Here is a 57671-nt window from a genome sequence, read left to right as displayed (position 1 = left end):
CCGCGTTCAGATGCCTGGGTTCCCTGCCGGTTATACCAAGGAAAAAATGCGCGACCGTATCCGTCACGAAAGAAGGGTTGAACTTGCTTTCGAAGGACTACGGCATTACGACCTGATTCGTTGGCATATCGCAGGCGAAGTACTCAATGCGGTCAAAGACAGTAAAGTGCCCTATCATTTTGAGGACAAATTTTACCGCTGGCCATTACCACAAACAGAAATTGAGAAAAGTGCAGGTGTATTAATTCAGAATCCAAACTATAAATAATAAGATTATTGCCTTCTTTTAAATCGGCAATTTCCTAAACCAACGACAGCAGCGCGCACGAAGTCCTTTCGATGCGCGCTTTTTTTGCCGATAACGATTACTGTAAAGGAATCAGGACATTCTGTTCCAAGCGTACAGGGACATGTTTCACCGAGGTAAAACCGTCTTCCTTGGAAATAATGTTGGAAAGATCTAGTCCTCTTTTGGAGAATGTACTGATCAAAGCTGTTCTAAAGGTTGCCTTGGCTGAACCCCAGCCTTGTCCTAAGATGGTGTCGTTGTTGAGCTGGATCAGTTCATCTGTTGAGTAATAACTGAATTTTTCCAGTAAGTGTTGGTAAAGATTTGTTGTAGTAGCCATACAATTTAAAAATTTAAAGGATTAAACCATAAACTGTATCCAGATCTTGTTGGGAAAATAATCGTTCAGCGACGTTTATTTTGGTCGAAACCCGTATTAATTTACCACCGCGGTGCCTGCACTCGGTTGGTATTGCATCATGCAATTCTGAATACTCTACAAATATAGTAGATTATTTTTTATAATAAAAAATATTTTTGTTTTTAAGGGTAAATGAGCGCTAACAACAGGAATAGGGAGGTCAAAAGCGAGGCGCGTTGTTGGCTGTGATTTGGTTATGAAGCGGATAGCTGGTCGAAAAATTTATCATGTTACTGTAATCTCATCGAAAATACTTTTAAAAACAGAGATAAGACAATACTTTTGCGCCATGAATAGAATTGCGGAAATTAACGAATACATTGCTGCCGAACGCGAGGTATTATTGCAACACCCTTTATATCGTAAGATCAAAACGATCAAGAATCTACGTTCTTTTACAGAAGGGCATGTGTACGCTGTATGGGATTTTATGTCTTTACTAAAAGCTTTACAGATTAAATTGACCTGTACGACTTTACCTTGGTTTGCGAGTGAGCATCCATCAACGCGCTATCTAATCAACGAAATTGTATTGGCTGAGGAGTCGGATGAATACATTGATGGCCGCCGTTTGAGCCATTTTGAGATGTATCTGGACGCCATGGATGCCATGGGTGCCGACCTTCATCTCGTCAACAAATTTATTGCTCACGCCAAAAAATCGAACAACATATTCGATGTCATTGCAACGACCACATTGGACAAGCGGATCAAAGACTTTTTGAATTTTACATTCGAAGTGATTGCTGAGGGCGAGGTGCATAAAATTGCTGCAGCATTTACATTTGGACGTGAAGACCTTATTCCGGGAATGTTTACCTCTATTTTGGAAGAAATTAAAACAAACTTTCCTACAGCCAATCTGGATAGCTTTATTTATTATTTTCAACGCCATATTGATCTTGACGGCGACGAGCATGGACCGTTGGCGATGCAGATGATCACAGATCTTGCGAAGGACGATGAGGTTAAATGGACAGAAATGAAAGAGATCAGTAAAATTGCGCTACAAAAAAGAATCCAGCTGTGGAATGCAATAGAAGATTCCTTATACGGATAATCTATTATTATACCGTCGAGAAAGGCCTTTCAAATCACGATTTGAAAGGCCTTTTTTATGTGCTATAAAAAAGGAGATTCTAAGGGCTTATTGGCAGATATTGGTCTTTTTGTTTGAATTGATGAAAAAATGTCTTTTTTCCATAACATATTGGCGTTTGTGAAGAAATCCAAGTTCCAATAAGTGTCTAAGTTTGCAACGCAAAAAAATTACATAGCACACGTGAACTTTTTTCCTCCCTATTGGGCAAAAGGCATACTAACCATGGGATTGTTAGTATGCGCTATTTCGGACACCTTCGCCCTCGATTCTTTGCGCATGTCCCTGAAAGACATGATCGACAAAGCGCTACAGAACAGTAAATACATCGAGCAGTCTTATTTGCAGCTCAAAGAAACTGAGGTGGCAGTACAGCAGCAACGCATGGAGTTGCTCCCTAAGATTTCCGCCAGAGCTTCTGCTAGTTATGCAAGTAATATGCCTGTGTATGACCAGGGGCTTTTAAATAAACCTTCCCAGCATGATATCATTCATTACTTGTACGATAGCGGCCTGGATTTTTATCTGAACCTCTACAATGGGCATCGGGACCTAATGAAAATAGAGTCCAAAAAATTGGAAAATGAGCTGGCCAGAATCGATTGGAAGAATGCCGCAGCGCAGACGAAATTGGAGGTTTGCAATCTTTTTTTGGATTTGGAACTGTCGTATAGTAACCGATCTTTAATCGAGCAGGATATTGCTGATCAACGGGTACAGCTCAAGGAGATTGAGCATCTGTATAAGGCGGGCGTGGTATTACACAGTGACGTCTTGCGTATTTCGTTGGAGCTTTCGAAGCGGGAACTGTTGCTCGTGCAGATCGGTCATGATATTCAGGCTGCAAATCAGAAGCTGCAGCTTATTGGCGGTATTACAGCAGAGATTATCCCCTTGACCGAACCTTTTAAAGTGGAGAGCCCCGGCTATGAAGCGCTTGTTGCCGAAGCGCGAAGCCATGCTTTTTCCCTCCTAAAATCCGAACAGGAAGTTGTTTTGAAGAAATTGTCGGTCAAACAGGCGCGATCAAATTATCTTCCTGAGTTGGGGTTGACCAGTACATTTACCTTTGCCAATCCACAGGTCTTCTTGTATCCCTATAATCCCAGCTGGTATAATCTGAGTATCACAGGGCTCAAATTAACCATACCGATCTCGGCAATTTATCTCAATAAAAACGTGGTGCGCGGAGCACAGATCGCATTGGATCGACAAGAGGTAAAACACCATCATGAGGAGGAGATTTTGGAAAATCAGCTGTTACAGGCCCTGTTGGATTATCAATTGGCTATTAAGCAGCAGGACGTCTGTCAAAACAATAAGGCGTTGGCGCAGGAAAATGCACGAATTATAAAAAACAGGTATTTTAAATCATCGGCTTTGATTACGGATCTCTTGGATGCTGATATGCAATACCTAAAAACACTTTTTGATCTTGAAACCGCACATATTGCGATACAGAAACATTATTATTTTATCGAATTTTTGAAGGGTACTATCTAATGAAACCTAAATCACGTAGAACAGTTGTGGAGGCACAACTCACTCGAATCACCAACTGGTTGGCCGGAATTGTCTTGTTGGCTTTGTTGTTATGGGGCGCTCAAGCATTATGGATGCGACTGCGGTATACCTACACAAATGATGCACAGGTAACACAGTATATCAATCCCATTGTTTCTCGGGTAGGAGGATATGTGGTTTCTGTGCATTATCACGATCATCAATTGGTTAAACGGGGTGATACCTTGTTGCTTATAGATAATAAGGAATATAAATATGAGGCTGATCAGGTAGCGGCATCCGTCAATAAGGAAGCTGCAGAGATCAATGTTCTTCATAGTCAAAAGGAAATTCTCCAGGCGGAACATGAGTCTTTACGCACATCAATTGCTGCCGGGGAGGCTCGGGTAACCAAGCAACAGTTGGAATATGATCGATATAATTATTTGTTTCAGGAAAAGTCTGCAACGGCACAGCAACTGGAGGATGTAAAAGCGACGTTGGATGTGTATAAGAGTGAGCTGGCTTCGTTAAAGCATAAATTACAGGCTTCACAGGAGCGTGTGCATGATGTGGATATGAAAAAAGGTGTGGTGGATGCCGAACGTGTTCGTTTGACGGCTGCTGTCGGCCGTAAAAGGCTTGATGTTGGGTATACCGTTATTCGCGCACCTTACGATGGACAGATTGGCAAACGCACGATTGAAAAAGGTCAAATGATAAGTGCTGGTGAAGTTTTGGGCTTTATCGTCAATAGAGAAACCCCAACCTGGGTAACCGCTAATTTTAAGGAAACACAACTGCGTTATTTGCATCTTGGCAATAGGGTTGAGGTGGTTGCCGACGCGTATCCGGATCAAAAATTTTATGGAAAAATTATTTCCATCTCCCCGGCTACTGGATCTGCATTCTCCCTTTTGCCGCCAGATAATGCAACAGGCAACTTTGTGAAGATTGTACAACGCGTACCTGTGCGCATTGAGCTGGATAAGCAAAAGGGAGCCCAACAGCTTCTTTCGGGAATGAATGTGAATGTATCGGTATCAAAAAAACAGAAATAGTGAAGGGAATTTTTAAAGAATGGGTGCCGGAGTGGTTGATCAAGCTTATCTTGTTTAGCAGTTTGATGCCCAGTATGGTCTTATTTTTCCTGCCGGGTGCAAATACAAATGTCACCGCTGGATTTTACGGTGCCCAACCCAGTGATGTCCAGTTTCTGATCATTTTGTTTTATGCTGGTTTTGTTGGATTCTACGTTTTAGAACGACGCTTTTTTTTATACTTTCCCATCAAGCAGTACTACATTATTTTTAATCTTCTGCAGCTATTGAATTGCTTTTTGATGTACAGCATCACCGATATCAGCTGGGTATATGGCCTGCGCTTTTTCCAAGGGATGTTGTTTGCTTCTGCCGTAAACTTATCGATCTCCATGATATTCTCACGGTTGAAAAGCGATCGGGCTAAGGAAGTAAGTTATGCTGTCTTTTTCGGCATGTTACTCTGCAGCTCCCCATTTAATACTTTCGTCACGGCAAAATTTATCGATTCATTCAATTTTGATCAGCTCTATCTATACGCTGCCTTATCATTTGTACCGGGTTTATTGTTGATTATGCTGTCGATGCGCTCTATACGTCATATACGCCCTTACCCTTTGTTTTCATTAGACTGGGCAAGCTGCATTTTCTATAGTCTTGTGATCGTCAGTTTTGGCTATCTAATGGTGTATGGACAAGAAGTTTATTGGTTTAACGATCAACATATGCTGATCATATTAGGGGTAGGTCTAGCGTTGCTTATTCTTTTTATTGTTCGGCAAATGATGCTCAGGCGTGTGTATGTTCATTTGGCGATTTTTAAGAACAGGAACTTTCTCTTGGGCTTATTGATTTTGTACATGATGTATATTGAGCGCTTCTCCTTGACTATCTCAAATCAATATCTCGTACAGGTTATTCAACTCGATCCTATTCATTTGTCCTATATCCAGTGGTTTAATATTGCTGGTATTGTCGCTGGTGTTCTAGGCTCATTGTATTGGATGCTTGAGCAACGCCCCGTAAAATGGATTTGGATTTCGGGCTATTGTTGCTTGCTGCTGTTTCACCAATGGATGTTTTTCTCCTTTGAGGGGCAGGGTAATGATGCGCATTTTTGGATACCCTTAGTTTTACACGGACTCGGAGTAGGGCTTATTATGGTACCCACCATCTTATTTTGCATTACCAGTGTCAGCCCTCAATTGGGGGCTTCTGCTGCTGCGGTCTGTCTTGCTATCCGATACCTGGGCTACACGAGCAGTATCGGTTTACAGAATTTTTTCAAGTTGTTTGAATATGCCCAGCACCAGCAGGTTTTTAGGGACCAAACGGAAGTGGGCAATCCCTTATTTCGGGAGTACCTGCAGCAGGAATCTGTCAGCATTTTGCAGCATGGACTGCAGTATAAGGAACATACGGCAGCCTTAAAGCTCGTTGCTGAGCGGGTCAAGATCCAATCCTTTGTGCGCTATGCCATGGATTATTATGAGATTATGTCCATGATCAGTATCAGCATACTTTTGCTGATACTGATTTCGCCTTCTTTGAAAAGCATGTATAAGAAACTAAGAAAAAACAGAATTTCTCCAGCTTAGATCTCCTGAATATCCCATATCCCGGCTGTACGTTGGAGTTCGACCAAGGCGATTGCATAATTGTAACGGGCTTCATAATAGCTAAGCTGTGTTTCATTGTAGGTCCTTTGAGCATTTAAAACTTCCAGTAGGGATGTTTCGCCTCTTTTATAGCTGTAAACCTTTCCTTCCAAAATTGCTTTTGCTTCCGATAGCATAGCGCTGTCAAATAGCTGTACCTGTTTTTGAGCGGCCTGGTAGGAGAGGAACGCTTGCGTAACTTCGATCTGAATGCGTAGGAGCACGTCCTGATAGGTAATCTCATCCTGATCAATCTTAAATTTTGCGGCTTTAAGATCGCCTGTTTTAAAATTCGAGAACTTTAGCGGAATTGAAATACCTGCATTTATAGCCGTAAACTGAGGCGTTGGGGCAGTTTCATTTCGTGCTTCTCCATTATGAGTGATGCCAAAAGAAAGCCCGAGGTCTACTACCCGATTGGCCTGAGCCAATTGGAGCAGACGCTGTGAAAGCTGTTTGTTTTGCAGGGCAACTTTTAGATCGCTGCGGTCATTTTGGGCTACTCGAACCAGTTCATCTAAGTGGTATGCCCGGTCCAAATGATCGAAAGCATCTGGGGGTACCCCCATTGTCGTAAGGGAGTTGTCTGCCATAAATAGGGAAAGGTTTACAAGGGCGGATTTCCAGGTTGCTTCTGTTGCCAGCAACGTATTGTGCATATTGGCGGCCTCCAATTTAGATTGGCGGAAATCTATTTCAGGGATGCTCCCCAATTTATAACGGATACTATCCGATGTGGCCAATTGCCTAAGTTGCTGATAGGAATTTTGGTTTATTTTCACCAATAATGCCTGCTGTTTTGCTGTTAAAAATGCGAGTGTAGCGTCGGCACGTAAATTTCGGAAATAGTCTGCTAGCAATAAACGGGTTACCTCGGCTTCATCTTTGGCCAGGTTTATCCGGGCTTTTCGTTTAGCCCCCAGCTCCAGTGTCCATGCAATTCCCGCATTATAGCCCCGCCCCAGTTGTTTTGTACGTTCACTATTATCAAAAATGCCCATGCTAAATTCAGGGTCAGGAAACACCCTGGCGCTAATGATATTGGCTTCAGCAATGCTGAGGTTGAATTTTTCGGCGGCGTAACCCAGATTATTTTTAGCGACTGTATGTATAAATTTTGAATAATCGAGTTGCTGCCCTGTCACTTCTGACACGCTGCTCTTCCTATCCTGAGCGATTGCTGTATGGTATAGCGCGAGTATAAAAAGAAAAAAGGTAAAGCTTTTCTTTGTTAAAATAGGTTGTTTGTTCATGATCATCGACTTGTTCTGAATGTTCTGTTTTAGTGATTCTTTTATTAAAGCACCAGGGCGCTCTTTGACACATGAAATATGTCGCCCGGGCTATTCGTAAGCGCCTTCCGTTTGGCCCCCCTGCTTCCTGACTAGCGTGGACCTTCAGCGGATGTGATAGCTGTGCAGGTTTGGCTAAAGGCTTTTCAATGTTCAGGTTGAATCCATTCCATATTCAGGTTGAATCCACTCGAAACAGCAGAAAGCAAGCTGTTTCGAATGGATGAATTTGTATTTATTCTACGGGGGCTTTTTGTGTGGTACTGTTACGTTCTAAAAGATAATAGAGTGGGGGGAGCACAAATAGTGTCAGGATAGTCGAAAATAGTAAGCCATAAACGATTACCGTTGCCAAAGGGCGTTGCACATCCGATCCAATCCCTGTTGCTAGTGAAGCCGGAAGTAAACCAAGAATAGCTACCGTGGCAGTCATCAAAACGGGACGAAAACGACTAAAGGCTCCCTGTGTTACCGCTTTATGCAGCAGCAGCCCGTTTTTACGTAGTACATTCATCTGTGAAAGCATCAAGACACCGTTTTGTATAGCAACACCGAATAAGGCAATAAAACCGACTGCTGAGGAAACGTTTAGCGTCATCCCGCGAACATGGAGTGCGAGCATTCCGCCAAAAAGTGCCAAGGGTACGATGCCCATTAATAGACCGGCTTGCCTAAATGAACCAAATGTGCCATACAATAGAATAAATATAATGGCTAATGTCAATGGGACGATAATGGCAAGACGCGTATAGGCACGTTGCTGATTTTCAAATTGTCCGCCCCATTTTAACGTAATTTTATGTTGGTCATACGGTATGTTTTTGGCAATGGCCTGCTGTGCTTCAGTGAGGAATGTCCCTAGATCGCGACCGCGAACATTTAGACGGACCGTCAACTGCCGGTTGTTGCGCTCGCGTGAAATCATACTTTCTCCCGTATTGAGTTTAATAGTGGCCACCTGGGCTAGTGGAATACGGTTTCCATTTTCGGGATACAGCATTAAATTGCCGATTTTTTCGGGCGAATTCCTGTTTTCCTCCTGATATTGACAGGTAATATCATACACTTTGATTCCCTGATAGACCTGTGCAACGGCTTTTCCCCCGATAGCGATCTGGATCAGGTCAGTCACATCAGCGATGTTCAGTCCGTATTGTGCTATTTTATCGCGATCGGCGATAATTTGCAATTGGGGGAGTGGTGGCTCCTGATCAATGGCCAGATCGACAGCTCCCCTCACTTGTTGGAGTGTTGTGATCAGTTCCTCGGCGACCCGTCGGGTTTCTTTTAAATCATCGCCGAATATTTTGACAACGAGCTCACTATGGGCGCCAGCGATTTTATCCATGACACCGTCGATCATGGGTTGGGAAAAAGCAACATTGAAGCCTGGCATTTTCGCATATTCTGCTGCAAGTTCATTGATCAGGTCTTCCTTGGTTTTTCCCCATTTCCATGTTTTGTAAGGTTTTAATCCCACACTAACTTCGAAATGGGAGGGTGTCCAGGCGTCGGTACCATCGTCGTTACGCCCTGCCTGAACCATGACATAGGAGATCTCATCGTGTTTAAGTGTGCGGGCACGTAGGGTATCACTCATTTCTTTGGACTTTTCTACCGTGATGCCTGGGGGGAGCGACACTTGAAGCCAGATCGAACCTTCATCCAACGACGGAAGAAAGTCCTTGCCAACGGAGGCCGTGAGCAAACCTGTGGCAAGCAATACGATTGCCAATGGAATGAAAACTTGTTTGGGAGCCCGCATAACCTTTTCTATCGCCGACTGATAAGCCGCAGTCAATTTTGCCAACCATTTGTTGTGAAAGATTTTTTGAGGTTTGCGATAGATCAAATAGGCCAACCCTGGAATAAGCACAAGAGCGACAGCCAAGGCACCGAAGAGGGCATAACCTACGGTATAGGCCATCGGCGTAAAAAGTTTTTTCTCGACGCGCTCAAATGCAAACAGGGGAAGATAGGCTGTAATAATGATCAGTGTCGCAAAGAATATGGGTTTGGCGACTTCAGAAATTTTCTGCGCAATAGTTTTTTCCTGCAGCAGACCTTCCGGTTCATCTTCCCTTTTTTTAAGAATGGTTTCGAGTATAACGATGGCTCCGTCTACAATAATCCCAAAATCAATTGCCCCTAAGGAAAGCAAGTTGGCGGGAATATGGGTGAAATGCATCAGAATAAAGGCAATCAGCAAGGAAAATGGAATTGTTATGGCCACCAAGAGTGCGCCGCGCCAGCTGCCCAGAAAAATAATAAGGACAAAAATAACCAAGATCATACCTTCGAGAAGGGTTTTGGAAACGGTATGTAGGGTATTGTCGACCAAACTTGTTCTGTCGAGCACGACATGTATTTTTACGCCTTCCGGAAGATTTTTTTCGTTTAGTTCCTGTACCGTCGCATTTACGCCCGCCAAAACATCAGAAGGATTCTCATTTTTTAATAGCAGGACAATACCTTCGATATTGTCCGAATAATTGGCCCCGCGTTTATCCGAATATCCTAAAGCCCCTTTGCGGGCTAAATTACCAAGTTTGATCTGACCGAGGTCACGCATATAGATGCGGTTTCCGTTGGTGGATTTTACGACGATGTTGCCCAAATCATCCAATGTCTTGACCAGACCGATGCCACGGATGACGTACGACTGATCCCCACGGTTCATCACACTGCCGCCGGCATTGGCATTGTTGCTTTCGATCTTGGCGACAACTTCGGCAAGCGAAATTTCATATTGATCAAGCTTTTTGGGATCTAATTCCACTTGAAACTGTGTGGTGATTCCACCAAAATTGGTTACATCAGCAACGCCCGAAACCTGTTTGATTTTGGGAATAATAACAAAATTTTGGAGATCCGTCAACTGTCGTAAATCGTGGGTTTTACTTTCAAGAATATAACGGAAGATCTCACCTGTGGGTGAAGTCAGTGGATCCAATCCCGGACTGGCACCATAGGGCAGGGATAAATCAGCTAGACGCTCCTGTATACGGGCTCTCGCCCAATAATCTTCAACACCATCTTTGAAGACAATCGTGACCATGGATAGACCAAAAGTCGTTTTACTGCGCATTACTTCCATCCCCGGCAATCCATTGATGGCCTGTTCGATCGGGATGGTGATCTGCTGTTCCATTTCTTCGGCAGCGAGTCCCGGCACCTGAGTTACGACCTGTGACGATACATCAGCGATATCAGGGTATGCCTCAACCGAAAGTTGGCGCCAGGCATAGTAACCGAAAAAACCGATCAATAGAAAAGATGCGGCGATTACCCATCTCTTTGCAATGATATGGCCAATCAATTGTTTAATATTCATGTGTTTCTATTTTAAAAGTTGAAAGCCTGAGCCCATCACAGGCCGGGTGTTAAATAAAAGGCACCTTCACCAACAATCTGTTCCTGCGGAACCAGGCCCGTTAAAATCTGGATCGCATCACCTTCTGTTACGCCAGTCGTAACAAAGCGCTTGACGAAGGTATTGGACGATGTTTTGACCCAAACAAAACTCTTATCGTTAAATTGAAATACAGCTTTTGCCGGAATGAAAAGTGTCGGAGTCGTTTGCCGTTCGAATTCGGCGTTGACATACATCCCTGGTTTTAAGGTACGATCAGCATTTTCACAGGCAATGAGGACCTCAATATTCCGGCTTGCTTCGTCGACAAATTGGTTGATATGGACAATTTTTCCGGGTATTTTTTTAGCCGGGAGCACATCTACGCTCACTTCAACACGCGCAAGTTGATCGATTGCTGGCAAGTCTTTTTCTTTGATGTAGGCCGAAACCCATACTTTTGACAATTCTGCAATGCGGAGTAATGCCGGAGCATCTTCTTTCGTGTACTGGCCCAGTACAATCGAACTGCTTAAAATTTCTCCTTGAATAGGTGAACGAACAAGGAGAGGCTCACCGAGAATGCTATGGGTCGGGTTGCTGTCGAATATTTTTAAGGCAGCAGTGGCATTTCCAAGCGCAGCATTGCTCATTGCAAAATCTGTTTCTGCTTCCTCGAGTTCTTTTTTAGTGCCAACACCATGCGCAATCAGATCTTTTTGGCGTTTTAACATATTGTTGGCAAGCATAAATGCTTGTTTGGCGTCAAGGTAAGCCCTTTGTGCCTCAAAATAGTCGGATGAACTAATTGAAAATAAAGGCGTGTTGATGGTAACTTTTTGACCCAGTTTCACCTGGGATTTGACAATTCGTCCAGCAAAAGGTACCGGAATCTCCACATAACTGCTGGGAATAATCTTCACTGTAGCAGCTGCATTTAGTTTCAGTGCATGTTGTGCATTGGTCGTCGTAACAAATTTGAGTTTCGATAACAGGGACGTGTTTTCACTGACGGTCACGGTGTCTCCAACTGCGCTGATGGTCGGAGATTCGTTGGGGCTTTCGTGAGATTGGCTGTTGCAAGCTTGCAGCAACAGCAGCACAGGGATCCAATTCATGTACCTCAAGGATTGGGTCGAATAGTTGATTGTACGGTTAATCATACCGCAAAACTATCCACCTGCTCCCGATAAGCCGGTTAGAGGGGCTTTAGAAAAAAATTAGAATTTTATTAGAATAATGAACGATGGGGGATATCAATGCTAAAAACACTTCCAACACCTTTTGCCGAGCGGACGCTGATCTCGCCTTGATGGAGAAGCACGATTTTTCGGGTAAGCGATAAACCAATACCATTTCCCTCGCTATAATCTTTGTTGCTTCCACGATAGAATGGCGTGAATATATTGGGCAGATCGACCGGGTCAATGCCTATTCCGTCATCTTTAAATTCCAGCTGAATCCTATTTTCATCCGCCTTGATAGCGATTAGGCATTTTTGATTGGGTGAAAATTTACAGGCATTTTCAATGAGGTTGACAAAGGCGACCTGCAATAGATACTCATTTGCATTGATGGATAGAAGTTTTTCATCTTCAATCGCCGGATCGACAAAAATGTCGAGTTTATAATTTGGACTTGACTGGAGAACCTGCTGGCATGCATCAATTAGTATTTCGTCTATACGTAAGGTTTTAAACGCGATTTCAGAACTGTCGTAACTTGCTTTGGCAAAATCAAGTAAGCTATTAAATAACTTCTTCAGTTTCTGTGCATCATTTAGCGTATTGTCGATGACAGTTTTATACTCCACTATGCTGCGGTCCTTATTGGCAGAAATCTCGAGTTCTGCAATCATGGCGGCCAAGGGCGTTCTTAGCTCATGCGAGATATTGGAGACAAAATGCTTTTGGGCATCAAAGGAGTTCTCGAGACGGTCGAGCATCGCATTGAATGTACTCGCCAATTCGGAAAGTTCGTCTTTATTTCCGCTACTCGTAAGTCTGGCATCCAAACTTGTCGCAGAAATGGTTTTTACACGTTGTGTCATTTCCAGGATAGGTTGAAAGACCTTTTTGGAAAAGAATATTCCTGCTGCATAGATCAGAAATATAGACAAAATGAAAACCAAAAGAATAGTAGATAATAGACTATTGAGTTTATTGTAGCCGTATTGATCATAAGCCGCGGCTGTGATGATGTAAGTTTTGTCTTTATATGGAAAGGTTATGCCGATGACCTGCCATTTTTCCTGATAAAATCGTATCTCTTTATTTTTGAGAATATCCTGTAGCATGGCTGGTGTCTCTTTGACAAAGTCGATATCTACGGCATCATGATACAAGAGGTCAAAACGGGTGTCGTAAATTGCAACCTCGACTTCGTTGAGGATTTTTCGGTTGTTGTGGTAGATATCTTCTAAGGTCTTTTTGTCAACTTTTGCATTCAAAAAAAGGTTTGCTTTGGTGTAAGCTTCTTTTTTCAATAGGGCGTAAAACTCTCTTTCCCGATTCTCCACCGCTGAAAAATATACTGTACAGGCAAATACCAGCAAAATGGTGGCTGTAATCAGCGTGAATAATATGGAGATTCGTGTCCTGATTCGCATTAGTCTTGTTTTAGAATAAAGCCCATTCCGGATTTGGTATGGATATATCTGGTCGCAAAATCTTTGTCGATTTTTTTACGTAGATAGTTGATGTAAACATCAATGAAGTTGGTTCCGGTGTCGAAATGCGTTTCCCACACTTTTTCAGCAATTTCCATTCTGGAAAGGACACGCTCGGGATTTTGCAATAAATAATGGAGTAACTTGAACTCTTTGGGGGTCAAATGGATTTCGGTATTATTCCTTTTGACGCCTTTGGTATGGAGATTCATTTCCAGATCTCCATAACGCAAAATTGTTCCCGTGATTGTATCTTGTTTTTGATATCTTTTGAGCAGGACTCTGATGCGGGCTAGGAGTTCGCGCATTTCAAAAGGCTTGACCAGATAGTCATCCGCTCCGGCGTCAAAACCCTCAATTTTATCGTCTGTAGTTCCTAATGCTGTTAACATGATAATGGGAACATCGGGTTTGATATGACGAATTTCTTTGCAGAGATCCAATCCATCCATCTTAGGGAGTACGATATCGGTTATGATAAGATCAAAGTCGTGTTGTAAGGCCATTTTCTTTCCAGATATGCCGTCGTAGGCAATAGCTGTTTGAAATTCATTTTCATCAAGTCCGCGTTTGATCAATCCTGCGACACGTACGTCATCTTCGACTAGGAGAATCTTCATATAAAGAAAAACGTTAAAAACTTCGATGAATCGAAGTTTATCTATGATACCAAATCATGGGCTATCCATGCATTGTCCCTACAAATGTATCAAACTAAGCTAAATTTACACGGATATGCAAATAAAACTTTCTACACGGTCCTGCGATGACATCACTTACCTAATGCCTGTTAATGATCGTAGAATAGGAATACTTTTGGAATTTTAAAAATGAATGGAAAAAATATGTTGATTATTTTCAAATTGATAATCAACAGTCCAGCCTTGATACCGGGCGATTTCGGTAATAATTGCCAATCCTAAACCACTGCCTTGGCTGTTTTTCGAAAGTTTGGAAAACCGTTTGAATAAAAGTATTTTATCTAAGGGCATTGAACCGGGGTTATATACCGTTAAAGAGGTTTGATTGAGATGTACAGCAATTGTATCGTTGGCATTGCTGTAACGTATGGCGTTCAGGAGTAGGTTGTTGATCAGGATTTCGGTCAGACTGCTGTTTCCTGTCAGCAGCACCGATGGTTGGATCTCTTGTTGCAGTCGAAGCTGTTTTAGCTCCAGATGTTCTTGCATGACTTCAATACTTTGAGTAACAAGCGAGTCCATACTGATTTTTTCGGAATGATCGAATTGACTGTTGTCAATTTTGGCGAGCAGCAGCAGGTTGCGGTTGATTCGCGTACTACGTGAAAGCGCTTTATGCATATCTTCAAAGAGCAGGTATTGCTCATCGCTTAGATCAGGGTACTGCAATAAAATATCTAACTTATTTTTTAGGATTGCCAAAGGTGTTTGCAATTCATGAGAAGCATTTTCAGTGAATTCCTTTTGTGATCGGTATACGGCCAGGTTTTTTTCAAGAAGCTTGGATAAGGATTGATTAAGCTCATGGAACTCTATGGTGTCCGTTTGCTGAAAGTCAACCTGTTGTTGACTATTGAGATTAAATGCCTTCAATTTATCAACGGTATCTCGAAATGGTTTCCAGAGCCTAAGTGATATTTTTCTGGAGATAATAAGTAAACCAATGACCAAGATAACAAAGAAAAACAGTGTTGTTGCGGCAATGGCGGCAATAGTCTCTACGGATTCCTCAATATTTGTTTGTACAGTAAAACGATAAGGCGCACCATTGATCTGAATAACAGATGATAGGCATCTAAATCGGTCAATTGTCTTTGGATCAACAAAACGCTGCGGTTTTTCGATGGTATACACGCTATCTTGCAATAAATCGCCCGGCTTTACTCGATGTATATTGGTTTCAGGTTGTATGTTATTCCATAAAGCGATGCTGGCTTCGAGCTTGTCTTCGGACAGTTTTAAACTGTTCAGTTCGTAGGTTGTTTTTTTGACGATAATTTCGTTATGTTCGTCTAATTCACTTTTCCATATCCCGTCGATTACAAAATAATAAACAGGAATACTGACACCTAGTACAATCAATACATAGAGTAGAAATGGGGCCGTTATTTTGCTCAGTAGGGGTTTCATCTTACTATTTTAATTTTCCCATTTGTAGCCCGTACCGTATACCGTTTTGATATAGGATTGACTTCCGGCGTCCTGTAGTTTCTTTTTTAAATTTTTGACATGAGCATAGACAAAGTCATGGTTATCGAGCATATCAGCAATGTCGCCGGACAAGTGTTCTGCTAAGGTACTTTTTGAAATTACTTTATTTTTGTTGCCAATAAAAAACATCAGCAGATCGAACTCTTTTTTTGTCAATACAACAGGAAGATCATTGACGATAACAGTTTTTGCAAGTAGATCAATCTGTATTTCATTTTGCACAACAATATTTGAGCTATTGAATTGTTTGCGACGGATCAAGGAATAGATTCGTGCTGTGAGTTCAGATAAATGGAAAGGCTTCGTTAGATAATCGTCGGCCCCCAGTTGTAGTCCATGGATTTTGTCGTCCAATGCATTTTTTGCAGAAATGATGATCACACCGTCCTGCTTTCGCTGCGTTTTCAACTCTTCGAGTAGTTTCAGACCATTTCCATCTGGTAGACCGATGTCCAGTAAGATACAGTCGTACTGGTATAACTGAATTTTGTCCAGAGCATCCTGCAAAGTTGGCGCAAATTCGCATAAATAGTGTTGTTCGCTAAGGTACGTAGCGATGCTTTTGGCCAGCTCCAATTCGTCTTCTATGATCAAAATCTTCATGCGGTAAAGATAGAAGTTCAATTTAGTAGAAATTTAGAATTTATTTCGCAATGATCTATCAATTTTGTTCATTTTTATTTCTTGTCCTACGACAAGTGTAATCGCTATTGAAACGTGTAATTTTAGTATAAATCAGTTATTTAGTATTTAAAAAAATCAAAACGAAATGGATAAACCGAAATCATTAAAATTAGAAATCATCATTCCTGCTTATCGCATGCACAGTCAAATTTTTCTGAATGCGTTGGATGGCGTTTCGGAAGAAGATGCATTAAAACGAATTGATGGACAGACCAACCATATCGTATGGATGGCGGGTAATTTTGTAAATGTGCGTTATGCAATGGCACATGTTCTTGGGCTTCAGGAAAATGATCCTTACCATGAGCTATTTTTTATGGGAAAGACACTCGATGAAAGTTATCACTATCCCAATGTGCAGGAATTAAAAGAAAATTTTAAATCGATATCACCGAAAGTCTATGCTGCTTTGCTGCAAGTGGACGATACGCAGCTGGCTGAACTATTTAAGATTAATATGAATATCCCTTTTATTGAGGAGGACAAGCTAAATTTCATAGGGATGTGTATCGGACGGGAGGATTATCTGGCCGGTCAGATTGCCTTGATGCGAAGGTTGCTGCACTATCCAGGCATGAAATACGATATTGACGAAAAAATCCAGTACTAAAAGAAAAAATCCAGTACTAAAAATAGAGACTCAAGATCGGCCGCTGCTTAAAACGTCCGATCTTGAGTTTTTTAAGTATGGATCTAGCCGCATGATCTGTCTGCGCTGAAAAGTCAATACGTTGGTTATACCTAGAAATAAGGTTTACTCGCTACCTTTTATCGTCAATATAACACCTGAATATTTCTCGTGGTCTTTACCGATATAGAGCAGATCGACTTTTTTTGTCGCAGCATCCTCGAGCTGTTTTTTCAATAGATTTAAATCCATTTTTTCTGTTTTTTCCTGCCATTCATCGGTCGATTGGGGCCTGAACGAAGCAATATTCTTCATGTCAAAAAGTGCCGAATTTGTGTCGAGCTGCTTTGAACGATGTATAAAAATAGTGTCGCCCACGATTTTATCTATTTTTATCCAACCAGCAGGAAGTCCATTTATACTGTTACCATCCTGATCGGTAAAAAAAGTAGCGCCATAAAGTTGACCTGCCTTTAGTTGCTTCAAATTATCAATCATCTGAGCAACTTCTTTTTCCCGTTGTTGATTGCCCAATTTATTCTTTACCCCATAAATGACTGCCCAGATAAGGATTGCCGCAGTGACAATAAGAAATCCTTTCCATAACTGAAAATAGGGGATGCTATACTGACTTTTGAACGCTTTGATCTCGGCTTTTAATTCATCTGAATAATTCCGTGCGTGAATCAATTTTCCCTGTTCGTCATAAAGTCTGGAAAGTTTGACAAATCCACCGCCAAAAGGTAGACCTATAAACCGACGGGCCGGCGTAATAATCTGTAAGGTGAAATTTCGTGGCGCGTTTTCTTTTTTTAAAGTTGCTGTTACCGTTTTTTCTGCTAATACAAAGTCGTAGATACTGAAAATAAAAAACATAGTCTGTCGTGATTTTTTAATGAAGAACTGAGGGAAGGATTCCGGATCAGTTCGACTTCATGAGCAATGAAGCATGAAAGCAAAATTAAAAGAAATAAATAAAAATCAATAAAAACACCCGGGCATTGCAAGAAAATTTCGATTTTTGAAGGGTGCATTTTTGAAAAGCAATAAGATCAAATTGATTTAATACGCTCTGCTTTTCAGGAGGCTGACAATATAAACCGAAATGTGCGGTATAAAATATGATAAACCTAAAACTGAGTTTTATTTTGATCTGTGTAACAAGTGTTGTTATGGGGCAAAAAATGGATAAATCAAAATTGGATAGCACCATTGCAGGCTATTACAAGGATCCGGCAGCTCCGGGAATTAGCTGTGCAGTTAGTCAGAACGGTCGTCTTATTTATCGTTATGCAATTGGACGTGCAGATTTGAAGGAAAAACGTGCAATCACATCCAGTTCACATTTTCGCTTGGCATCGGTAAGCAAACAGGTGACTGCACAAGCGATATATACCTTAGTGATTCAAAAGCGTTTAAAACTAGAGGATCCATTGTCCCTTTTTTTTGAAGATCTGCCTGTCGCACTGAAGGATATTACTGTAGCACAGCTTCTGCAACATACATCCGGAATCTGGGACTATGAAGAACTTATTCCGAAAGAGAGGAAAGATCAGGTATCGGATAAGGATGTGCTGAAGTATATCCGACAGACTGATCGTTTATATTTCCCTTCGGGAAGTCAATTTCGCTATAGCAATACGGGATATTGTCTTTTATCGCTGATTGTTGAGCATGTTGCAAAAAAATCCTTTGCTTCCTTTGTCAAAAGTCAATTGTTTGAACCCATAGGCATTAGTAAGGGATTGGTCTATGAACCGGGCACGACAGTTGATGAACGAGTCTACGGTTATCATCCGACAGAAGGCTCCTACCTGTTTGCCGATCAGAGTGTGACAAGTGCGACACAGGGGGATGGGGGTGTTTATCTATCTGCGGATGAATATCATACATGGGCCAATTTTTTGGTAAAAGATCGGCTAATACAGCCGGGACTGGAGCAATTGTTCGATCAAATGGCCTACCCGGTAAAGGATGGAATAGCGTATCATTTCGGATGGTTTATTCAAAAAAATGCAGGCCATAAAATCCTGTTTCATTCAGGTGAATCTACCGGGTTTCATCATATCGTATATATCGATGTACAGAAAGACCTTGTGGTTTCACTTTTTAGCAATCGTGATGATTTTATGATCGGTGAAGCTTTTGATGCCATCCTTAAAACAATGGGTATCAGCAAACCGGTATTGAATGGACAGCATCGCTCAACTTTTGCATGGTTGAACGGAGTTTATGCGAATGAGTGAAAGAGGGGAGCGGATTGAAATAAGCATAAACAATAAATCGTCACAGCTCCACCTGCGACGATTTATTGTTTCTGAAGAGACCTATTTTAAAAAGTCGGGCGATTGATAGGCCGGATTGGGATAGGTATAGAACCCTTCCCCAGTAGCGACGCCCAATTTGTTTTTGTCTATAAAATGCTCCTTGAGATAGGCCACTGTTTTGATCTTTAAGGGGTCATTGGTCGCATCGGCGCTCATTTTGTTGATATTATAAGCTGTTGTGATGCCAACGATATCGAGTATGCCGAAGGGGCCTGTTGGCGCCCCAGTGGCAACCATCCAGGTTTTGTCGATTGTTTGGGCATCTGCCACTTCGTTGACCAAAAGATCCGTCGCTGCCGAAAGTAATGGGACAAGTAAGGAGTTTACAATATAGCCAGGCTGCTCCTTATGCAGCGGTAGGGCAACCATGCCAATGGATTTTGCAAAGTTTACAACCTGCTCAAATACCGTTTTGTCTGTACCCGGATGGCCCATAATTTCTGCTGTATTGTGTTTCCAGATTTCATTGGCAAAATGTAGCGCCAGGAACTTCTCGGGACGGCCGGTTTCTTGGGCAAATTGACTTGGTAGCAAGGTTGAGGAGTTTGTGGCAAAAATGGTTTTCTCCGGAGCCACTTTCGCTAATTCCTGATAGAAACCAATTTTAATGGTTGGGTTTTCGGGAACAGCTTCGATAAGAAGATCTGCTTTTGCTACCGCCGCGGCAAGATCTGAACTATAACTGAGCCTATCAAAGGTTGAAGCCAGTTGTTCTTTACTCGCATGAAGATCTTTCTCGAATGCCTGCGCCAGAATATCAAATTTTGCTGCAGCTTTTTTTAGTACATCGTCGTTGATGTCGTATACAGTGACATGATAGCCATGAAATGCTGTTTGGAAAGCGATTTGATAGCCTAAAACCCCACTGCCAGCTATCGTTATATTTTTAAAGTCCATGATGTTATTGTTTTTTCAATTCGTAAAAATCTGCGCCACGGAACCATGGCGCAGGTTGTGATCCTTATCCTTTAATTCCTTTTAACCAATCTTTGAATTTGGTGATCTGCTCTGTCAGGAAAGATTCATGGTCTTCTTGTTCCTCAGAACCGATAGGCAGGATATGTTCAAAATAAGTGCCTTTTAGAACTTTACGTAGTAAGCCTTCGCCCACAAATGGTTTGTCATCATTTAATGTTTTGGCTGCTTTCAAAAGATGGCGGATGTCGTATTGTAGGGGATTAATATCCGGAACCTGCTTGTTTAAGTTCAGCAGTTCGTATACCGCAATACGTGCGGTACGTACCGAGCTTTCCATGGTAAAGACAACGTCATTGTTGGTTTCTACAAACTGACCGATCAAGCCCAGGTTTTTACATCCTTCAGGTACGACTCTCGGACGGTCGCCTTTTGCTCGTGGCATAAACATCGAGGTGATGTAAGGCATAAATGTCGTACGTACAATCGTATTTTTGATAACATCGTCCAGTTGATCAATAATGCCCAAATGGTGACATAGTTCGGCTAAAATTTCATCTCCAGTACATTGTGGCATTGGCTTTTTGATGTAATTTCCTTCTTTATCCATAAATAAGGCATATACCCATAAGACAAGAACATCATCCGGTTGGCCAGGGAAGTGTGGCTGTCTATTACAGGTGAAACTCATCAACCAATCGGAATCGGTAATGGTAATAATACCGCCAGTAACAGTTTTGCCGGAATAAGGGTCGTTGACGGAATATTCTTTTAGTTTTTCGACTAAAGCCGAAGGTTTACATGTCAGGGTCGCAGACTCCCATGCTGATTTTTCGATGTTACTACAGAACTTTTCGGGTTTACCGAATATGGTCGATTTGGCAGCAAGATTTTTCCAGAGTTTCCAGCCTGCACTTTGACCGCTGCTGCTATTGTCGATACCGATGATCGGTGCATTTTTGTTGTCCCCGTAGAAGGTATCTTCTGTCATTGATCCAGTTGTTACAATGACGAAGTCGTCTTTTCCGATTGGAATTTTTACTTCTTTGCCATCTTGTTCTGTAATTAGGGCCTCCACAACTTTTCCATCGGTATTGCTTTGGATATCCAGGTCTTTGACCAATACATTGAATCGAATGTTTACACCTTTGCTTTGAAGTACTTTACGCAAAGGGGTTACAAAGGTGTCGTATTGATTGTATTTCGGGAATACGAGTGATGAAAGGTCATTCAATCCGTCTATCGCATGTAAAAAGCGGTGCATGTACAATTTCAGCTCAAGTAAACTATGCCAGTTTTCGAAAGCGAACATGGTACGCCAGAAGGTCCAGAAATTACTGGATAAAAATGACTCGCTGAAGTAGTCTTCGATGGTTAAGTCATCTAGATCTTCTTTATTTTTGAGGAGCAATCGAATGATGGCCAGCTGATCCATTTTGCCCAATCCAAACTTGCTGAAGTCTTTTATCTCACCAAGTTTATGAATAAGCCTTGCTTTGGAATAGTTGGAGTCGTTGTCATTGATCAAACGGTACTCGTCCAGAACACTGTAGGGGGCAGGCATTTCCAATGCAGGAATGTCCTGAAACATATCCCAAAGATTTTCGTAGGTCATATCCATTTCCCTACCACCGCGGATGACATAGCCGTCGGTTGCATTACCGGCGCCATCTAACGAGCCGCCTTCCACATGGAGCTGTTCGAGGAATGTGATGTTTTCAGCAGGAACATGACCATCACGGATAAAATAGTAGGCTGCAGACATCCCTGCTATACCGCTTCCGACGATGTAGATTTTACTGTCTTTATATGATTTTGGTGGAATACCTTTATTGCGTTGATAATTTCCGATCTGATCAGAAAAGGGCATCGATTTTTTCGGTGTGTTACGTTGTTGTTCTTTGCTTGAATCAGGTTCATGATTTACATTTCCATATTCAGCAGATGCATTTAATACTTTGTCGAATTTTGAGGTGATTTCTTTCATGATTCTTATGTTTTTTTAATTCTTGAGTAAAGTTACTAAGATCACCTTCATCATTTGTGCCCTCAAATTCGCTATTGTTCTACCGAATTTCCTCTATCTACATATTTTGTCGCTTTCGGTACTCTGATGGCGATAAGGTGGAGTATTTTTTGAAAAAACGACCAAATGCTGAGATGGAATTAAATCCGATTTCATAAGAAATTTCTGAGATAGTCTTTTCGGGATTCCCGAGTAGCACATAGGCTTCTTTAAGTACACGCTCATCAATAATTTCATGTGGTGTTTTACCTGATGCTCTTTTAACAATCTGAATGAGGTATTTGTTTGAAATAAATAACTGATCGGCGTAATATTGTACTTCTTTGTATTGATTGCTATGTCGTTGAACCAGGTCTGTAAACTTATAGAACAGGTTGTTGGTCTCTTGTACACTTTCCGTTGTATTATGGTCTTTAGAGGCCAATTCGTCGGCGATCTCTAACAGGAGATTAAAGATGATCGTGCGGATGATATCTGCTGTAAAATGCGTTGTTCTTAAGGTAACTTCTTTGAGGTAGTCTATTAATTTTAACAGCTTGTCAATTTGTTTGTCTTCGGAGCTGACAATGGTAAAGGTCGAATTTTTGAAAAGCCCCAGTTGTTCGATAAAGAATGGATTGACAATATGTTTAAGCAGGAATGCTTTGTCAAAAAAGAGCAGCTTCATTCTAAAGTCGGGGCTGACCTGCGAAAAACGGATAATTGTTGTTGGGGCGGATATGAGGATATGATTTGTCGAGATATGGTATTCCTGATTGTCTACCTGAATATTTATATCGCCTGCCGTACAGATACAGATGGCATAATAATCAATACGAAAAGCATTGCTTGGGTATTCAAAAATCGGATTTCCAGAAGAAATATAATAGGGGCGGTGGCAATTTACGCCAAAGAATGATAAGGTATCTTGAAGACTTTCGTGTGTATTATAAGTTGTTTTTACCTTAAACTTCATTGACTTTTTGTTCGGCTTGGGCATATACAGTTCCTATTGTTTTTAATATTCGAATGGGCTTTGTTTATTCGGATGCTGTCCGTTTGAGCATGAGTTTTTCTGTGGCAATATCGTCTTCTATCCCGACGAAGAAACTTTTGAATCCGAATTTATTCAGTAGTCGTCTCGATGCGGTGTTATCGGGATCAATAATACCAATCACATCTTTACCTGGATTTAATGTTGTGGCAAGGGCTAGCATCGACTCGCAAATCTGTGTTCCCAGTCCCTTTCCCCAATGTTCTTTGCGGAGCAAATAACCAATTTCGAATACACTTGGATCTTTTTTGTAATTAACAAGCTTACAGTCGCCTAAAAGCTTTAGGGTATCCGCTTCGATTACTTTAAAATAGCCTAAATCAGGATCCTGGTTAATTTCTAGAATCGAATCGAACTTTTTCCGGGCCTGCTCTTCGGACAATCCTTTGCCGGTAATGTATTTCATGACATCATCCGCTTTAACTAAGTCGTGGAAAGCGTCAAAATCTTCCGGGAGATATTTTTTGAATAGAAGTGTATTGTACATGGCTAATGTGTTTATTTACAAGATAAGGTTGTTTTCTCTGAAATCAAATTATCGGAACCTAAATCATCATCTTTCTGTCTTATTTAACTTTTTCATGATTTTAATTCTCCAATTTAACTTACATTGCCTTTCTGTAAAGCGGAAGGGAAGCTTTTATAAGAATGCTATCCTGTAGCGATACGGTGTAAATAAGAATTTTTAGAGGGAGATAATGGTTATGGAAATAAGAGCGGCAAGTGAAGCCGACTATGCGGCAATCCTGCGCATTTGGGAAAATTCGGTTCGGGCAACACATGATTTTTTGAAAGAGGAGGATCTTCAGTTATATAAGAGACTGATCCCAACCGAGTATTTACCACAATTAAAGGTATATGTCATCGATGACGATGGACAGCCTACTGCTTTTTTCGCTGTCTCTGATGATAATCTGGAAATGTTATTTGTGGATTCAGCATACAGGGGAAAAGGTATTGGGACTGTGGCGCTACAGCATGTGCTGGATAGGCTACAGGTGTATAAAGTTGATGTCAATGAGCAAAATCAGCAGGCTGTTGATTTTTATCTGAAAAAAGGATATCAGCTTATCGGGCGCTCAGCTGTAGATGGTATGGGCAAATCCTATCCGATTTTGCATTTACATCACGAGAGCGCTATCAATGGATTGAAATAATTTTAAAATGAAATAACTTATGATACAAGGTTTATACGAAACGCATATTCAGGTGCGTGATTTAGCTAAATCGGTCGCATTTTATACGGAGGTATTGGGATTACGTGTGGCACATCGCGATCCGACACGTCCTATTGTTTTTTTATGGATTGGAACCGGCAAAGACTATATGTTGGGCCTGTGGCAGGAAGAAACAAACTTTCAACCGAGACATTTTGCTTTTAGAGCGGATAAAGAAGATATACTGAATTACGCCGTGGACTATCTGAAAACACGTGACCTGACACCCTATAATTTTTTAAAGGATGGGATCGAAGCACCGATGGTCTTTGCGTGGATGCCTGCATTGGCCATTTACTTTAATGATCCGGATGGCAACCAATTGGAGTTTATCGCAGTTTTGGAAGGGGAGGGTAGGCCCGAACTGGGCGTGCTGTCTTATGCCGATTGGATTAATCGTACAACACAATAAGTCGCGAAGAGACGACTTATTGTGTTGATTTCCATTCTTCGGCAAGGATTGCAAAGACCACATCATCTTCCCATTGACCGTTATGGAAATAGCTTTTTACAAAATGAGCTTCCTTTCGGAATCCCAAACTTGTGAAAAGCTGCATGGATGCCTTGTTTTCTGGAGCTACCGAGGCCGTGATCCGATGTTTATGATACTGACGGAACAGGGCCGCTATAACTGTTTTCAGTCCTTCTTTGGCATAACCCTGTTGCTGGAATTCTTTTTTTATGGTACAGCCCAATTCCACCTGCAGGTGTTCAGTACCAAAAAAATGAACGCCAATATCGCCGATTACTGCGTTTGCTATTTTGTCGGTCATAACGAGCTGAAACCAGGACTCTGGAAGATTGAATGTGCCCGGATTTTTAGCAATAAATGCATCGACTTCTGCCAAAGAGTCTGGAATCCAGCCCTGGTATTTATTGGTTTCTTTATCCGAACGGTAACCGAATACGGCCTGACTGTCTTCTGCCATAATGGGCCGAATCGCTAATCTTTCTGATTCAATATGCATGACTTAACGTTTTGAAAATCTGGCTATCGCTTCTTCACGCGTACCGACAAAATTGATTTTCTTTGATTTATTGCTTTCGTAGATAAAATCGTTTAGACTTTTGCTGTTGTATCTGGAGAAATCGCCAACGATGGCAATGTCAAAGCCATACTGCGTATATTTTTGAAGAATTTCACCGGCAAGTTTTGTTTTAAGTTCGAAGAAATCGTCTGTGATGTTCTCTTGATAAATAATTGCTTTGTATGCTTCTTGCGCGCCACAGTCGACCATAATCTGTAGACCATCATCGAGATTATGGATAAAGACGCCTGAACCTTTAACTTCAGCAATGTTTTCGTCACCTAGCTGAATAATAGTGATTTCCATTTTTTTTGTTGTGTAGTTTTAAAAATAAATTTGTGGGACCATATTCCATGACGAAGTGCACTTCGTTGGGATATCCTGTTGGAAATGATCCGAGATAGTGGGTATACAGCTTTTAACCTGCAAATTCTTTCAGCATATTGATTGTTGGGCAGAAGAACAGGGAGCCGGTATGGGCCGTACTAAAGTCCAGTATTCTATCGTAATTCCCCTCGGGTTCACCAATAAACATTCTGTTCAGCATCAATTGTACGGTACTGAATGTGCTGGCGTAAGCGATAAAGTAGGTTCCCATTTCATTTGTTGCGATTTGCCCAAAAGGCATATTGTCGCGAACAATTTTCAAATCGTCACCGACATTGGCTAGGGCCGAATGTGAATTAGTCGGTTTTTCATCGTCGCCCATCTCAATATCGTTTGCTTTGCTTCTGCCGATGACCTTCTCCTGTTCAGCGACGGGTAAAGAACGCCAGGCGTTCATGTCGTGAATATATTTTTGTACAAATAAATAGCTTCCACCCGTATAGGCTACATCCTCATCACCAACGATACCAAAGAAAGCACGATCCTCACCAAGGGGATTTTCTGTTCCGTCGACAAAACCCAAGATACTTCGGCCGTCCCAATATCTGAACCCATGAACTTCCTCCTTGCAATCGGCAACGGGACTTAATAAGGCTGCAATTTCGGTGGCCATGTCAATGCAATAGCTTTTTTCATAAGCACGAATATGGAAATGTAAATCTCCGGGGGTAGCCACAGCAATATGTTTTTGACCGATGATAGGTTCGAAAGGAACCAATTCCTTTGGCATAGGTTCGTTGAGTTCAAGCTTTTTCCAGGCATGGTGGCTTATGCCCAATACCACGCTTGCTTTTACAAGATTTGAACGTACCTGCGCCGAATTGTTGAGATTGACAACCAATGCACATAAGCGTTGGAAGACATCCTTAATGACCACATTTTCGTGGAAATTCCATACCATAAACACCGTATTGTTGCTCGGTGTATCGATGACATTTTGGGCCTGATGATCCATAAGATAAGTTGTTGTGTGTTGTACAGCCTTGCTAAGCTACAAATAAAATCGGTTGTACGGATAGACTTTTTGATTACTCGAATGCGGTTTTTTGATATAGTTTGACGATTTCATCAATGACCAGATCCGGTTCGTCATAAAAGACATGGTGCTCCGCATTTTGAGCCAAAAGATAACGTCTATTGTTTTTTTGATCTGCAAATTTTTTAAGGGCAGCAATAAATAAACTGCGATCGGGTTCTTCAAAAGGCGATTTTCCTGAACCAATGACAGTCATGGGGACATTGATTTTTCCTGCAACCTCATGTAGAACAGCCGTTGACGCTTCGTAGTTTAAAACGAGATGATAGAACCCTAAGCTTTCTTTTTTGATGTTATCAAGTTCACTGGCATATTCGCTCTTCAATGATTTGGATCGCTCCATGGTCATGAGATAAGGGGAGACAATATCGATCATTACTGTGCCAACAACCTGACCAGGATGGGTCGTTACAAATTTCATCGTATAGTTACCACCGAAGGAATGGGCAACAAAAAAGTACCGATCACGATAGCCCAATTGCTGCAAAGCAGTTTTAAGATCCTTTACTTCATTTGTCAAGCTAATGTTAACGGTGTCTATTTCACTTTTCCCAAAGCCAGCCCTATCATAGGTAATTAAAGGTGCGCCTAATTTGCTCGATAGCGGTTCCAATAACTTTCTCCAAACGGAAGCATCATTTCCCGCTCCAGATTCAAAGACAATGGGGATACCTTTTCCTTTCATTAAAGTAAAATGAAGGCTATGGTTGCCTACATTGACCATGGTATCCCTGAGCTGTGCTTTTACGGCCAGCCCGGGAAGTGTCAGTAGGAGGAAAACGGATAAAAGGAGATTATACTTTAGCCTGTACATCGTTCATTTTAAGTGTCATGCTTGTCGCTTCTGTTTCGATCCATTGGCTGTATTCGGCGATAGCCTGTAAGCGAAGTTCGTCGGAGATATACCCTTCCGTAACCATTTGTCGCGATTGGGCGACTTTGTTCCAGATGGCCAGATTGGTATCAAAGTTAGCTTCTCCTTTTTTGTAGGTCTGATCGGCATTGATAACCTGAACAGAATGGAAACCTGCTTCCTGGAGCAGTGCCGCGACCTCATCAGCAACACGATTGTTCATACCTGCATCTGCTCTCCACTTCAGAAAAGTATGGTAAAATGTGAGCATGCTTTCCGGAGGGGCGGGGTTCCATTCAATGGCGGTGTGATTGTAGTCTAAAATAGAAATTTGTCCTCCGGGCTTTAACCAGGATTTAAATAAGCCCAATGCCCTGGGAATATCACTTAACCATTGCATGGTGCGCGCCGTTATAATCAGGTCGAAAGGATGTGGAGGCTGATAATCAAAAATATTGTTGCAGACCAGGTTCAGATTTTGGGTGCTACCATAGTGCTCATTGCCACTGTCGATAAAAGACTGTGTATTATCGAGCCCGATTATAGTTCCGTCGCCGATATAGCTTGCTACCTCATTGGTGAGCGTTCCGGTACCACAGCCTACGTCCAAGATTTCCATGCCAGGAGACAGTAAGGGAATAATCGTTCTATAATCGGAGGATAATGTTCTTCTTTCAAATATCTTATTGGCCTGTTGGTCTTTTCTGTCGATAAATTTCTCTTTCATTGGATTGGGTTTAGTTGACTGTAAATATAGCTTTTGCTTTCCGGTTAAAAAAACTTCTATTCGTTTAACCGTTTTTGTTACGCTAATCAGACCAACAGTTGAGTATATTCCTTGATTTGTTTATGGTTACTATCAGTCGAATATCCTATTCTCCATTAAGAGGGATATAATAATCTTTTTACAAGGTATTAACAGGGGGTTAACTGGGGATTTACCCCTGCTAACCCCCTGTTATCCCCCTGTTAACCCCCTGTAATATCCCTGTTATTATGGAAACTGATGTAAAGCAATTTCAAAGCTGTATCGGACGATAAAAGAGGGCCATTTACTGCTTTATGACGATCATGTACTATTTTGATAGAAACAGTGATACTTTGCGATTAATACCCTAATTAGGAAATTATTTTATGTCGTTTCGCTGTTTTTTTAATAATAGTTTTTTATATTGTTATGCAACAGCACTCGTGCCGTTGCAATTACACTAAGATATCCTGATATTATGCGAAAAGTATTCAAAGTTCTCACGCTAACGTATTGTGCTGTTTTTCTTTCAGCCTGTTCTTCCAACTATCTCATGACATTCAATGGGGAGAATGTAAAAAAAGATGAAGACAAGGGAACGTTTTCATTTAATAATGATACAGTACAAATTGATTATTCCTTTGCCGACAGAGATGGTCGAATTTACCTTCGAATAGAAAATAAAATCGATAAACCGATCTTATGGGATCTTAAAAATTCGGCCATGGTTATTAATGGTAAAACGCAAGGTTATTCTGCTGAACAAGCTGCTTTTAATGGAAAGATGAATGCTTCGGTTTACGATATAAACGCTAGTAAATCCACTATATTCAATGATACTTGGGTGAACGGTTCTATCACAGGATCGGTAAGTTTGCCTAAAGATGTGGTGCTTATCCCACCACATGCCTATGTGGATGGGCATTATTTTGATTTTAAAAACGATGTTAAATCCATTGTACGATCATCCCAAAAAGAAAAAGTGTATATGTATGATATGAGTGGCGAGAGTTTTGCGGTAAAACTTGCTCGATTTGAAGGCATTGATTCACCTTACAGTTTACGCAGTTATTTAAGTTATTCGATTTTAGAAGATGGTAAAGCCATTGTTAAAACTACGGAGCAAAAATTTTATGCTGCCCAGCTTTGGCAGACCGGTTCAGTAGCGCTTAATAATATTATTGAACTGTATAATAAGCGTGGAGACGTGCTGGCTGTTAAGGAAAAAAAGGGGCAGGAGGCTATGATCGTTGGGGGTGCCTTAGCATTAACTGCAGCAGCAGCAGCAATTGACCCGAAAGCAGCTGAATAGTTCCCAGGGCCATTTATTATGGCTATAGATTATGCTCGTCTAAGCTGTGCTGGATTAAATCATGCCGGTTACAGCTTAGACAAACAATAAGCCCGAATTATTGTTTAAGATATTGGATCCTTTTGTCCTCAAAGGCAAAAAAGCTGTATCACTTATTAAAAAAATCTATACATATGAAGTATCTTGCACAATTTATGTTGATCGTCTTTCTTTTTGTTGCTAACGAAGGTCGATCCTGTACACGCGTTGTTTATAAAGGACCTAATCAGACCGTTATCACAGCTAGAAGTATGGACTGGAGAGACGATATCGCGGCCAATTTATGGGTGTTTCCGCGCGGCGTAGCAAGAAGCGGGGAGGTCGGTCCACAGTCATTGCAGTGGACTTCACAATATGGCAGTGTTATTTCCAGTGCGTGGGACATTGCTACAGTCGATGGTTTAAATGAAAAGGGATTGGTGGCCAATGTACTCTGGCTTGTCGAATCTACTTATCCTAAATTTGATCCAGCGGGACCAAAAAAAGGTCTAGCAATCTCGGCTTGGGCCCAATATGTTTTGGATAATTTTGCGACCGTCAGTGAAGCAGTATCTGCTTTAAAGGATGAGCCATTTGTAATTGTAAGTGATTATATCCCGGGAACCACCAAATTTACGACCGTGCATTTATCGCTGTCAGATGCCACAGGCGACAACGCTATATTTGAATACATCAATGGGAAATTGGTTATTCATCACGATGCGGCCTATACTGTTATGACAAACTCGCCCGTCTTTGAAGATCAGCTGGCGCTAAACAGGTATTGGCAGGGAATTCCGGGAACCATCATGTTGCCGGGGACAAACCGAGCTGCTGATCGTTTTGTGAGGGCTTGCTATTACATTAATGCGATCCCGCAAACAGACGATGTGCGGCTTTCCGTTGCCAGTGTTTTCAGTGTGATCCGAAACTGCTCGGTTCCATTTGGAATAAGCTCGGAATCTGAACCTAATATTTCCTCTACACGGTGGAGATCGGTAGCTGATCAAAACAATAGAATCTATTATTTTGAGAATGTATTGGTTCCGGGAACACTGTGGGTAGATCTGGCTAAATTTGATTTAAAGAAAGGGGCTCCGACGATGAAGTTGGACATGAAGCAAGGGATGGCAATAAATGGCATTTCAAATAACCTGTTTAAGGCTGCCCAACCCTTTAAATTTATGGGCATTTAAATTAGAAAGACCGAATAAATTAGAAAGACCGAACCCGGGTTGTAATGGGTTCGGTCTTTCTTTTGTTTAGGATTTAGGAGATGTCCTATTTGACTGATGTTCCGTCTATAATCTCTTCATCCGCTTTGCTGATCAATTTGGTGTCTTGTTTTAAGTCGCCAAATATTTCGATCTGACCATCGATGCTGCGTCCTTTCTGTACAGGAATACGTTGTGTTTTGTTCGAAACAACAGCAATCACAAAACTTCCTTCGCCCGAAGTAAATACGGCTGATTTCGGTACAACAAAAGTACTATCCTGAGATGTTAAAGGCAATTCGACCTCTGCAACCATGCCCGGCAATAACTTGTTGTCGGTATTGTTAATGTCAATTTCTACCCGTTCGGATCTTAACCGGCTGTCCAAGGCACCCGATTTACGAGCGATCTTACCCGAGAAGGTTTGCCCAGGCAATGATTTGACAGTAAATTGTAAGGGCTGGTTTTCGGTCAGGAAACCCGAATATTGTTCCGGAACAGCAACGGCTAACCTCAGTTTGCGTTGTTGCTGAATGGTCATGATGGGCATTTCTGAACCACGGCCAGCAGGACCAACATAGGCGCCCTGATTGACATTTCTTGTTGCGATTACACCGTCGAAGGGGGCTCTGATTTCCAAATAGTTCAACAGGTTTTGTACCTCTGCGTAGGCGGATTTAGCGGCTTGGTACTGCGCAAAATCAGCATTCTTTTTTGACTCAGCAACCTCAAGATCCAGTCTAGCCACCGTTCCCTCTACTTTGCTGGTTTCAAAGAGTCTGTCGTAAGTGCTTTTTGTAGCCATATAGACCGCTTCTTGCGATTTGAGCCGCGATTTGGCTGCTGAAAGCTGCGAACTCAATTCGGGAGCCTCCAATACAGCCAATAGCTGACCGGCATGCACCTTACTTCCGATGTCCACGTTAAGACTTTTGACGTAACTGCTGACCTTAGCGTAAATCTCGACCTGCTGGAATCCCGTGATTTCTCCAGGGATCTGCATTTTATTTGTTAATTTCTGTTTGGTGGGTACAAATGTCTCCATTGCCGGAGCTGCAGCTTCGGGACTTTCTTTTTTTGCATTTTCCTCGGCAGCCGAATGGCATCCTGTTAAGGATGCGATCAGACCGGCGATAGCTAATATTTTGAACAAATTATTTTTCATGTTTTATAGATTATACTGCTTTTACGATAAAGGTTTTAATGCCGCAATATAGTGTTTACTTTCTTTGTCTTCAGGATCTAATGAGATCGATTGTGTACTGCTTTTTTCTTGCGCCCAAGCAAATATAAGCGGTAAGATGACGAGTACGGCAAAAGTCGAAAACAGTAATCCTCCAATTACGGCTCTACCGAGTGGTGAAACCTGTTCGCCACCTTCACCATGACCAATGGCCATAGGGAGCATACCCACAATCATGGCCAAACTGGTCATGATAATAGGCCGAAGTCGTAAGGATGCTGCCTCACGGGCTGCAGCCAGCGCATCGCCATTATGCCGACGGATATGTTCAGCATTGGTGATGAGCAAAACAGCGTTCGCAATGGATACACCCACCGACATGATAATCCCCATGTAAGATTGTAAGTTGAGGGTAGATCCGGTTAACAACAGCAGAAGCAATGAGCCCAGCACAACCGCAGGAACTGTGGTGAGAACAACCATAGAAACTTTGAACGACTGAAAGTTAGCTGATAGCATCAAAAATATGACGATGATGGCCACAGCTAAACCCGATTCGAGGCTGCTCATGGTTTCTGACAATACTTTTCCAAGTCCTATTTGCTCGATCGACAAGCCGCGAGGAAGTTCACCAAGGGCTTTGATACTACGCTGTACATCCTTAGAAGCTGTTTTTAAATCGGTATGATCAATATTTGCTGTAACTGATACATAAGGCATTGCACCTAAATTGTCGTTTTCGCCATAGGTGAAGGACGGTGTGATCGTTGCAACGTCGCTCAGTATTGGTCGCGCTGAATTTTTCAATAAAGGGATTTCACCGATTTCTTTCTCATCTTTCATTTTATCGATGGGAACCTGAACTTGGACGTTGTATGACAGTCCAGCTTTTTCATCGATCCAGGTGTTTTTTTCGGTATAACGCGAAGAAGAAGTGGAAGCGATCAGCGATCGTGTTACTTCGCTGAGATCGATACCCAGTTGTGCAGCCCTGATGCGGTCTATCTTAATATCGTAAGAAGGGTATTTAATGGATTGCGCTAATTGCACATCTCTAAAATAAGGGATGGCTTTTAGTTCCTCGATCAATTTACCGGCGTACTTCTCGTTGTTCTTTTTGTTTTTTCCTGCTATCCGAACTTCAATAGGAGTGGGCGATCCCTGACTTAATACTTTATCTGTAAGCTCGATCGGTTCAAAGGATACCTGTACATCGGGAACTGCCGCTTTCAGGCGTTTCCGGTATTCATCACGGAAACTGTCCATATCGTGATGGTAGTCTTTCAGTGCAATCTGGAAAACAGCTTCATGTGGACCAGCCATGAAAAGATAGATCGGTGATACTGAAAACTGTCCGGGATGTTGACCGATATAGACAGAAGATATGCTGATATGTTCTTTCCCGACCAGTTTTTCCAGTTCGGCCAGCGCTAGTTTTGCTTTTTCTTCGGTGCGTTCGATACGTGTACCTTCAGCCGCACGGAGGCGCATTTGGAACTGACTGGAGTTAACTTTCGGAAATACATCCTGTCCGATTGTGGAAAGTAAAATGACAACAAGACTTATTGCTCCCAGCAGATAAACTACGGTAATGGTTTTCTTCCTTTTGAACAGACGGTCGATCATTTTCATGAATCTGTTTCTGAACCGTTCAAAAATACTCAGCTTTCCATCGTTGTTAAAGTCTTCCCGTTCCACCAATAGTTTCTTCTGATTTAGGGTATCCTGTTCAGATTCTACACTCAGTCCAGTTGCTGCGAATTGAGCTTCATCTGCATTTAAGCCCGCTGGTTCGGTCGCGTGTGGCGCTTTATGCGCATGGTCTTTCATAAGCCAGTTGGCCATGATAGGAACAAATGTCTGCGAAAGGAGAAAGGATATGATCATTGAAAATCCAATGGACAAAGCCAGGGGAAGAAATAACGAACCCGGGATGCCTGTCATGGTAAATGCCGGCGCAAATACGGCTAGTATACAGAGCAGGATCAATAATTTGGGTAAGGCGATCTCTTTACAGGCATCCCAGATAGCCAAGGCTTTGGGTTTACCCATATCCAGATGCTGGTGTATATTTTCTATCGTTACCGTACTTTCGTCGACCAGGATACCAATAGCCAAAGCTAGTCCGCTGAGGGACATGAGGTTGATGGTCTGCCCAAAGAGCTTTAGAAAGAGCACGCCGGAGATCACGGATATCGGAATGGTTAGGATAACGATCAACGCAGCTCTTCGATCACCTAAAAATAGGAGGACCATTAGTCCGGTGAGGATAGCGCCGATTGCACCTTCGGTAATCAAACTCTTTACAGAATTGATGACATAGACGGATTGGTCAAATTCATAGGATAGTTTGACGTCGTCGGGTAAATTTTCCTGAATTTTTGGTAAGGCTGCTTTTAAGTTTTGGACAACCTCCCAGGTTGAGGCATCGCCGGCTTTGGCAATACTGACGTATACGGAACGTTTGCCGTTGACCAAAGCATAGCCTGCGGTAACGTCGGCACCATCTTTTACGGTAGCAATATCGCCAAGGTAAAGATTTTGTACTCCACCTTTAAATAGCGGGATTTTTTCAAAATCTTTGACATCCTTGATGGTGTTGTTCGTTGGTGTAATGTAGTTTTTGTCCTGAATACGTACGTTTCCTGCAGGGGCGGTTTGATTGTTCAATCTTAGTGCTTCTACGATCTGATCGGGTGTCATATTGTGGCTCCGCATTAAATCGGGATCAACGTTTACCTCAATTGTACGTGGACTTCCCCCAAAAGGAGGGGGCGACAATAAACCGGGGATTGACGTAAACGATGCCCGGACATAGACGTTGGCCAGATCTTGTAGTTCATTATTGGACCGTTTGCTACTGCTCAATACCAGTTGGCCTACAGGAAGGGAGGAGGCATCAAAACGAATGATGAACGGCGGTTGTGAGCCTGGAGGAAAGGAGGCCTGGATCCGATTGGCCAGGGCACTCAGCTCGGCTGCAGCCTGTGCCATGTTGGTGTCTTCGTAATACGATACTTTCATTAAGGTCAGCCCTTGAATATTCTTGGTCTCAATAGACTTGACCCCATTGGCAAAAAGAAGGATATTGACGTAGTTTTTGGCAAAATAAGATTCCATTTGATCCGGCGAATAGCCACCAAATGGATGGGCAATATAAATAACCGGAAGGTTCATTTTTGGCAGGATATCCACCTTGATCGATCGAACGGCACCTATGCCAAAGACAATAAGTCCCAATACGAGTACGAGGATAGATATTGGCTTGCGTAAGGCAAAACGTATTAAATTCATGTAATGTTATTTATAGTTCTTTGTTGAAAATATCAAAATCTCCCGCAGCGGCGGCTTTTAATAAAAGCGACTGCCAAAGATTGATGTGAACGATCTCACGATCGGTTTCGGCTCTATTTAGTGTATAAAGGGTCTGCGTCACATCGACAAGCGTCGCTAGACCGTTTTTATACATTGTCATTTTTTGATTGTAAGCTTGCTGGGCTGCCGACACTTGTCTCGGAGCTTCTAGATCACTTTTTCGGGCCAATTGGATTTTCACATCAGCGGCATCCAGCTGTGCTGTCAATTGGGCTTCGGCAGTTTGGTATTCTTCTCTTAGCGCATCATTCGTAAAGCGCTGTGCACTGATTTTTTTATTGATGCGCGCAATCGAAGTCAGATTCCAGTTTATGCCCAATCCCAAGAGATAATTTTGCCGACTGGGACGAACCCCTTGCCAATAATTTGTGCTATATGCTTGTAAATCCGTAATGTAGTCGCTCTTAAAACCAGATCCTCTGGTCTGAAAGACCCCAAAGGCGCTTACAGTGGGAAGATACTCTTTCGTTGATAGTTTCAACTGTTGTTCGCCAAGTTCAATTTTACTTTTATAAAATTGCAGAATAGGATTACTTTCAATCAGATTGGGGGAAAGTGGAGTTAGCTCGACGGGTGTTTTCTGGACGAGCAAGGTGTCTATTTGCAGGTCTTTTGCTGGTATTCCCATCAGTACTGTCAATTTGTTGTTTTGCTCTTTGACATTTTCGCTGGCCTGGTTGAGGCTGATTTTAGCGCGTGAAACTTCCGCTGAAGCTAGCGTAGAATCCACTCCGGGTAATATTCCATTTTTTACTTTGGTGGCAGCAATATTTAAAAATACCAGTGCACGATCCAGATTCATCTGTTGATTTTTTTCCAATCGTTGACTGGCCAATAAGTTGAGGTAAGCTGCAGCAATCTTGACTTTATGCTGGAACTGTTCCTGACCGAGATCGGCCTGTAGTCGTTTGGTATCGGATTTGGCCAATTCGATACGTTCTTTTTTTCGTCCAAAGGTGTAAATGTCCCAATTGACATTGGCTAAGTAAAGCGCACCAAATGCGGCATTCCAATTTTGTTCTGGAAGGGCAGCTCCCGAAGAAGCTACACCCAGCCCACCAAATCCATACAGTGGACCATTTTGTCCGTTGACTGTTCCAAAGTCCTGTTGGGCTACGATGTTCAGATTGGGCCAAAAGTCGCGTTTGACTTGTTCATTGGTCTGCAGGGAGGACTGGAGATAATATTCCTTTGCCTTGATATTTCCATAATTTGCAATACCCTGTTCTACGGCATCGCGAAGCGTAAGCTTCTGAGCGAAGGAAGAGGAGGTCGCAAGTGATACAGCCAATGACAGCACTAAATTCAATTTCAGCATAGGTTATCTATCATTTTATGGACACGAAGATAGCGATGAGATGAACTGTGATGTCCCTTTAAAATGATCTATAGCGTTTAAAAGTGACCAATTTAATTCGTCATTTATTTTTCTGCTGTTATAAACTTAAAACTTTTACTTTGTAACAGATTTTTAACAAAAAAAGGATTATGAGAAAGGTTTTGGAGAACAAGATCATACAGGAGATCGTGCTATTGGTCTTTTCGTTTATCCTCTTTACTTTGAACGATTGGATTTTGATCTTGAGCTGGAAGGGATTTTTGATGGGCGTGTTCTATTTCTTGATCCTATATGCGCATGCGCAGTTGAATCGCTTTTTTTTATTGCCCTTGCTGCTCAAAAAGAATAAACCCCTGTTGTACGTTCTGGCGTCGGTGGCAACCCTGTTGGTTTTTTCACTTATATTGAAAGAGCTAACGGATAATGTAATCTACAAGAATTGCTTTCTCTATAAGAATCTTGTTCAGAAAACGTTCCATTATCAATTTGGTGTATTATTGGGCTCGTTGATCTGTATATTGGGTAGTATCCAATTTATTGAATTTTATCGCTTTCAGCGTGTGAAGACCCGACGTGAACTGCTTTCCAATCAGACGCAATTATCGCATTTAAAAAAACAGCTCAATCCACATTTTCTATTCAATACATTGAATACCATTTATGGTATTAATCTGAAGTATCCGGAACGTACGTCTGAATTGATCATCAAAGTTTCTCAGCTTCTCCGTTATCAGATGGAGAGCAGCGATCGTGAATTTGTTGCGATGGATGATGAGATTGATTTTATTTCAAGTTATATCGAGCTGGAGCGCGAACGATTAGGTTACCGAACAAAAATTGAATTTGATTATCAAAAAGAAGAAGATATCAATTATCAGATAGCGCCAATGCTATTGATTACTTTCGTAGAAAATGCTTTTAAACACGGAACCTGCAGTATTGAAGATTGTTTTGTACATATTTCGATCAAGATTGAAAAAGGGAACTTATATTTGCATGTACGGAATTCTGTTCCCGTTAAGAAAAGGAATGTTTTTTCGGCGAAAATAGGTTTGGAAAATACAATAGCGCGATTAAAGCTTTTGTATCCTAATCGGTATACATTAACGACAAATTCCAAGAAAGAGGAGTATGAGGTGTCATTGGTTATAAATCTTTAAACAATGAATAAAAATAGCTGTATCGTGGTTGATGACGAACCTGCGGCGCATTATGTACTGGTAAATTATATTGAAAGAAGTACTGATCTGCAGTTGGTCGCTCAATGTTATAATGCTTTTGAGGCATTGGAGTTTCTTCGGGAGAACAAAGTAGATTTAATCTTCCTGGATATTGAAATGCCCGAAATTAATGGGATGGAGTTTCTGAAGATGCTGGATAACCCACCCAAAACGATTTTGACAACAGCATATTCCGAATACGCATTGGAGAGTTATGATTACGGCGTTGTTGATTATCTGTTAAAACCTATTTCATTTCCCCGTTTTTTTAAGGCTGTTCAACGTTTTTTATCCTATAACACGGCTGTTTCGCCACAGGAAGAAGAACCCAAATCAATTAGTATACGCATGGATGGTCGTATTATTGACGTTAAATTATCGCAGATCGATTTTATCCAGAGCTTTGGCAATTACGTGAAAATTGTCACTCCTAGTCAGACATTTTTGACCGCAAGCACCACCCAGCAAATTCTCACGCAGGTGCCGGCATCAAAGTTTATCCGTATCCACAAATCTTACATTGCTTCGATCAATAAGGTGATCAAATATGAGCATGGTATGGTACAGATCAATAATACGTCCCTACCGGTCGGGATTACTTTCCGTCGCGAGTTACAGGAGCGGCTAGCCAATAAATAGCGCTAAGCTATGTCGTAATTCGATCAGGTATCGCCGTTCTTGTCAATTCACAGCATATCATGTCATAGCATATCATGTGAAGAAGAAAGTTCATTCATTTAGCTGGATGTGCTGATGCTGACGTTGGGCTTATGCAAGACCGGAAAGTTTACTGAATTGGCAATAAAACAATATTCACTTGCTTTTTGATGTAATTCAATGGCTTGTGCAATCATCGTTGAATCTTTTACCCGGACCGAAGGATTTAGCGTAACTTCTTTAAAACGGCCTTTTCCACTTTCTTCTTCAAGCATGATCGCTGTTGCATGGTCTACATATTCTTCTACAATAATTTTATTGACCGAGCAGAAATGCAGGTACCATAACATATGGCAGGAGGACAGGGAGGCAAGCAATAGCTCTTCGGGATTGTGTTTGTTGGGGTCTCCCAGGAACGCTGGATCCGAAGAACCTTCAATCTCGGCTTTGCCGTCAATGCTAATGCGATGGCTTCTTTCGTAGTTTTTATAATGATCGGTTCCGCTGCCGCGATTTCCTGTCCACGTAATTGTGGCGATGTAATTATGCTGTTTCATTTGAAAATAATCGTTTGACGCTGTTGGTGCTAATCTGAAAGCAAGTTAAAAAATATCCCTTTATCCTAAACATAAGCACAATCTCTTCTGCATAGAATTGACTTTCATATTATTTTTTTTGAGCTATTTTTTTTTATTTATAATATACTGATTGGTATTTTATTTGTAGGTTTGTACTGATTTTAATTAAATTCAATATTTATGAATAATACAGTGTATTCTATTGTTTTAAAATATACCTTTTGGTATTTTATTTTGTATTATGATTGGCGTATGTATTGAAATTTTTATCGTGCCTTTTGGATGGCAACTATGCGGGGCGTACTTGTAAGACCTTTTTTGGTCGTGAATAATTCTGTTAACTAAAAATAGTTCGTATATGGAACAATATGATTTGGTTGTCATTGGGTCTGGCCCAGGCGGCTATGTTGCGGCGATTCGCAGTGCCCAATTGGGGTATAAAACCGCACTTGTAGAGAAATATGATACATTGGGTGGTACCTGTACCAATGTGGGCTGTATTCCCACAAAGGCAATTTTGGATAGTACGCATCACTATCATGAAGCACAGCATCATTTTGCTGCACACGGGATTCAGGTAGCGGGGCTATCGGTGGACTTTGATCGGTTGTATGCGCGTAAAGATAAAGTGGTGTTGCAAAATACGCAGGGGCTGAATTTCCTGATGAAAAAGAATAAGGTTACGGTGATCCATGGAACGGCTTCTTTTGTCAATAATTCAACGGTGGAAATTGCTACGTCGGCGGGGGAGCGGCTGTCCCTTGGAGCAAAGAGATTTATCATCGCTACAGGTTCCAAGCCAGTGACAGTTCCGGGAGTAACCATAGATAAAAAACGTATCATCAGCTCAACAGAGGCGTTGTCCTTGCAAGAGAAACCAGATAAAATCGTTATTATCGGTGGCGGTGTAATTGGGGTAGAGATGGCATCCATATTCAATAGGCTGGGTTGTGAGGTCACTATTATCGAATATGCCGATCGTCTCCTTGCCAATATGGATCATGAATTGGGGGATGCCTTGAAAAAGATACTGCTGCATGATGGCATTAAAATTTTGCTTGAGCAGGCTGTTTACAAAACCGAAAATGTAGGCGCTGCGGCAAACGTTTTCTTTAAAGATCGAGCTGGTAACGAGCAGCAGTTACAGGCGGATTATATTTTGGTCGCTGTCGGGCGGAAAGCATTTACAGCGGGGCTTGGTTTGGAGAATACAGCTGTTCAACTAGACACCAGAGGTATGATCGTTACCAACGAGCAGTTACAGACGGCCGTTCCCCACATTTATGCTATTGGTGATGTGATCGGTGGGGCAATGCTGGCTCATAAAGCTGAAGAGGAAGCAATCTTTGTTGTCGAACATATGGACGGCCAAAAACCAAAGATACATTACGATCGGATCCCAAGTGTGGTTTATACCTGGCCCGAAGTGGCTTCCGTTGGCGCAACAGAAGAGGAGCTCAAAGCAAAGGGTATATCGTATACGATTGGGAAATTCCCGTTTTCCGCCAATGCCCGTGCCCGCGCGGGGATGGAAACGCAAGGTTTTGTAAAGGTGTTGGCCGATCCAAAATATGGCGAACTATTGGGAGTTCATATCATTGGAGCACGTGCCGCCGATCTGATCGCTCAAGGTGTTTTGGGCTTGGAATATGAAATCACCGCCGATAGCATGTCAAGGGTGTCTTATGCACATCCTACTTATTCGGAGGTCTTGAAGGAAGCGCATACCATTGCTTCGGGGCGGCCATCCGTAAATATATAAGTATCCTATGCGTCTTTTCGGCGAAGAACAAAACGTATTTCTTTTAGAAGAGCTAAGCGTATTCCCTTCGTAGAAAAGGCGCTGCTTGTCTATTTTTTTGGATACAAACATCAATTTATCTATGTTTGTTCTGTATCATCCTTTAATTTATGGACAAACAGCTATTGTTGGACAGTATTCAGAAAGAGATCGATCTCACGGAAGATGAAATCGTACGCCTATTGGCTGTTGTGAAATCCAAAAAAGTGAAGAAGAAACAATATTTGCTGTTGGAGGGCGATCTGAGCAGGTATGCTCTTTTTGTCGCTTCGGGTTGTCTAAGAAGTTATTGCGTGGATGAAAACGGCTTTCAGTATATTCAACAGTTTGCTCCCGAAGGCTGGTGGATCGGCGATATGTATAGTTTGGTAACCGGAAAACCGGGCAACTTATACATTGATGCGGTATTTGAATCTGAGGTATGGATGATTTCCAAAGTAGACCTGCATCGGCTCTATCAGGAGATTCCGAAACTGAATGTCTATTTTCGGATACTTGCCGAAAATGCATTGGTTTATTATCAAAGTCGATCGATGGAGAATCTCCGTTTAGCTGCCAAAGAACGTTACGAAAAGTTCTGTACACGTTATCCTACATTGATCGACTGTCTTCCGCAGAAACAAGTTGCAGCATATATTGGCGTTACGCCCGAATTTTTAAGCAAAATGCTGCATCAATAGTGGAAATCGAGCTATCGGCAAGAAATTGCCCAGTGATCTACCATTTCTCTTTTAACAGCGTTTCCAATTGACTAATTTCCTCCTGATACATGGTTTTCTTTCTCGTTCCAAAGTAAAGTATATTCTCCACGGGAGAAGTCCCTTCCCAGATTAGTTTTATTTTTCCGGATGCAAGTGCTTCGGCACAAAGGAAGTCGGGAACAATGGAAAAGCCAGTATTGTTGCTTAAACAGCGTATAATTGAACTGATATTTGGAACGATATAATTGGGACTGAAGTCCGGATGTTCGCCAAAGTGTGTCGACCAATAGTTTTTTAAATGATCCATATCGGCAGCCGTGCTATACCACAATTGTTTTTTCAGGAGCTGGGCTGCTTCCTTAATTTTATTGTCGCGCAGCAGTGACTCGAGTGTGGATGTGTCGGTCTGACAACCTGCAATCAAGACAATGCGTTCTTTTGAGAAAGCCTCGTATTGTAGATTCTGCTGGTTTCCTTTTTGAGGCGTAATAATAAGATCCAATAAACCATTATCAAGATCTTGCTGCATCTGAGGATATTCTCCAAATTTGATAATTAAATTAAAGGGAAGCTGTGCAATATGTTCTTCCAGCGTGTATTGAAAGGTCTCAAAACACATTCCGATACTAATTGTGACACGTTCGTCCAATGCACGCTTGTGAAAATGCTGTTCACCGGTTTCTAGTTTTTTAAGTGGGTCAATAACATAGTTGTACAAGATTTTCCCCTTTTCGGTCGGCACCATTCTTCGCGCAGATCGATCAAAAAGCTTGTGGCCGGTAAAGGCTTCCAGGGAATTCAGATGTAGGCTGACACCAGGTTGAGAAATAAACAATTCCTGTGCCGCTGCAGATAATGTTCCGGTTTCATAGATTGCCATAAATGTACGAAGCCATTCTAAGTTCCATTTCATAGTTATTATTTTTATGATACAAATATACAATTTAAATTATTTGTATGATTTAAAAATATGATAGAAATTTGTGTTATCAATAAGAAAAATTATAGAAATGAAAATATTTATTATCAACGGCGGACAGAAATTCGCACACTCGGGTGGTTCTTTCAATACCACAATAACAAATTGGACTGTTGAAACATTGGCTGAAAATGGACTTGAAACAAGGGTAACCAATATCAATGATGATTTTGATCCAATGGTTGAAGTTGAAAATTTTAAATGGGCAGACATTATCGTTTACCATTTTCCTGTATGGTGGTTTCAGGTTCCGAACCGTCTGAAGCTCTATATTGATGAGGTTTTTACGGCGGGTCACAACAACGGTATCTATAAAAATGATGGTCGTTCACGTAAGAATCCGGCTATTAATTATGGTACCGGAGGTTTGATGCATGGTAAAAAATACATGGTGACTTCGAGCTGGAATGCTCCAGAGACAGCCTTTACAATGGAAAATGAGTTTTTTGATCAGCATTCCGTTGATGCCGGTGTTTTATTCGGTTTTCACAAGATGAATCAATTTGCAGGATTGGAACATCTGGGAAGCTTCCATTTTCATGATATGGAGAAGGGTGCGTCTCAAGAACGTGTCGACAATTACGAAAAGGAATATAAACAATATTTGGAAGAGGTCTTCCATTTGGAAACTACGTTAAACTAAAAATTTATTGATCGATAAATCGCTTTATCCATGGCGTTATTGCGATGAAAAGAGTAAATTACCACAATAAAAATCAATAACATGAAGGTATATTTAACCGCAATTTTAAAGGCAGTTCCCGCACATCGGGAAGAAGTATTGGCATTATTGTTAGAAATGGTCGAAGCAAGTAGAAAGGAAGCAGCCTGTATACAGTACGATCTGCATCAGGTAAATAGTGATGAAAACCAGTTTATCTTTTATGAAATCTGGGAAGATCAGGCGGGCTTGGATGCGCATAATCAACAACCTTATATTGTCGCATTCGGAAAAGTTGCCGGTGAAAAATTGCAGGAAGCGCCTCAAATTATATTAATGAATAAAATCGCTTAATTTACAATGTGGCCTGTAAGGACCGTATTGAAAAGATAGCAAAGAATATCATGTAGTGGATGACGTGTACAGGCGGAAGATATTAACTATAATTGAAGTATTGGTGGGTACCAAAATCATTTGTGTTGCCTTGAATAAGCTTGTTTTATTCTGATTTAGTGACGCGAATGATTTTGTTGGTACCTTGCTGAACAGCGACATCGACTTTATTTCGTTGCGTGTAGCTCTGTTGTAGGAGGTTCAATTTTTTGGCCAGTTGACCATCCTGATTGTCTAGCCAGAAGGTCGCAGCCATAATACCAATTTGAACTCTATAACTGGAATCAGTTTCCGGAACAAGCTGCTCAATAACCTGATGTTGATACCAAGTCAGATTTTTGTTTTCTTTTTGGGAAACACAGGCGTGTAGGAAAATTGCCAGAAGGGCTAGATAGCCCATTTTTAAAAGTTGACCGCGTCTTAGGTTCATCAATAGTTTTTTTGTGTTACACCAAATCTACTATTTTTTATCCAACGAATGAATTACTGCTGTAAATTTTTACGCTCCTGTTTAGACAGAAACCCTTCATTTACTTATTAGACTTCTCGTGTATGCACATTCAAGTAAATCTAAAAATGTATGAAGTTTGCTGTTCATTTCGCGGTAATCAAAAGTCTGAATTTCTTCAGGTGATTGCACAAATTGGAGCGATTGGCTTGAAGAAAGAGATCTTCTTCTGCATCTATCAAGAGCCGGACGACTTCAGTAGTAAGTTCCATATGGCATTGAAATCCGTAGACGAGATTTGTATAGCGAACAATTTGCCGAGGGCAGCCTACGCTGCTTGCTAAGATTTTACTTTCAGGGGTAAGTCCAGGCATATCGTTGTGCCAATGTCCGACCGGTAATGGGCTGCCAAAATGTGCTATTTTGCTGTCGTTTATTCCTTCTTCTGTGAGCGTGATGGGGAAAACTCCAATTTCTTTTTGTGGACTATGTCTGTACGTTGCCGACAGCGCTTCGCCAATCAATTGTGCGCCCAAACATATACCAACAACCGCCTTGCCGGTATCAATACATCGGCGGATAAAAGCGATTTCGGCCTTAGCGTCAAAATAAGGGTATTCGGATGGGGATGAATCTGGGCTTTGAGGTCCGCCCATAATGATCAATACATCGATGGAATCTATTTCCTTTGGAAGGGGATCCTGTTGATAAACATGGGAGAAAGTAACTGAATGTTGCTGTTTTTCTGCCCAGGTTAAATAGGCCCCGGGTGCTTCAAAAACTTCGTGTTGTATAAAATGTATCCGCATCGTTTTTTTTGTTAGTTGTGTTCGTTCCAGTAATAACTATCTGGTGTAGGACGTTGTCCAAAAATTGCCGTGCCTACTCTGACAATCGTAGCGCCTTCCGCTATCGCTATCGCTAAATCTCCGCTCATGCCCATCGACAATTCTTGCATCGATACACCGGGAATAGCTAGGGCTATAATTTGTTGTTGAATTTGTTTGAGCAATTTAAAACAGGCACGTACCTGTTCGGCCTCGGCACTCAATATACCGATAGTCATCAGTCCTTTAATCTTTAGTGTGCTTAATGTTGCTATTTGCTGAACCAGGCCGATTACTTCCCCTGGCGCAGCGCCGTACTTGCTCTCTTCGAAGGAAGTATTTACCTGAATGAGTACTTCCATGGTTTTGTCTTCTTTTAAAAGTCGCTGATGCAATTTTTCGGCGAGATCTATACGATCGATCGAATGGATGCAGGATACGTTGCATTTGAGCAGATCCTTGATCTTATTGGTTTGAAGATGACCAATAAAATGATTGACATGGGGAACAGCGTTTAAATACTCAAATTTGTCTTTCAGTTCCTGCACTTTATTTTCAGCAATTAGGGTTTGACCAGCTTGCAGCGCGATTTCTATACGTTCGGCAGGTACGGTTTTAGTGGCCAGCAATAATTTTACCTCGCAGGGATCGCGACGGTTTGTTTTGCAGGCTTCGTCTATACGTTGTTGTATGACCTGTATATTTTCTGCTATAAACTCATGCATGTGGTTGTACTGTTTTTTTCATCATGATATCTATTTGTTTATCGTCACCCAGTTGAAAAATATGCTGGTCGAATGCGGCAAAACCATTTTTCTGATAGAAATTGATTGCCCGCAAGTTTTTTTCCCAAACACCAAGCCAGATAAATGAAGCTGCTTTTATTTGAGCTAAGGCTAATGCTTTTTCAAACAATAACTGTCCCACTTTTCTACCCTGAAATTCCTGTAATACATAGATGCGCTCGATTTCTAATGCCTGCGGGCACTGTTGTTCGGTCTGGGCCTGGCCGGTATTTACTTTTAGGTAGCCAATAACATCATTTTTCAAGACAGCGAAGTAAAATTCAGATTCGTTATCGCAGAGCTCGGACAATAATTTTTCCTTTGAAAACCCTTCGGCTAGATAGGTCTTCATATTCTCTTCGGTATTCGTGTCTGAAAAGGTCTGAATAAATGTTGCTTTTCCTATTTGCTGCAGCAGGTCAATATCTGTTAGTTTTACCTGTGTGATTTCTATGTCAGTGTGCGTGTTCATTTTTTTTCGTTACTTATTGATCCATTTTTCATTGCTGCGGCAATATTTCTTTCGAGCTCATTGTCGCTATTTTTTAGAAAATCACGGATACGCTGTTTTTCTGTTTCACTTTTATTTTGACTTAATTTTTTTTGGCCCTGTAAATCTGTAACGACAAGTTCGAAGGCGACGATACCCTGCATCATACCACTTTTAAAACGATCGGAAAGGCTTTCCCATTGTGTTAAATAGGCTTCGTCGTAACTCCGGATCATCTGTTCTAGGGCTTTACTTTTTGCTTTTTCGTCTGTAAGGATGGATGCAAGGCCATAGGCATGTACAGCGATGTAATCCCAGGTTGGCACACTTTCTTCCTTGTCATAGTGTTGTGGTGAGATATAAGCATGTGGTTCGGAGAAAATAACCAATGACGGCGTATTTTCGATATAATTGGCTTGTTCGTTTGCACGAGCGAAGTGTGATGTTAAAAGCAGCTGATCTTTATCTGTACGGATGTGGAAGGGGAGCTGTGTGGCTATTGGAATCCCCTCTTTAATCGATACAATGGTCGCAAAACTATATTGTTGCATAAATTCAATCTTTTCTGCGTAATCTTCGAACTGGAAATGTTTGGGTACATACATGCAAATAGCTATTTCTTGATTTTATCCAAAATTACAGCCAATAGATGCAACTGAGCTAGTCCAATTTGAATAATGTAGCTGGTCCAGTGTTCATTTATTGCGCTTGCTTAAGTATATTTACGCTGAAAGATAAGCAAAGAAAGGTGCCAGAAATGGAAAAATATGTGTTAAGAATATTCTTTGCAGTAATCAGCTAAAAATTGTGCTTTCAGATCAGTTATTGTAAGAGCTGTTGGGCATTTTTGGATTATATTGTTGTACATGGTCAACTTTAGCAAATATGTGTGGGCCATTCATTTCAATTCCTGCGGCTAGAAAGTCATCTAAGATCGATTGAAAAATTTCAGACTTTGCCAGTTCAATTTCACCAGATTTAGCGATGTATACATTCAGTTCATAGAGGACATAGAAGTCGTCTAATTTTTTTTGTAAGACGAATGGCGCGGGGTTAAGGTTGACTCTTTTTATTCGGGGTGGGATGTTCAGGAGCAATTCGTGTATACGTTGCCAAGGTTCTTCATAACCGACTGTCAATTCCACCTGAAAGCAGATTCCATCTTCTGAGAAGGTTGAATAATTGACGGTATTTCCGGAAAGTACCGAGGAATTGGGGATGGTAATTTCTTCATTTTTTATCGTTCGAAGCCTTGTTACCAGGGGTGATTTTTCGATAACAACGCCTGTTTTATCGGCGATGGTAATACGGTCTCCGATACGGAAAGGACGCATATAGGTGATCACAAGTCCCGCTATGATATTGGAAATTGCAGAAGATGATCCTAAAGAAAATAGGACACCTATAAATACGGATATTCCTTTAAAGATATCTGAATTTGCACCGGGTAAATACGGGAATATGAGCACCAGTGTGAAGGCTTGGAGCAGAAAGCGAACAATCGTGAAGGTAGGCATGGCAAAATCGCGATGAAAGCCATTAACCTCTAATTTGCCTTTGTCAATTTCGCTAAAGATATACTTTATGAATCGAACGGCATAACGCATAACAACGAGTATGACAAATACGGTAATCAGATTTGGAATATAATCCCAAATTGCCAAAACTGCAGTCTTCAGGGGTTTTGTGAAGAGTCCAATGAGATTGGATGCCCAGCTCTGTGTAAATGGAAAAACACTGAAGACAATCGGCAGCATGATAAAGGCAATGAGGACGATCAAGCCCCAACGTAAAATATTTATTGCATTAATAAACATCCGTGTTTTTTGTACCGAAGTGACAAGGACATAATTTTTGATCTTAATGTCTTTGATCCGTTGTGTTCTTTCCGTTAATATACGTTGCGTACCATATTTTTTCAACTTGTTTATCAATAGAATCAATATCGAAAAAACGACGAGAATGAGAAATACAAGCCCAATACGGGTAAGAAGTTTTGTAATGCTATTATCTGCACGTTCCGTTGTGATTGAATCCTGAATTCTTTTTAGGTAGTTTGCCGCAATCTCTTCTTTACTTTTTCCTTCAAGAAGAGCATCGAGTTCTGTGACGGAAGTTATGACGAGATCTTTGTAAACGATGTCGGCACTAATTTCGCTGTTTTCGATTTTAAACGAATCTACTTTCACAAAATCGTCTTCATATAGATTATGGATTCTGCTGACCACATTGTAAGCTCGGTCTTTGGCTAATGATGATCCAAGTTTATTATAGATATAGAAGAGGGTATCCTGAAATGGCGCGACTGCATATCTTTTGGTGTTTTTTTTGATGGAGTCTACTTTAACTTTCAGCTGCTGCTTCCGAAGGTTATTTTCTTCGTCAAACTCATTCAGCTGCTGTTTTAAATTTTCCTTTTTGGGGCTATTTTGACTTTTAAGATCGGCAATTTCATTCTGAAGCTTTACCCGTTCAAGAGAGTCATTAATTTGCTGTTGTCTAATTCCGTTCAGTAAGGAACTCAGATCCAATTCTTTTTTATTGACCGAATCTGTTTCTTGTGCATAAAGCTGTGTGCTCGTTGAAAAAAGACAAGATATGGTCATTAAGAAATAAACGTAAATACTTCTCATCGTGTTGTTGGTAAAATTGAATGCCGATGTTTATTAGGTCATTTTGCACATAACGATCGGACGGGTTCTCAAAGATAATAATTATCTTGATTAGATGGCAGCATGTCAAATATGATATAAATTGAAGGTAAAATGATACGATGCGACAGCTGAATTTAAATTATTCCAACTTTCTTTGTTAAAACGATTGGGCATAAGTTCAATGCGGAAAACTATGTAGCTAATTTATCCAAAAAATATGATTAAACCTTTTCAAAAATCTATTCATGCAATGAACAAACTCGGGAAGATAGGTCTCTGCTTTGTTTTGGCCTGTGCTTCTACTGTTTTAGAAGGACAAGCCCAAGAACGCAAAGCTCCGGCTTATCCATTGATTACGCACAACCCCAATTTTAGTATATGGTCCATGACTGATCAGCTTCATGCGTCGACAACGAAACACTGGACAGACGCTGATCATTCGCTGTTGGGCTTAATTGATGTTGATGGTAATATTTATCGTTTTCTTGGCAAAGAAGAGCCTAGTTATGCGGTTATTCTACCGACTTCGGAAGATAAATCGTATACGGTACAATATACTGAATCAAAACCTCAAGGCGGCTGGGAGTCTTCCGCTTATAAGACGAATGCATGGAAATCGGGACTTGCACCCATCGGTGATGATGCGCAACAGGTAAAGACGCTTTGGAAATCGGACGATATCTGGGTGAGACGTGAGTTTTCCGTAGCGGATCCGAAGGGCATCAATGAGCTGTTTCTAAAACTCAATCATGATGATAATATAGAAGTATTTTTGAATGGGAAGAAGGTTTACGAAAAGATAGGTTGGACTAACAGCTTTCACTATTTACCGATTGACAAGGCGAATTTGAAGGCCGGGCAAAATCATATTGCCATCCATTTGAAGAATAGTGCTGGCGGTCGTTACCTGGATTTTGGTTTGGTCGACAGGCTTAAAGAACGTGGACCGAAAATTCAGGAAGCCGTGCAAAAAGATGTGGAAATAACAGCGACGCGTACGGTCTATAATTTTCAGGCCGGTAAGGTGGATCTGAAACTAAGCTTTACGTCGCCTTTGCTTATGGATGATCTGAATTTATTGGCTCGACCGGTAAGCTATATCACGTATAACGTAAAAGCAAACGATGGCAAGCAGCATGCGGTTAAAGTTTTTCTAAGTGCATCCACAAATATTGCGGTGTATAAGCCTTCACAGGAAGTAACCGCCGAAAAATATGAAACGGCAAAATTGTCGGTACTAAAAGCGGGAACGGTCGAACAGCCTATTTTGCAGAAAGGTGCCGATGATATGCGGATAGACTGGGGGTATTTTTATGTTGCTTCACCAAAGCAGGATAAAACGCAACAGTTTATTAGTCCGAGGGGCGGAGCCGTCGACGCCTTTAGAAAGGGAACAGCGACCGCTGCAAAAACTGTTAAGGGTACCTCACTTGCGCTGAACACGGTCATTCCGTTTGGCAATGTGGGGGCGAAAGCGGAGGAGCGTTTTGTTGAGGTGGGCTACGATGAAATTTATGCGATTCAGTATTTCAAAAATAACCTGCGACCATGGTGGAACAATTCTGGCAAAGAAACGATGGAAAATCAGCTTACTTTGGCTGCAGATGAGTATCGTAATGTGCTCGATAAGTGCGTCGCATTCGACAAAGCGGTTTATGCGGATGCGCTAAAATCGGGTGGAAAAGAATATGCACATCTTAGTGTGCTAGCTTATCGCCAAAGTATAGCAGCACATACCTTGGTGAAAAGTCCACAAAATGAATTGCTATGGCTTTCCAAAGAAAATAATAGTGGTGGTTTTATCAATACGGTGGATGTCACTTATCCTTCAGCACCATTGTATTTGATCTATAATCCGGAGTTGTTGAAAGGGATGTTAACTGGAATATTTTATTTTAGCGAGAGCGGTAAATATCCGTATCCTTGGGCGGCTCACGATTTGGGTACGTATCCATTGGCCAATGGTCAAACCTATGGCGAACCTATGCCTGTGGAGGAGTCGGGCAATATGATTATTTTAACTGCGGCAATCGCGAAAGTGCAAGGGAATGGGGACTATGCCAGGAAGCATTGGAAAACATTGACAACTTGGGTAGATTATCTCGTTAAAGATGGCTTTGACCCTAAAACGCAGCTCTGTACAGACGATTTTGCTGGCCATCTTGCACGAAATGCCAATTTATCTGTTAAAGCTATTGTGGGTATTGCCTGTTATGCGCAGCTAGCGGAGGCCATTGGTGAAACTGCAATCGCAAAAAAATACCGTGCAATTGCCGAGGAAATGGTCCCGAAATGGATGGAAATGGCAGATGCGGGCGACCATTACGCGCTGACATTTGATGATAAAAATACCTGGAGTCAAAAATATAATTTGATCTGGGACAAAGTGTTGGGATTGAATCTGTTTCCTCAAAAAGTGTATGATACGGAAATTAAGTATTACCTGACCAAGCAAAATAGATTTGGTATACCATTGGATAGCCGTAAGGCCTACACCAAAAATGACTGGATTCTTTGGACAGCATCATTTGCTCCATCAAAAGAAGCATTTGAAGCTTTGGTGAAACCAGTCTATAATCATGCGATTCAAACGGAATCCCGTGTCCCATTAAATGATTTTTATGATTCGACTACGGGGATCCGTGAAAACTTTAAGGCGCGTAGTGTTGTTGGAGGTTTTTACATGAAACTTTTAGCGGATATAATGAAACAAAAATAAATAATGCCAATGAGCAGGGGAAGAACCTGCAATGAAATTTAGTTTGTGTTTAGTTAATAAGACGGCGGGCAATTATAGGATTGCTCGCCGTTTGTTTATCAGGTTATGCGTTTCAATGCTTCGCATGATATTTTCACAATATCCTCATGTCTGACGCGATGTTTTTTTTCTAGAAATTTTCCATGTACAGTAATTGCCTGCATAGTGATGAGCCGGTCAAGCTGCTTGGATGATAGTTTTAAACAGTTACGAATGACGGTAGATAGTTTGAGCTGAAAGCTGAATGCATAGATAACTTTGAAGGATAAGGTGTCTTCATTTGTGCTGTGCAAATTTTCAATGAACAGCTGTTCATACTGTATTTCATATTTGATGGTATCGAAATCTGCTTCAACATTGTTCTTTTTTCTGATTTCTGTTGAAAAAGCGTATTGCCATGCTAGTTCCCTGTTGTTTTCCTGAAATCTATGAAACAGTTCCTTATTGATGGATTCGGGGCTGGTACGGGAAATAATGGTCATATTGTAGGTGTTATCACATTTGATACATCTATAAATCAACCAAACGTCGATATTTTTTTTCTGTGCATTCATTCTGAACTTTTCACTGCAGTAGAACCTATCACTATCGCAATGGCTGCAGGATCTTTTGAGAAGGGGAGTGCTGTGTGCTTTGACCTCCCAGATATATTCTTTTCGCATGAGTTGTAGTCGCGCTTAATATTCTTTATTTGATTTTTGATATTATCGACGATATTGGAAAGGATGGGATGTGGTATTTTAAATACTGAAATAGCATAAAATACTCTCCTGAGCTAACAATACCGAGAATAATAGGGTGAAATGAAAACCTGTTCGGATAGGAGTTATCCGAATAAAAGAATAATTAGCCTGTGGTTGTGAGGCTAAATTATGCGACTATAAATTTGAAAATTGTGTTCAAAACGCTATTTCGTTGGTTTATAAACGAATTTAATTAATTTAATTGATTTTCCATGGATATCGAATGAAATTGTGCTACAATTTATATCCTATCTTGATATTAGATGACAAGTTGAATGCGCTGTAGTTTGTTTAAATAATATAAATCGTTAATAGGTAATTGGGATAAGAAGTGTGACCGTGGTGCCGGCAATGGGGTCTTTGGTGGTCTGAACACTCGCTTTTTTTCCTAGCAATTGCATACGTTCACGACTGATTGTTCCAGAGAGTGAACGATGTGTAATTTCAGGAATGTCTGGATTGACTTTACCGCTATCTTTAATCGTCACCCGTAGGATATCTGCAGACAACGCAAACTGGATGTCAATACTACCATCGCCCGTTTCGAGGTTTATACCGTGCAGGATTGCATTTTCAACATAGGGTTGTATGAGCATTGGTGGTAGCATTACTGCACTTAAATCTTGATCTTCCGGTTGTGCGATGTGGTAATGAAAAGCATCTTCAAAACGCATTTGCTGTAAGATCAAATAGTTTTCTAAGGTTTCAAGTTCTTCATTTAAGGGAACGAGGCTCTCACGGCTTAATTCGAGATTGCTACGTAGTAGTCGACTGAAACGGTTCAAATATTTGATGGCATTTTCCTTCTTATCCAGGCGCATGAAGCTCTGTACAGCGGAAAGGGTATTGAAAATAAAGTGCGGTTCCATCTGTGTGCGCAACAACTGCTGCTGCAATAAGACCTTTTCTTTCTCTTGCCTGGAGCGTCGCTGACGAAAACTGTAATATAGGAAGAAAAGTATGATGATCAATAAAATAACCGCCAGGGAGGAAATGATCAGTCCTAAACGATTTTGTTGTAGCTGAAGCTTATTGATCTTGATATTTTCATTCAGTATACGGATAGACTGATCTTTCGCCTGGAGTTGATAAAGGGCATTCATTTCTGCGATCGCTTGTGTATTCTCCGACTGATAAATACCTTTTTGTAATTGCACAAGGTGATTCAATACGTCTATAGCTGCCTTATCTTTTCCTTGCAAGCGATAGACGGCTGCGAGACTGTTTTGAAATGTAATTTCGTTGTTGGGAAAGATTAATTTGGGAAACTGCGCTTTAAGTTTGCCTGCTTTTTGGATGAATTTTTCTCCCAATACCGGTTTATTTAGTGAAACATAGATTGCGGCTACATTACTGTAGTCTACGAATAAATTGTTCATCAATATAGAGGATGCTGTCTGTTGGTGCAAACGTTCATCTATTGTTATTTTTAGCAACTCATAATGTAAAATGGAATCCGGTTTCTTAGCCGTTTCATAGTATTGGATCTTCGAATCGTATAGAAAACTAATGTTGTATTTGTCTGGATTTTTAGCGTGTAATTCTTCGAGTTGATGAAGGAAGGGGGCAATATCTTCTGCTGGCCGCTGTAAGGTGTTCAGCGTCTGTATCATTTGTACCAAAACGCGTTGTCGGTTAATATGTCCTTCCGGCAGTGAATCAATTAGGGGGAGTACCGAACGATTCATCTTTTCTGCAAGGTTATACTGGAAGGAGCTCAAATTGTTTTGGGCAGCGGACAATAATATCGCTGATTTTGCTTCGGTTGACAGTCCAGCAGCGGTATCCGATAAAACAATCGTGGCGGCTTTGTTATAATAATAGCCCGCTTCGCGTTGTTTTGCTTCTATGCTACGGATATTTCCTATTCCATTGTAAATAAGTGCTTTGTATTTTGCGTTTCCAGTGGTGGGTTCAATGAGTTCAAGCGCCTGTTGAACAAAAAAAAGAGCCGAATCTTGACCACTCATAGCATAGAGTCGTGCCAGGTAATACTTTACACGGGCAGCGAGTACCGTGTCTTTTTTTACGGTGGAATTATGGTCTAACGTTAACCAGGCCTGTTTGATGGAATCTCCATTTGCTGCAGTTAATTTTTGGTCTTCGAGCGTTTTAATCTGTGCAGTAATAGCATCATAGTCGGGCGAGGGTGTGTCTTTCTTTCGAGCGCAAGCGATAAAAAACAAAGGCAGTAGTAGCCAAGGGAAAATGCGGTTCAGTGCGCTCATTTTTCTGGGAAAAGCTGATTTAAGATCGAGTTTTTTCTACGTGATGAAATTGGAATTTCCTCTTTGTTCTTTAAGACAATATATTCGGAACGATTGACACCAGAAATATGCGACCTGTTGACAAGATACGATTGATGGGTGCGTAAGAAATAAGGCTGTGGCAATAATTCTTCATAATATTTGAGGGGTTTAGAGATTAACTCTTTTGTACCATCATTTAAAAAGAAAAAAGTATAGGGACCGTCTCCTTTGCAGTAAACGATGTTGTGAACAGGGACGATACGTACCTGGTGTATGGAAGACAAGGCAATGCTTTCGGGAAGTTCACTGGCATGTAAAGCTTCTTGTGCCATTGATAAACGTTGCATCCATTGGGGATTGTTTTCGCTTTTACGCCGGTAACGTTCTAAGGCTTCGTTTAGTTCGGTTTGATCGACCGGTTTCAAGAGATAATCCAAAGCACCGTATTTGATGGCTTTGATTGCAAAATGATTGTAGGCCGTAATGAAAATAATATTCTGAGGAATAACGGTTAGCTTTTTTAGGATGTCAAATGCTGTACCATCACGGAGCTGAATATCCATGAGTATAACGTCTGGTTGTTTCTCTTCAATCAATTTTACAGCATTTGTCACCGTATCGCTCCAGCCAACAAGTTCAACGTCAGTTTCCTGTTGAACCAAATAGCTGATTTCTTTGCGTACGGCGGGTTCATCCTCGATAATGGCTACTCTAATCATTTATCAATACTTTATAGCGTATAAAAATAATAATTGTTAGTAAGGAAACTGAATCCATTTACAATTCGTTGCAATTATTTACAATCTGGATTCCGGGTTCGAACAGCGGTGAATTGGATTTGATCATTTAAAATTCCAAATAGCAGTTGAAATTTTTATATTTAGTATTGTATAGACCACTCGTAATATGGAGACTCAAAGTTCATTAAAATCGGTTTTCGCTGGTAGCATTGGTTTGATTACCTTGTTTGCAGTCGTTGGGCAATTTGTATTAAGCGCTCTAGTCTCTAAGCTTGGCCGCATCGACTATATTGTTCAGTTTTTTAGTTATTTTACGATTCTCGGTAATGTAATGGTTCTGCTATGCTGTTTTTTTACTGTTGTATGGTCAAGAAGTCGAATAGGCCTATTTTTTACTAAACCCGAAACAATTACTGCGGTAACATTATACATTCTTATTGTCGGAATTATCTATAATACCCTACTACGCTTTCTGTCGCATCCACAGGGTTTATCAATGGTGGTTGACGAATTATTGCATGTGGTCACTCCTTTGAGTTTTTTCCTTTTTTGGTGGCGCTTTTTGGACAAGGGAACAATCCGTTGGAATCATCTTTTCTATTGGTTGATCTTCCCATTAGTCTATCTTTTTTATACGTTGTGGCATGGTTCGTTTTCTGGATTTTATCCCTATCCTTTTGTCAATGTTTCCGAGTTGGGGATGGACAGGGTTCTTTTGAATAGCTTTGGAGTGACCTTGGTTTTCGTCGCAATTGGTGCATTATTGATCGTATTGGGAAAATGGCAAAACAAACGGCATTCTCAGCGGATTAAAAAATAAGAAAACTCAAAGCTTGTCGATATTGTTATATTACTAGAACAGCGTTCTATTTTTTACTTTAATTGAATTGAAAATGGTTATACGATTTTTTGTCTGTGTCTCTTTGGTATTATGTGCGATATGTTGTTTTGGTCAAGTTGATGTTGATAAAATGCGAGCCGAGTACGCTACTGCTGTTCAAAATAAAAAACTCTGTGAAGCGAATCTGAAACTATTGGAAGGAGCTGCCAATTCCGCAACGGAGAAGGGATACCTGGCTGCTTATGAAATATTATGGGCGAAACATATGGGTAATCCGTTTACAAAATTAGGTCAATTCAAGAAAGGGAAAAAGCTTTTGGAGGAAATGATCATGAAATATCCCGATAATATCGATTTACGTTTTATTCGTTGGAGTGTGCAGACACATGCACCCTCTTTTTTGAGCTATAGTAAAGATCGATTGCGGGACAAGGAATATTTGGTGCACAACTTACATAAATTGCCCAATCCTAAGGGCCGAGAAGTGATCTATATCTATTTGAAAGAAGCAAATAGTTATCTCAAAGGTGAGCATGTGTTTTCACAGGCCGAATTGAATGAGCTCTCTAAGTAACAATCGATCCATATAACGAGCTATCCATATAAGGTATGAACATTCCGCTGCCTATTCATTGATGCTGCATAAAAATCTTCGCATAGGTCAAGTTTTTTTTGGATGGAAATTTTCAACTTTGCATGATTAATAGCAATTAAACTTTAAAATGATGAAACAGATATTTATTAATCTTGTCGTAGCCGATGTGAATAAGTCAATGGATTTTTATACACAATTGGGCTTTACGAATAATCCTCAGTTTTCCGACGAACAAGGCAAATGTATGGTTTGGAGTGAGCATATTTTTGTGATGCTTTTATCTCCGGATAAATTTAAAACATTTACAGAAAAACCGCTTGCAGATACAAAAAAACAGATTGCAGCACTACTTTCACTTTCTGTTTCTGGTTTGGATCGTGTGAACGAAATTGTTGATAATGGATTGAAAGCCGGAGGCATTGAACCAACGCCAATGAAAGACTACGGTTTTATGCAACAGCGAAGTATTGAAGATTTTGACGGTCATACCTGGGAGATATTTTATATGGATATGAGCAAATTTCCAGCGGCATAGAAATCATATCGGAATAATCGGTTATCGTAAAGTCCCTTGCAGTAATGTAAGGGACTTTTTCTTTTGTTGTTAAGGTAGCGAAGTCGCTGTATGCCGACGATTGCTGCTGCCGATTTTTTTATCGGTGCTGCGAATATTAAACCATCGAATGCGAATTATAGTTATGCCTTGCGAAAAGC

General features: G+C 41.2%; 53 protein-coding genes and 1 riboswitch (1 of these 54 only partly in view). Of the genes, 21 read left to right on the top strand and 32 right to left on the bottom strand.

Features of this window, described 5'->3' with window-relative positions:
- Nucleotides 1-268 carry the 3' portion of a RagB/SusD family nutrient uptake outer membrane protein gene (locus tag ACHWSC_RS06660; protein ID WP_394676255.1) on the top strand. Its footprint begins 1250 nt before the window's first position, so only the last 268 of its 1518 coding nucleotides appear in the window; its start codon lies off the left edge, out of view; it ends in the stop codon at nt 266-268.
- A 97-nt stretch (nt 269-365) separates the two neighbouring features.
- Here the strand turns inward: ACHWSC_RS06660 and ACHWSC_RS06655 are convergent, their stop codons facing one another.
- Nucleotides 366-629, bottom strand: coding sequence for a 5-oxoprolinase (locus ACHWSC_RS06655; RefSeq protein WP_070567048.1), 264 nt, complete (start codon nt 627-629; stop codon nt 366-368).
- A gap of 66 nt (nt 630-695) precedes the next feature.
- A riboswitch (SAM-I-IV-variant riboswitch) is annotated at nt 696-789 on the bottom strand.
- Nucleotides 790-999: 210 nt separating this feature from the next.
- Between ACHWSC_RS06655 and ACHWSC_RS06650 the strand changes: the two genes are divergently transcribed.
- The 4 genes from ACHWSC_RS06650 (at nt 1000) to ACHWSC_RS06635 (ending at nt 5950) form a co-directional block, all read left to right on the top strand.
- Nucleotides 1000-1770: a DUF3050 domain-containing protein gene (locus tag ACHWSC_RS06650; protein ID WP_309362435.1), complete on the top strand. Its 771-nt coding sequence runs from the start codon at nt 1000-1002 to the stop codon at nt 1768-1770.
- A gap of 264 nt (nt 1771-2034) precedes the next feature.
- The gene (locus tag ACHWSC_RS06645; protein WP_394676254.1) at nt 2035-3312 is read left to right on the top strand and encodes a TolC family protein; all 1278 of its coding nucleotides are present in this window, start codon (nt 2035-2037) and stop codon (nt 3310-3312) included.
- A complete protein-coding gene (locus ACHWSC_RS06640; protein WP_070567039.1) occupies nt 3312-4373 on the top strand; it encodes an HlyD family secretion protein in 1062 nt (353 codons plus the stop codon). The genes ACHWSC_RS06645 and ACHWSC_RS06640 overlap by 1 nt, the downstream gene beginning before the upstream one ends.
- Entirely contained in the window at nt 4373-5950 is a 1578-nt protein-coding gene (locus tag ACHWSC_RS06635; RefSeq protein WP_394676253.1) for a hypothetical protein, read from the top strand. The genes ACHWSC_RS06640 and ACHWSC_RS06635 overlap by 1 nt, the downstream gene beginning before the upstream one ends.
- On the opposite strand, the gene ACHWSC_RS06630 is transcribed toward ACHWSC_RS06635, so the two are convergent.
- The 7 genes from ACHWSC_RS06630 to ACHWSC_RS06600 form a co-directional block, all read right to left on the bottom strand.
- The gene (locus ACHWSC_RS06630; protein ID WP_394676252.1) at nt 5947-7263 is read right to left on the bottom strand and encodes a TolC family protein; all 1317 of its coding nucleotides are present in this window, start codon (nt 7261-7263) and stop codon (nt 5947-5949) included. The two genes, ACHWSC_RS06635 and ACHWSC_RS06630, sit on opposite strands and share 4 nt — an antisense overlap.
- A gap of 274 nt (nt 7264-7537) precedes the next feature.
- Nucleotides 7538-10636 carry an efflux RND transporter permease subunit gene (locus ACHWSC_RS06625; RefSeq protein ID WP_394676251.1) on the bottom strand — a complete coding sequence of 1033 codons (3099 nt, stop codon included), beginning with the start codon at nt 10634-10636 and terminating at the stop codon, nt 7538-7540.
- A gap of 35 nt (nt 10637-10671) precedes the next feature.
- Nucleotides 10672-11772 carry an efflux RND transporter periplasmic adaptor subunit gene (locus ACHWSC_RS06620; protein WP_394676250.1) on the bottom strand — a complete coding sequence of 367 codons (1101 nt, stop codon included), beginning with the start codon at nt 11770-11772 and terminating at the stop codon, nt 10672-10674.
- Between the two features lie 113 nt (nt 11773-11885).
- Nucleotides 11886-13262 (bottom strand): ATP-binding protein, encoded by a 1377-nt coding sequence (locus ACHWSC_RS06615; protein WP_153845209.1) that lies wholly within the window; start codon nt 13260-13262, stop codon nt 11886-11888.
- A complete protein-coding gene (locus tag ACHWSC_RS06610) occupies nt 13262-13942 on the bottom strand; it encodes a response regulator transcription factor (protein ID WP_394676249.1) in 681 nt (226 codons plus the stop codon). Before ACHWSC_RS06610 ends, ACHWSC_RS06615 begins: the two co-directional genes overlap by 1 nt.
- Before the next feature lie 204 nt (nt 13943-14146).
- A complete protein-coding gene (locus ACHWSC_RS06605) occupies nt 14147-15433 on the bottom strand; it encodes a sensor histidine kinase (RefSeq protein WP_394676248.1) in 1287 nt (428 codons plus the stop codon).
- Between the two features lie 9 nt (nt 15434-15442).
- Nucleotides 15443-16117 carry a response regulator transcription factor gene (locus ACHWSC_RS06600; protein WP_201638815.1) on the bottom strand — a complete coding sequence of 225 codons (675 nt, stop codon included), beginning with the start codon at nt 16115-16117 and terminating at the stop codon, nt 15443-15445.
- Between the two features lie 166 nt (nt 16118-16283).
- Here ACHWSC_RS06600 and ACHWSC_RS06595 point away from each other — a divergent pair, with 166 nt between their 5' ends.
- Nucleotides 16284-16808 (top strand): DinB family protein, encoded by a 525-nt coding sequence (locus ACHWSC_RS06595; protein ID WP_394676247.1) that lies wholly within the window; start codon nt 16284-16286, stop codon nt 16806-16808.
- A 144-nt stretch (nt 16809-16952) separates the two neighbouring features.
- Here the strand turns inward: ACHWSC_RS06595 and ACHWSC_RS06590 are convergent, their stop codons facing one another.
- The gene (locus ACHWSC_RS06590) at nt 16953-17702 is read right to left on the bottom strand and encodes a hypothetical protein (protein WP_286775136.1); all 750 of its coding nucleotides are present in this window, start codon (nt 17700-17702) and stop codon (nt 16953-16955) included.
- A 245-nt stretch (nt 17703-17947) separates the two neighbouring features.
- Here ACHWSC_RS06590 and ACHWSC_RS06585 point away from each other — a divergent pair, with 245 nt between their 5' ends.
- A complete protein-coding gene (locus ACHWSC_RS06585) occupies nt 17948-19072 on the top strand; it encodes a serine hydrolase (protein WP_120336287.1) in 1125 nt (374 codons plus the stop codon).
- Nucleotides 19073-19153: 81 nt separating this feature from the next.
- Here the strand turns inward: ACHWSC_RS06585 and ACHWSC_RS06580 are convergent, their stop codons facing one another.
- The 4 genes from ACHWSC_RS06580 to ACHWSC_RS06565 all read right to left on the bottom strand — a co-directional run bounded on the left by ACHWSC_RS06580 (nt 19154) and on the right by ACHWSC_RS06565 (nt 23614).
- The gene (locus tag ACHWSC_RS06580; RefSeq protein ID WP_120336288.1) at nt 19154-20050 is read right to left on the bottom strand and encodes a 3-hydroxyacyl-CoA dehydrogenase; all 897 of its coding nucleotides are present in this window, start codon (nt 20048-20050) and stop codon (nt 19154-19156) included.
- Nucleotides 20051-20114: 64 nt separating this feature from the next.
- The gene (locus tag ACHWSC_RS06575) at nt 20115-22055 is read right to left on the bottom strand and encodes an oleate hydratase (protein WP_394676246.1); all 1941 of its coding nucleotides are present in this window, start codon (nt 22053-22055) and stop codon (nt 20115-20117) included.
- 97 nt (nt 22056-22152) lie between these two features.
- Nucleotides 22153-23049 carry a helix-turn-helix domain-containing protein gene (locus ACHWSC_RS06570; RefSeq protein WP_394676245.1) on the bottom strand — a complete coding sequence of 299 codons (897 nt, stop codon included), beginning with the start codon at nt 23047-23049 and terminating at the stop codon, nt 22153-22155.
- Nucleotides 23050-23113: 64 nt separating this feature from the next.
- Nucleotides 23114-23614 carry a GNAT family N-acetyltransferase gene (locus ACHWSC_RS06565; protein WP_115050011.1) on the bottom strand — a complete coding sequence of 167 codons (501 nt, stop codon included), beginning with the start codon at nt 23612-23614 and terminating at the stop codon, nt 23114-23116.
- Nucleotides 23615-23831: 217 nt separating this feature from the next.
- Here ACHWSC_RS06565 and ACHWSC_RS06560 point away from each other — a divergent pair, with 217 nt between their 5' ends.
- Both ACHWSC_RS06560 and ACHWSC_RS06555 read left to right on the top strand, forming a co-directional pair.
- Entirely contained in the window at nt 23832-24284 is a 453-nt protein-coding gene (locus tag ACHWSC_RS06560; protein ID WP_183044033.1) for a GNAT family N-acetyltransferase, read from the top strand.
- 19 nt (nt 24285-24303) lie between these two features.
- On the top strand, nt 24304-24756 hold the full coding sequence (locus ACHWSC_RS06555; protein ID WP_075993850.1) for a VOC family protein: 453 nt from the start codon (nt 24304-24306) through the stop codon (nt 24754-24756).
- Nucleotides 24757-24772: 16 nt separating this feature from the next.
- On the opposite strand, the gene ACHWSC_RS06550 is transcribed toward ACHWSC_RS06555, so the two are convergent.
- From ACHWSC_RS06550 to ACHWSC_RS06530, 5 genes are all read right to left on the bottom strand, one after another.
- Nucleotides 24773-25312 carry a GNAT family N-acetyltransferase gene (locus ACHWSC_RS06550; RefSeq protein ID WP_394676244.1) on the bottom strand — a complete coding sequence of 180 codons (540 nt, stop codon included), beginning with the start codon at nt 25310-25312 and terminating at the stop codon, nt 24773-24775.
- A 3-nt stretch (nt 25313-25315) separates the two neighbouring features.
- Complete coding sequence (locus tag ACHWSC_RS06545; protein ID WP_115050019.1) at nt 25316-25678, bottom strand: DUF4180 domain-containing protein; 363 nt, start codon at nt 25676-25678, stop codon at nt 25316-25318.
- Nucleotides 25679-25790: 112 nt separating this feature from the next.
- The gene (locus tag ACHWSC_RS06540; RefSeq protein WP_394676243.1) at nt 25791-26714 is read right to left on the bottom strand and encodes a Dyp-type peroxidase; all 924 of its coding nucleotides are present in this window, start codon (nt 26712-26714) and stop codon (nt 25791-25793) included.
- Nucleotides 26715-26787: 73 nt separating this feature from the next.
- Complete coding sequence (locus ACHWSC_RS06535) at nt 26788-27609, bottom strand: alpha/beta fold hydrolase (RefSeq protein WP_394676242.1); 822 nt, start codon at nt 27607-27609, stop codon at nt 26788-26790.
- Nucleotides 27590-28375, bottom strand: coding sequence for a class I SAM-dependent methyltransferase (locus ACHWSC_RS06530; protein WP_394676241.1), 786 nt, complete (start codon nt 28373-28375; stop codon nt 27590-27592). Before ACHWSC_RS06530 ends, ACHWSC_RS06535 begins: the two co-directional genes overlap by 20 nt.
- 499 nt (nt 28376-28874) lie before the next feature.
- Here ACHWSC_RS06530 and ACHWSC_RS06525 point away from each other — a divergent pair, with 499 nt between their 5' ends.
- On the top strand, nt 28875-29708 hold the full coding sequence (locus tag ACHWSC_RS06525) for a hypothetical protein (protein ID WP_394676240.1): 834 nt from the start codon (nt 28875-28877) through the stop codon (nt 29706-29708).
- Nucleotides 29709-29881: 173 nt separating this feature from the next.
- Nucleotides 29882-30922 carry a linear amide C-N hydrolase gene (locus tag ACHWSC_RS06520; protein ID WP_394676239.1) on the top strand — a complete coding sequence of 347 codons (1041 nt, stop codon included), beginning with the start codon at nt 29882-29884 and terminating at the stop codon, nt 30920-30922.
- 85 nt (nt 30923-31007) lie between these two features.
- Here the strand turns inward: ACHWSC_RS06520 and ACHWSC_RS06515 are convergent, their stop codons facing one another.
- From ACHWSC_RS06515 to ACHWSC_RS06505, 3 genes are read right to left on the bottom strand one after another with little or no spacing between them, the layout of a single operon-like run.
- Entirely contained in the window at nt 31008-32105 is a 1098-nt protein-coding gene (locus ACHWSC_RS06515) for an efflux RND transporter periplasmic adaptor subunit (RefSeq protein WP_394676238.1), read from the bottom strand.
- A 21-nt stretch (nt 32106-32126) separates the two neighbouring features.
- Complete coding sequence (locus ACHWSC_RS06510) at nt 32127-35417, bottom strand: efflux RND transporter permease subunit (RefSeq protein ID WP_394676237.1); 3291 nt, start codon at nt 35415-35417, stop codon at nt 32127-32129.
- Between the two features lie 10 nt (nt 35418-35427).
- Nucleotides 35428-36816, bottom strand: coding sequence for a TolC family protein (locus ACHWSC_RS06505; RefSeq protein ID WP_120336299.1), 1389 nt, complete (start codon nt 36814-36816; stop codon nt 35428-35430).
- Between the two features lie 170 nt (nt 36817-36986).
- Between ACHWSC_RS06505 and ACHWSC_RS06500 the strand changes: the two genes are divergently transcribed.
- Both ACHWSC_RS06500 and ACHWSC_RS06495 read left to right on the top strand, forming a co-directional pair.
- Nucleotides 36987-37997 carry a sensor histidine kinase gene (locus ACHWSC_RS06500; RefSeq protein ID WP_145329580.1) on the top strand — a complete coding sequence of 337 codons (1011 nt, stop codon included), beginning with the start codon at nt 36987-36989 and terminating at the stop codon, nt 37995-37997.
- A 3-nt stretch (nt 37998-38000) separates the two neighbouring features.
- The gene (locus ACHWSC_RS06495; protein ID WP_201667452.1) at nt 38001-38696 is read left to right on the top strand and encodes a LytTR family DNA-binding domain-containing protein; all 696 of its coding nucleotides are present in this window, start codon (nt 38001-38003) and stop codon (nt 38694-38696) included.
- A 98-nt stretch (nt 38697-38794) separates the two neighbouring features.
- On the opposite strand, the gene ACHWSC_RS06490 is transcribed toward ACHWSC_RS06495, so the two are convergent.
- Nucleotides 38795-39271: an OsmC family protein gene (locus tag ACHWSC_RS06490; protein ID WP_394676236.1), complete on the bottom strand. Its 477-nt coding sequence runs from the start codon at nt 39269-39271 to the stop codon at nt 38795-38797.
- A gap of 379 nt (nt 39272-39650) precedes the next feature.
- Between ACHWSC_RS06490 and lpdA the strand changes: the two genes are divergently transcribed.
- Complete coding sequence (lpdA, locus tag ACHWSC_RS06485) at nt 39651-41054, top strand: dihydrolipoyl dehydrogenase (protein ID WP_394676235.1); 1404 nt, start codon at nt 39651-39653, stop codon at nt 41052-41054.
- 149 nt (nt 41055-41203) lie between these two features.
- On the top strand, nt 41204-41773 hold the full coding sequence (locus ACHWSC_RS06480; protein ID WP_153845230.1) for a Crp/Fnr family transcriptional regulator: 570 nt from the start codon (nt 41204-41206) through the stop codon (nt 41771-41773).
- 37 nt (nt 41774-41810) lie between these two features.
- Here ACHWSC_RS06480 and ACHWSC_RS06475 read toward each other — a convergent pair whose 3' ends face one another.
- Complete coding sequence (locus tag ACHWSC_RS06475) at nt 41811-42707, bottom strand: LysR family transcriptional regulator (RefSeq protein WP_394676234.1); 897 nt, start codon at nt 42705-42707, stop codon at nt 41811-41813.
- A gap of 97 nt (nt 42708-42804) precedes the next feature.
- Between ACHWSC_RS06475 and ACHWSC_RS06470 the strand changes: the two genes are divergently transcribed.
- Nucleotides 42805-43416 (top strand): NAD(P)H-dependent oxidoreductase, encoded by a 612-nt coding sequence (locus tag ACHWSC_RS06470; RefSeq protein WP_115050041.1) that lies wholly within the window; start codon nt 42805-42807, stop codon nt 43414-43416.
- A gap of 81 nt (nt 43417-43497) precedes the next feature.
- A complete protein-coding gene (locus tag ACHWSC_RS06465; protein ID WP_075993834.1) occupies nt 43498-43788 on the top strand; it encodes a putative quinol monooxygenase in 291 nt (96 codons plus the stop codon).
- Nucleotides 43789-43933: 145 nt separating this feature from the next.
- On the opposite strand, the gene ACHWSC_RS06460 is transcribed toward ACHWSC_RS06465, so the two are convergent.
- The 6 genes from ACHWSC_RS06460 to ACHWSC_RS06435 form a co-directional block, all read right to left on the bottom strand.
- Nucleotides 43934-44257, bottom strand: a complete 324-nt coding sequence (locus tag ACHWSC_RS06460; protein ID WP_088162569.1) for a hypothetical protein — start codon at nt 44255-44257, stop codon at nt 43934-43936.
- Between the two features lie 164 nt (nt 44258-44421).
- A complete protein-coding gene (locus ACHWSC_RS06455) occupies nt 44422-45084 on the bottom strand; it encodes a glutamine amidotransferase (protein ID WP_394676233.1) in 663 nt (220 codons plus the stop codon).
- Between the two features lie 11 nt (nt 45085-45095).
- A complete protein-coding gene (locus ACHWSC_RS06450; protein WP_394676232.1) occupies nt 45096-45827 on the bottom strand; it encodes a YggS family pyridoxal phosphate-dependent enzyme in 732 nt (243 codons plus the stop codon).
- Complete coding sequence (locus tag ACHWSC_RS06445) at nt 45820-46359, bottom strand: GNAT family N-acetyltransferase (protein WP_394676231.1); 540 nt, start codon at nt 46357-46359, stop codon at nt 45820-45822. The genes ACHWSC_RS06450 and ACHWSC_RS06445 overlap by 8 nt, the downstream gene beginning before the upstream one ends.
- Nucleotides 46356-46982: an FMN-binding negative transcriptional regulator gene (locus tag ACHWSC_RS06440; RefSeq protein ID WP_394676230.1), complete on the bottom strand. Its 627-nt coding sequence runs from the start codon at nt 46980-46982 to the stop codon at nt 46356-46358. The genes ACHWSC_RS06445 and ACHWSC_RS06440 overlap by 4 nt, the downstream gene beginning before the upstream one ends.
- 213 nt (nt 46983-47195) lie before the next feature.
- A complete protein-coding gene (locus ACHWSC_RS06435) occupies nt 47196-49010 on the bottom strand; it encodes a mechanosensitive ion channel family protein (protein ID WP_201669430.1) in 1815 nt (604 codons plus the stop codon).
- A gap of 271 nt (nt 49011-49281) precedes the next feature.
- Here ACHWSC_RS06435 and ACHWSC_RS06430 point away from each other — a divergent pair, with 271 nt between their 5' ends.
- The gene (locus ACHWSC_RS06430; RefSeq protein WP_394676259.1) at nt 49282-51750 is read left to right on the top strand and encodes a glutaminase domain-containing protein; all 2469 of its coding nucleotides are present in this window, start codon (nt 49282-49284) and stop codon (nt 51748-51750) included.
- Nucleotides 51751-51848: 98 nt separating this feature from the next.
- On the opposite strand, the gene ACHWSC_RS06425 is transcribed toward ACHWSC_RS06430, so the two are convergent.
- The 3 genes from ACHWSC_RS06425 to ACHWSC_RS06415 form a co-directional block, all read right to left on the bottom strand.
- A complete protein-coding gene (locus ACHWSC_RS06425; RefSeq protein ID WP_394676229.1) occupies nt 51849-52343 on the bottom strand; it encodes a DUF1062 domain-containing protein in 495 nt (164 codons plus the stop codon).
- A gap of 497 nt (nt 52344-52840) precedes the next feature.
- Nucleotides 52841-54760, bottom strand: coding sequence for a sensor histidine kinase (locus ACHWSC_RS06420; protein ID WP_394676228.1), 1920 nt, complete (start codon nt 54758-54760; stop codon nt 52841-52843).
- Nucleotides 54757-55500 carry a LytTR family DNA-binding domain-containing protein gene (locus ACHWSC_RS06415; RefSeq protein ID WP_083663731.1) on the bottom strand — a complete coding sequence of 248 codons (744 nt, stop codon included), beginning with the start codon at nt 55498-55500 and terminating at the stop codon, nt 54757-54759. Before ACHWSC_RS06415 ends, ACHWSC_RS06420 begins: the two co-directional genes overlap by 4 nt.
- Nucleotides 55501-55687: 187 nt before the next feature.
- Between ACHWSC_RS06415 and ACHWSC_RS06410 the strand changes: the two genes are divergently transcribed.
- The 3 genes from ACHWSC_RS06410 (at nt 55688) to ACHWSC_RS06400 (ending at nt 57492) form a co-directional block, all read left to right on the top strand.
- Nucleotides 55688-56341 carry a Pr6Pr family membrane protein gene (locus ACHWSC_RS06410; RefSeq protein ID WP_120336314.1) on the top strand — a complete coding sequence of 218 codons (654 nt, stop codon included), beginning with the start codon at nt 55688-55690 and terminating at the stop codon, nt 56339-56341.
- 73 nt (nt 56342-56414) lie between these two features.
- Entirely contained in the window at nt 56415-56936 is a 522-nt protein-coding gene (locus ACHWSC_RS06405) for a hypothetical protein (RefSeq protein WP_115050061.1), read from the top strand.
- Between the two features lie 148 nt (nt 56937-57084).
- On the top strand, nt 57085-57492 hold the full coding sequence (locus tag ACHWSC_RS06400; protein WP_075993825.1) for a VOC family protein: 408 nt from the start codon (nt 57085-57087) through the stop codon (nt 57490-57492).
- Nucleotides 57493-57671: the final 179 nt, after the last annotated feature.

The organism is uncultured Sphingobacterium sp. (assembly GCF_964277905.1).
GTDB lineage: Bacteria > Bacteroidota > Bacteroidia > Sphingobacteriales > Sphingobacteriaceae > Sphingobacterium > Sphingobacterium siyangense.
The sequence above is the reverse complement of the archived record's forward strand: the minus strand, read 5'-3'. Positions and strand labels throughout refer to the sequence as shown.

Excerpts from the sequence above, each read along its gene's own strand:
- ACHWSC_RS06655 (WP_070567048.1), bottom strand. The coding sequence starts at position 629 with ATGGCTACTACAACAAATCTTTACCAACACTTACTGGAAAAATTCAGT.
- ACHWSC_RS06650 (WP_309362435.1), top strand. The coding sequence starts at position 1,000 with ATGAATAGAATTGCGGAAATTAACGAATACATTGCTGCCGAACGCGAG.
- ACHWSC_RS06645 (WP_394676254.1), top strand. The coding sequence starts at position 2,035 with ATGGGATTGTTAGTATGCGCTATTTCGGACACCTTCGCCCTCGATTCT.
- ACHWSC_RS06640 (WP_070567039.1), top strand. The coding sequence starts at position 3,312 with ATGAAACCTAAATCACGTAGAACAGTTGTGGAGGCACAACTCACTCGA.
- ACHWSC_RS06630 (WP_394676252.1), bottom strand. The coding sequence starts at position 7,263 with ATGAACAAACAACCTATTTTAACAAAGAAAAGCTTTACCTTTTTTCTT.
- ACHWSC_RS06625 (WP_394676251.1), bottom strand. The coding sequence starts at position 10,636 with ATGAATATTAAACAATTGATTGGCCATATCATTGCAAAGAGATGGGTA.
- ACHWSC_RS06620 (WP_394676250.1), bottom strand. The coding sequence starts at position 11,772 with ATGAATTGGATCCCTGTGCTGCTGTTGCTGCAAGCTTGCAACAGCCAA.
- ACHWSC_RS06615 (WP_153845209.1), bottom strand. The coding sequence starts at position 13,262 with ATGCGAATCAGGACACGAATCTCCATATTATTCACGCTGATTACAGCC.
- ACHWSC_RS06610 (WP_394676249.1), bottom strand. The coding sequence starts at position 13,942 with ATGAAGATTCTCCTAGTCGAAGATGACGTACGTGTCGCAGGATTGATC.
- ACHWSC_RS06605 (WP_394676248.1), bottom strand. The coding sequence starts at position 15,433 with ATGAAACCCCTACTGAGCAAAATAACGGCCCCATTTCTACTCTATGTA.
- ACHWSC_RS06600 (WP_201638815.1), bottom strand. The coding sequence starts at position 16,117 with ATGAAGATTTTGATCATAGAAGACGAATTGGAGCTGGCCAAAAGCATC.
- ACHWSC_RS06595 (WP_394676247.1), top strand. The coding sequence starts at position 16,284 with ATGGATAAACCGAAATCATTAAAATTAGAAATCATCATTCCTGCTTAT.
- ACHWSC_RS06590 (WP_286775136.1), bottom strand. The coding sequence starts at position 17,702 with ATGTTTTTTATTTTCAGTATCTACGACTTTGTATTAGCAGAAAAAACG.
- ACHWSC_RS06585 (WP_120336287.1), top strand. The coding sequence starts at position 17,948 with ATGATAAACCTAAAACTGAGTTTTATTTTGATCTGTGTAACAAGTGTT.
- ACHWSC_RS06580 (WP_120336288.1), bottom strand. The coding sequence starts at position 20,050 with ATGGACTTTAAAAATATAACGATAGCTGGCAGTGGGGTTTTAGGCTAT.
- ACHWSC_RS06575 (WP_394676246.1), bottom strand. The coding sequence starts at position 22,055 with ATGAAAGAAATCACCTCAAAATTCGACAAAGTATTAAATGCATCTGCT.
- ACHWSC_RS06570 (WP_394676245.1), bottom strand. The coding sequence starts at position 23,049 with ATGAAGTTTAAGGTAAAAACAACTTATAATACACACGAAAGTCTTCAA.
- ACHWSC_RS06565 (WP_115050011.1), bottom strand. The coding sequence starts at position 23,614 with ATGTACAATACACTTCTATTCAAAAAATATCTCCCGGAAGATTTTGAC.
- ACHWSC_RS06560 (WP_183044033.1), top strand. The coding sequence starts at position 23,832 with ATGGAAATAAGAGCGGCAAGTGAAGCCGACTATGCGGCAATCCTGCGC.
- ACHWSC_RS06555 (WP_075993850.1), top strand. The coding sequence starts at position 24,304 with ATGATACAAGGTTTATACGAAACGCATATTCAGGTGCGTGATTTAGCT.
- ACHWSC_RS06550 (WP_394676244.1), bottom strand. The coding sequence starts at position 25,312 with ATGCATATTGAATCAGAAAGATTAGCGATTCGGCCCATTATGGCAGAA.
- ACHWSC_RS06545 (WP_115050019.1), bottom strand. The coding sequence starts at position 25,678 with ATGGAAATCACTATTATTCAGCTAGGTGACGAAAACATTGCTGAAGTT.
- ACHWSC_RS06540 (WP_394676243.1), bottom strand. The coding sequence starts at position 26,714 with ATGGATCATCAGGCCCAAAATGTCATCGATACACCGAGCAACAATACG.
- ACHWSC_RS06535 (WP_394676242.1), bottom strand. The coding sequence starts at position 27,609 with ATGTACAGGCTAAAGTATAATCTCCTTTTATCCGTTTTCCTCCTACTG.
- ACHWSC_RS06530 (WP_394676241.1), bottom strand. The coding sequence starts at position 28,375 with ATGAAAGAGAAATTTATCGACAGAAAAGACCAACAGGCCAATAAGATA.
- ACHWSC_RS06525 (WP_394676240.1), top strand. The coding sequence starts at position 28,875 with ATGCGAAAAGTATTCAAAGTTCTCACGCTAACGTATTGTGCTGTTTTT.
- ACHWSC_RS06520 (WP_394676239.1), top strand. The coding sequence starts at position 29,882 with ATGAAGTATCTTGCACAATTTATGTTGATCGTCTTTCTTTTTGTTGCT.
- ACHWSC_RS06515 (WP_394676238.1), bottom strand. The coding sequence starts at position 32,105 with ATGAAAAATAATTTGTTCAAAATATTAGCTATCGCCGGTCTGATCGCA.
- ACHWSC_RS06510 (WP_394676237.1), bottom strand. The coding sequence starts at position 35,417 with ATGAATTTAATACGTTTTGCCTTACGCAAGCCAATATCTATCCTCGTA.
- ACHWSC_RS06505 (WP_120336299.1), bottom strand. The coding sequence starts at position 36,816 with ATGCTGAAATTGAATTTAGTGCTGTCATTGGCTGTATCACTTGCGACC.
- ACHWSC_RS06500 (WP_145329580.1), top strand. The coding sequence starts at position 36,987 with ATGAGAAAGGTTTTGGAGAACAAGATCATACAGGAGATCGTGCTATTG.
- ACHWSC_RS06495 (WP_201667452.1), top strand. The coding sequence starts at position 38,001 with ATGAATAAAAATAGCTGTATCGTGGTTGATGACGAACCTGCGGCGCAT.
- ACHWSC_RS06490 (WP_394676236.1), bottom strand. The coding sequence starts at position 39,271 with ATGAAACAGCATAATTACATCGCCACAATTACGTGGACAGGAAATCGC.
- lpdA (WP_394676235.1), top strand. The coding sequence starts at position 39,651 with ATGGAACAATATGATTTGGTTGTCATTGGGTCTGGCCCAGGCGGCTAT.
- ACHWSC_RS06480 (WP_153845230.1), top strand. The coding sequence starts at position 41,204 with ATGGACAAACAGCTATTGTTGGACAGTATTCAGAAAGAGATCGATCTC.
- ACHWSC_RS06475 (WP_394676234.1), bottom strand. The coding sequence starts at position 42,707 with ATGAAATGGAACTTAGAATGGCTTCGTACATTTATGGCAATCTATGAA.
- ACHWSC_RS06470 (WP_115050041.1), top strand. The coding sequence starts at position 42,805 with ATGAAAATATTTATTATCAACGGCGGACAGAAATTCGCACACTCGGGT.
- ACHWSC_RS06465 (WP_075993834.1), top strand. The coding sequence starts at position 43,498 with ATGAAGGTATATTTAACCGCAATTTTAAAGGCAGTTCCCGCACATCGG.
- ACHWSC_RS06460 (WP_088162569.1), bottom strand. The coding sequence starts at position 44,257 with ATGAACCTAAGACGCGGTCAACTTTTAAAAATGGGCTATCTAGCCCTT.
- ACHWSC_RS06455 (WP_394676233.1), bottom strand. The coding sequence starts at position 45,084 with ATGCGGATACATTTTATACAACACGAAGTTTTTGAAGCACCCGGGGCC.
- ACHWSC_RS06450 (WP_394676232.1), bottom strand. The coding sequence starts at position 45,827 with ATGCATGAGTTTATAGCAGAAAATATACAGGTCATACAACAACGTATA.
- ACHWSC_RS06445 (WP_394676231.1), bottom strand. The coding sequence starts at position 46,359 with ATGAACACGCACACTGACATAGAAATCACACAGGTAAAACTAACAGAT.
- ACHWSC_RS06440 (WP_394676230.1), bottom strand. The coding sequence starts at position 46,982 with ATGTATGTACCCAAACATTTCCAGTTCGAAGATTACGCAGAAAAGATT.
- ACHWSC_RS06435 (WP_201669430.1), bottom strand. The coding sequence starts at position 49,010 with ATGAGAAGTATTTACGTTTATTTCTTAATGACCATATCTTGTCTTTTT.
- ACHWSC_RS06430 (WP_394676259.1), top strand. The coding sequence starts at position 49,282 with ATGAACAAACTCGGGAAGATAGGTCTCTGCTTTGTTTTGGCCTGTGCT.
- ACHWSC_RS06425 (WP_394676229.1), bottom strand. The coding sequence starts at position 52,343 with ATGAATGCACAGAAAAAAAATATCGACGTTTGGTTGATTTATAGATGT.
- ACHWSC_RS06420 (WP_394676228.1), bottom strand. The coding sequence starts at position 54,760 with ATGAGCGCACTGAACCGCATTTTCCCTTGGCTACTACTGCCTTTGTTT.
- ACHWSC_RS06415 (WP_083663731.1), bottom strand. The coding sequence starts at position 55,500 with ATGATTAGAGTAGCCATTATCGAGGATGAACCCGCCGTACGCAAAGAA.
- ACHWSC_RS06410 (WP_120336314.1), top strand. The coding sequence starts at position 55,688 with ATGGAGACTCAAAGTTCATTAAAATCGGTTTTCGCTGGTAGCATTGGT.
- ACHWSC_RS06405 (WP_115050061.1), top strand. The coding sequence starts at position 56,415 with ATGGTTATACGATTTTTTGTCTGTGTCTCTTTGGTATTATGTGCGATA.
- ACHWSC_RS06400 (WP_075993825.1), top strand. The coding sequence starts at position 57,085 with ATGATGAAACAGATATTTATTAATCTTGTCGTAGCCGATGTGAATAAG.